At 60.7% G+C, this 57671-nt stretch carries 45 protein-coding genes and 1 pseudogene (1 of these 46 running past the window's edge); 18 read left to right on the top strand and 28 right to left on the bottom strand.

Going from position 1 to position 57671, the window contains the following annotated elements:
- The 4 genes in view from hydA to J1C49_RS15660 are tightly spaced (at most 41 nt apart) and all read right to left on the bottom strand, a layout consistent with a single transcriptional unit that may run on beyond the window.
- Positions 1–984, bottom strand: partial view of a dihydropyrimidinase gene (gene hydA / locus J1C49_RS15675; RefSeq protein ID WP_227446783.1) — the 5' portion only. The gene continues 471 nt to the left of window position 1, outside the view; the window shows 984 of its 1455 coding nt (coding positions 1–984); the start codon lies at positions 982–984; its stop codon lies beyond the left edge, outside the window.
- The gene (locus tag J1C49_RS15670) at positions 981–1202 is read right to left on the bottom strand and encodes a hypothetical protein (RefSeq protein WP_227446782.1); all 222 of its coding nucleotides are present in this window, start codon (positions 1200–1202) and stop codon (positions 981–983) included. The genes hydA and J1C49_RS15670 overlap by 4 nt, the downstream gene beginning before the upstream one ends.
- A 41-nt stretch (positions 1203–1243) precedes the next feature.
- On the bottom strand, positions 1244–1903 hold the full coding sequence (locus tag J1C49_RS15665) for a hypothetical protein (protein WP_227446781.1): 660 nt from the start codon (positions 1901–1903) through the stop codon (positions 1244–1246).
- On the bottom strand, positions 1900–3150 hold the full coding sequence (locus tag J1C49_RS15660) for a Zn-dependent hydrolase (RefSeq protein ID WP_227446780.1): 1251 nt from the start codon (positions 3148–3150) through the stop codon (positions 1900–1902). Before J1C49_RS15660 ends, J1C49_RS15665 begins: the two co-directional genes overlap by 4 nt.
- Before the next feature lie 180 nt (positions 3151–3330).
- Between J1C49_RS15660 and J1C49_RS15655 the strand changes: the two genes are divergently transcribed.
- The gene (locus J1C49_RS15655) at positions 3331–3969 is read left to right on the top strand and encodes a TetR family transcriptional regulator C-terminal domain-containing protein (protein WP_227446779.1); all 639 of its coding nucleotides are present in this window, start codon (positions 3331–3333) and stop codon (positions 3967–3969) included.
- A gap of 139 nt (positions 3970–4108) precedes the next feature.
- Here the strand turns inward: J1C49_RS15655 and preA are convergent, their stop codons facing one another.
- Both preA and J1C49_RS15645 read right to left on the bottom strand, forming a co-directional pair.
- Positions 4109–5413: an NAD-dependent dihydropyrimidine dehydrogenase subunit PreA gene (gene preA / locus J1C49_RS15650; protein ID WP_227446778.1), complete on the bottom strand. Its 1305-nt coding sequence runs from the start codon at positions 5411–5413 to the stop codon at positions 4109–4111.
- Positions 5414–5489: 76 nt separating this feature from the next.
- Positions 5490–6827 (bottom strand): NAD(P)-dependent oxidoreductase, encoded by a 1338-nt coding sequence (locus J1C49_RS15645; protein ID WP_227446777.1) that lies wholly within the window; start codon positions 6825–6827, stop codon positions 5490–5492.
- Between the two features lie 889 nt (positions 6828–7716).
- Between J1C49_RS15645 and J1C49_RS15640 the strand changes: the two genes are divergently transcribed.
- Genes J1C49_RS15640 through J1C49_RS15630 form a run of 3 tightly spaced genes read left to right on the top strand, consistent with a single transcriptional unit; the run spans position 7717 to position 13375 of the window.
- Entirely contained in the window at positions 7717–9633 is a 1917-nt protein-coding gene (locus J1C49_RS15640; RefSeq protein ID WP_227446776.1) for a polysaccharide pyruvyl transferase family protein, read from the top strand.
- Positions 9634–9669: 36 nt separating this feature from the next.
- Complete coding sequence (locus J1C49_RS15635) at positions 9670–12264, top strand: glycosyltransferase family 2 protein (protein WP_227446775.1); 2595 nt, start codon at positions 9670–9672, stop codon at positions 12262–12264.
- Positions 12254–13375, top strand: a complete 1122-nt coding sequence (locus J1C49_RS15630; protein ID WP_227446774.1) for a hypothetical protein — start codon at positions 12254–12256, stop codon at positions 13373–13375. Before J1C49_RS15635 ends, J1C49_RS15630 begins: the two co-directional genes overlap by 11 nt.
- A gap of 130 nt (positions 13376–13505) precedes the next feature.
- Here J1C49_RS15630 and J1C49_RS15625 read toward each other — a convergent pair whose 3' ends face one another.
- From J1C49_RS15625 to J1C49_RS15575, 11 genes are all read right to left on the bottom strand, one after another.
- A complete protein-coding gene (locus J1C49_RS15625; protein ID WP_227446773.1) occupies positions 13506–13760 on the bottom strand; it encodes a hypothetical protein in 255 nt (84 codons plus the stop codon).
- Positions 13761–13824: 64 nt separating this feature from the next.
- Positions 13825–14811: an oligopeptide/dipeptide ABC transporter ATP-binding protein gene (locus J1C49_RS15620; protein ID WP_227446772.1), complete on the bottom strand. Its 987-nt coding sequence runs from the start codon at positions 14809–14811 to the stop codon at positions 13825–13827.
- Positions 14808–15791 (bottom strand): ABC transporter ATP-binding protein, encoded by a 984-nt coding sequence (locus J1C49_RS15615; protein ID WP_227446771.1) that lies wholly within the window; start codon positions 15789–15791, stop codon positions 14808–14810. The genes J1C49_RS15620 and J1C49_RS15615 overlap by 4 nt, the downstream gene beginning before the upstream one ends.
- Positions 15792–15793: 2 nt before the next feature.
- Positions 15794–16726 carry an ABC transporter permease gene (locus tag J1C49_RS15610; protein WP_227446770.1) on the bottom strand — a complete coding sequence of 311 codons (933 nt, stop codon included), beginning with the start codon at positions 16724–16726 and terminating at the stop codon, positions 15794–15796.
- Positions 16727–16787: 61 nt separating this feature from the next.
- Positions 16788–17717 carry an ABC transporter permease subunit gene (locus J1C49_RS15605; RefSeq protein ID WP_227446769.1) on the bottom strand — a complete coding sequence of 310 codons (930 nt, stop codon included), beginning with the start codon at positions 17715–17717 and terminating at the stop codon, positions 16788–16790.
- Between the two features lie 168 nt (positions 17718–17885).
- A complete protein-coding gene (locus J1C49_RS15600; RefSeq protein WP_227446768.1) occupies positions 17886–19502 on the bottom strand; it encodes a peptide ABC transporter substrate-binding protein in 1617 nt (538 codons plus the stop codon).
- A 300-nt stretch (positions 19503–19802) separates the two neighbouring features.
- Positions 19803–20459, bottom strand: a complete 657-nt coding sequence (locus J1C49_RS15595) for a hypothetical protein (protein ID WP_227446767.1) — start codon at positions 20457–20459, stop codon at positions 19803–19805.
- 27 nt (positions 20460–20486) lie between these two features.
- Positions 20487–21887 carry a selenium-binding family protein gene (locus J1C49_RS15590; protein ID WP_227446766.1) on the bottom strand — a complete coding sequence of 467 codons (1401 nt, stop codon included), beginning with the start codon at positions 21885–21887 and terminating at the stop codon, positions 20487–20489.
- Between the two features lie 615 nt (positions 21888–22502).
- Positions 22503–22766: a hypothetical protein gene (locus J1C49_RS15585; protein WP_227446765.1), complete on the bottom strand. Its 264-nt coding sequence runs from the start codon at positions 22764–22766 to the stop codon at positions 22503–22505.
- A 277-nt stretch (positions 22767–23043) separates the two neighbouring features.
- Positions 23044–23544, bottom strand: coding sequence for a DUF1772 domain-containing protein (locus tag J1C49_RS15580; protein WP_227446764.1), 501 nt, complete (start codon positions 23542–23544; stop codon positions 23044–23046).
- Positions 23545–23576: 32 nt separating this feature from the next.
- Positions 23577–24404 (bottom strand): SDR family oxidoreductase, encoded by an 828-nt coding sequence (locus tag J1C49_RS15575; protein WP_227446763.1) that lies wholly within the window; start codon positions 24402–24404, stop codon positions 23577–23579.
- 603 nt (positions 24405–25007) lie between these two features.
- On the opposite strand from J1C49_RS15575, the gene J1C49_RS15570 reads away from it, so the two are divergent.
- Positions 25008–25622: a class I SAM-dependent methyltransferase gene (locus J1C49_RS15570; protein WP_227446762.1), complete on the top strand. Its 615-nt coding sequence runs from the start codon at positions 25008–25010 to the stop codon at positions 25620–25622.
- A 216-nt stretch (positions 25623–25838) separates the two neighbouring features.
- Here the strand turns inward: J1C49_RS15570 and J1C49_RS15565 are convergent, their stop codons facing one another.
- Positions 25839–31772: a S8 family serine peptidase gene (locus tag J1C49_RS15565; RefSeq protein ID WP_227446761.1), complete on the bottom strand. Its 5934-nt coding sequence runs from the start codon at positions 31770–31772 to the stop codon at positions 25839–25841.
- 623 nt (positions 31773–32395) lie between these two features.
- On the opposite strand from J1C49_RS15565, the gene J1C49_RS15560 reads away from it, so the two are divergent.
- From J1C49_RS15560 to J1C49_RS15545, 4 genes are all read left to right on the top strand, one after another.
- A complete protein-coding gene (locus tag J1C49_RS15560; RefSeq protein WP_227446760.1) occupies positions 32396–33538 on the top strand; it encodes an NAD(P)H-dependent glycerol-3-phosphate dehydrogenase in 1143 nt (380 codons plus the stop codon).
- Positions 33535–34314, top strand: a complete 780-nt coding sequence (locus tag J1C49_RS15555) for an HAD-IIB family hydrolase (protein WP_227446759.1) — start codon at positions 33535–33537, stop codon at positions 34312–34314. The genes J1C49_RS15560 and J1C49_RS15555 overlap by 4 nt, the downstream gene beginning before the upstream one ends.
- A gap of 34 nt (positions 34315–34348) precedes the next feature.
- Positions 34349–35836 carry a glucosylglycerol-phosphate synthase gene (ggpS, locus tag J1C49_RS15550; RefSeq protein WP_227446758.1) on the top strand — a complete coding sequence of 496 codons (1488 nt, stop codon included), beginning with the start codon at positions 34349–34351 and terminating at the stop codon, positions 35834–35836.
- Positions 35837–36163: 327 nt separating this feature from the next.
- Positions 36164–37198: a zinc-binding dehydrogenase gene (locus tag J1C49_RS15545; protein ID WP_227446757.1), complete on the top strand. Its 1035-nt coding sequence runs from the start codon at positions 36164–36166 to the stop codon at positions 37196–37198.
- Between the two features lie 114 nt (positions 37199–37312).
- On the opposite strand, the gene J1C49_RS15540 is transcribed toward J1C49_RS15545, so the two are convergent.
- Positions 37313–39958: a calcium-binding protein gene (locus J1C49_RS15540; protein WP_227446756.1), complete on the bottom strand. Its 2646-nt coding sequence runs from the start codon at positions 39956–39958 to the stop codon at positions 37313–37315.
- Positions 39959–40316: 358 nt separating this feature from the next.
- Between J1C49_RS15540 and J1C49_RS15535 the strand changes: the two genes are divergently transcribed.
- The 4 genes from J1C49_RS15535 (at position 40317) to J1C49_RS15520 (ending at position 46293) form a co-directional block, all read left to right on the top strand.
- Positions 40317–41483: a Xaa-Pro peptidase family protein gene (locus tag J1C49_RS15535; protein ID WP_227446755.1), complete on the top strand. Its 1167-nt coding sequence runs from the start codon at positions 40317–40319 to the stop codon at positions 41481–41483.
- A gap of 10 nt (positions 41484–41493) precedes the next feature.
- On the top strand, positions 41494–42270 hold the full coding sequence (locus J1C49_RS15530) for a carbon-nitrogen hydrolase family protein (protein WP_227446754.1): 777 nt from the start codon (positions 41494–41496) through the stop codon (positions 42268–42270).
- A gap of 701 nt (positions 42271–42971) precedes the next feature.
- Entirely contained in the window at positions 42972–43856 is an 885-nt protein-coding gene (locus J1C49_RS15525) for an NAD(P)-dependent oxidoreductase (RefSeq protein WP_227446753.1), read from the top strand.
- A gap of 277 nt (positions 43857–44133) precedes the next feature.
- Positions 44134–46293 carry a response regulator gene (locus J1C49_RS15520; RefSeq protein ID WP_227446752.1) on the top strand — a complete coding sequence of 720 codons (2160 nt, stop codon included), beginning with the start codon at positions 44134–44136 and terminating at the stop codon, positions 46291–46293.
- A gap of 457 nt (positions 46294–46750) precedes the next feature.
- On the opposite strand, the gene J1C49_RS15515 is transcribed toward J1C49_RS15520, so the two are convergent.
- From J1C49_RS15515 to J1C49_RS15490, 6 genes are all read right to left on the bottom strand, one after another.
- Positions 46751–47593 carry a cytochrome c gene (locus J1C49_RS15515; protein ID WP_227446751.1) on the bottom strand — a complete coding sequence of 281 codons (843 nt, stop codon included), beginning with the start codon at positions 47591–47593 and terminating at the stop codon, positions 46751–46753.
- A gap of 383 nt (positions 47594–47976) precedes the next feature.
- Entirely contained in the window at positions 47977–48933 is a 957-nt protein-coding gene (locus J1C49_RS15510; protein ID WP_227446750.1) for a calcium/sodium antiporter, read from the bottom strand.
- Positions 48930–50228 (bottom strand): MFS transporter, encoded by a 1299-nt coding sequence (locus J1C49_RS15505; protein WP_227446749.1) that lies wholly within the window; start codon positions 50226–50228, stop codon positions 48930–48932. The genes J1C49_RS15510 and J1C49_RS15505 overlap by 4 nt, the downstream gene beginning before the upstream one ends.
- A gap of 313 nt (positions 50229–50541) precedes the next feature.
- Positions 50542–50781: a hypothetical protein gene (locus J1C49_RS15500; RefSeq protein ID WP_227446748.1), complete on the bottom strand. Its 240-nt coding sequence runs from the start codon at positions 50779–50781 to the stop codon at positions 50542–50544.
- Positions 50782–50958: 177 nt separating this feature from the next.
- Complete coding sequence (locus J1C49_RS15495) at positions 50959–51603, bottom strand: cation diffusion facilitator family transporter (RefSeq protein WP_227446747.1); 645 nt, start codon at positions 51601–51603, stop codon at positions 50959–50961.
- Positions 51603–52373, bottom strand: a complete 771-nt coding sequence (locus J1C49_RS15490; RefSeq protein ID WP_227446746.1) for a transglutaminase family protein — start codon at positions 52371–52373, stop codon at positions 51603–51605. The genes J1C49_RS15495 and J1C49_RS15490 overlap by 1 nt, the downstream gene beginning before the upstream one ends.
- Positions 52374–52443: 70 nt before the next feature.
- Here J1C49_RS15490 and J1C49_RS15485 point away from each other — a divergent pair, with 70 nt between their 5' ends.
- Positions 52444–52860, top strand: a complete 417-nt coding sequence (locus J1C49_RS15485) for a helix-turn-helix domain-containing protein (protein ID WP_227446745.1) — start codon at positions 52444–52446, stop codon at positions 52858–52860.
- A gap of 178 nt (positions 52861–53038) precedes the next feature.
- Here J1C49_RS15485 and J1C49_RS15480 read toward each other — a convergent pair whose 3' ends face one another.
- Positions 53039–53590, bottom strand: coding sequence for a DUF6647 family protein (locus J1C49_RS15480; protein ID WP_227446744.1), 552 nt, complete (start codon positions 53588–53590; stop codon positions 53039–53041).
- A gap of 91 nt (positions 53591–53681) precedes the next feature.
- On the opposite strand from J1C49_RS15480, the gene J1C49_RS15475 reads away from it, so the two are divergent.
- The 3 genes from J1C49_RS15475 to J1C49_RS15465 all read left to right on the top strand — a co-directional run bounded on the left by J1C49_RS15475 (position 53682) and on the right by J1C49_RS15465 (position 55620).
- On the top strand, positions 53682–54590 hold the full coding sequence (locus J1C49_RS15475) for a LysR substrate-binding domain-containing protein (RefSeq protein ID WP_227446743.1): 909 nt from the start codon (positions 53682–53684) through the stop codon (positions 54588–54590).
- Between the two features lie 224 nt (positions 54591–54814).
- Positions 54815–55156 carry a helix-turn-helix transcriptional regulator gene (locus J1C49_RS15470; RefSeq protein WP_227446742.1) on the top strand — a complete coding sequence of 114 codons (342 nt, stop codon included), beginning with the start codon at positions 54815–54817 and terminating at the stop codon, positions 55154–55156.
- Positions 55153–55620, top strand: a complete 468-nt coding sequence (locus J1C49_RS15465; protein ID WP_227446741.1) for an SRPBCC family protein — start codon at positions 55153–55155, stop codon at positions 55618–55620. The genes J1C49_RS15470 and J1C49_RS15465 overlap by 4 nt, the downstream gene beginning before the upstream one ends.
- Before the next feature lie 27 nt (positions 55621–55647).
- Here the strand turns inward: J1C49_RS15465 and J1C49_RS15460 are convergent, their stop codons facing one another.
- Together J1C49_RS15460 and J1C49_RS15455 are read right to left on the bottom strand one after the other, a co-directional pair.
- Positions 55648–56502 (bottom strand): hypothetical protein, encoded by an 855-nt coding sequence (locus J1C49_RS15460; RefSeq protein ID WP_227446740.1) that lies wholly within the window; start codon positions 56500–56502, stop codon positions 55648–55650.
- A gap of 1 nt (position 56503) precedes the next feature.
- Positions 56504–56734: a DUF6471 domain-containing protein gene (locus J1C49_RS15455; RefSeq protein ID WP_227446739.1), complete on the bottom strand. Its 231-nt coding sequence runs from the start codon at positions 56732–56734 to the stop codon at positions 56504–56506.
- Positions 56735–56836: 102 nt separating this feature from the next.
- Between J1C49_RS15455 and J1C49_RS15450 the strand changes: the two are divergent.
- A pseudogene (locus J1C49_RS15450) lies at positions 56837–57586 on the top strand (IS1595 family transposase); the annotation flags it as partial.
- Positions 57587–57671 lie beyond the last annotated feature (85 nt).

Raw genomic sequence — 57671 nt, 5'->3', positions numbered from 1 at the left:
ATCGCCCACGCCATAGCGTTTCTGTTCGGTGGTAAATGCGCAATGATCCGTTGCCACCACCGAAAGCGAACCTGCCTGCAACCCGGCCCAGAGGCTGTCCTGATGCTTCTTGTTGCGGAACGGCGGTGACATCACGCGCCGCGCCGCGTGGTCCCAATCCTTGTTCATGTATTCGCTCTCATCCAGCGTCAGATGCTGGATCAGCGGCTCGCCCCAGACCCGCTTGCCGTTCTGGCGCGCGCGCCGGATCGCCTCATGCGCCTCCTCACAGGACACGTGCACGATATATAGCGGCACACCGGCCATATCCGCGATCATGATGGCACGGTTGGCGGCCTCGCCCTCGACCTGCGTGGGGCGCGAATAGGCATGCGCTTCCGGCCCGGTATTGCCTTCCGCCATCAGCTTGGCCTGAAGCTCGGCCACCACGTCGCCGTTTTCCGCATGCACCATGGCAATCGCGCCAAGCTCCCCCAGCCGATTGAACGACGCATACATCTCATCGTCATTGACCATGAGCGCGCCCTTGTAGGCCATGAAATGCTTGAACGTGTTGATGCCGCGGTCTTCCACGACGGTTTTCATCTCGTCGAAGACCTGCTCGCCCCACCACGTCACCGCCATGTGAAAGCTGTAGTCGCAATGCGCGCGCGTTGATTTGTTGTCCCACATCTGCAGCGCATCGAGCAGGCCCTGACCCGGCGAGGGCAGTGCAAAATCCACAACCATCGTGGTCCCGCCAGACAACGCGGCGCGCGTGCCGCTGTCGAAATCGTCGGTCGAATAAGTGCCCATGAACGGCATTTCGAGATGCGTGTGCGGGTCGATCCCGCCGGGCATGACATAGCAGCCCGTGGCATCCAGTTCCTTGTCACCGCTGAGGTTTTCGCCAATCTCCACGATCTTCTCACCCTCGACCAGCACATCGGCCTTGTAGGTGCGGTCATGGGTGACGATGGTGCCGTTCTTGATGACAGTGCTCATGGCGTGTCTCCCTTGTCTGATTTGTTCTTGGCGTATTTCGGGTCGACCCCTTGGAGCTTGGACAAGACCCATCCGATGCCCGCGCCGATCAGGACCGGACCCAGCAGGTATCCCGCCGCCGCACCGGCGCTGTCGAACGTGCCGCGCTGCGCGATGGCGGTAGCCCCGCCGACGATCACCGCACCGCCGAGCACGCAGACCCAACGCGGAAAACGCATCGAAAATCTGACTTCCCTGTCAGGGGCTTGCGGTGCTTTACTCATTTGGATGCCCCGACCAGCACGTCGCGCGCCGCATGTTTTGCCTTGGCCAGTTCGATGCGCTTCATCTCCAGATCAAGCTCCATCATCTGCTCTTCGATCTCGCGCCGTCCGCCGCTCATCATAAAGAGCAAAAACGATCCCAGACCAGAACCGAAGCCGCCTATGGCCGTGATCAAGCCGGTCAGCGCGGAGACCGTCTTGGTATCGATGACGATCGTCTCCTCGACCAGATCGTCCAGCACGAATTGCGCAAGCGAGACCGTATTCTCAAGAAAAGCCTGCGCCCTCGCCTGTCGCTCATCTGCATCAAGAATGGGGACCAGGCTCTTGATATCACTGAGGATATAGTATCCATCCGGAAAAAACGCCCGCTGTCCCTTCAACGCAATCTCGATCCGGATTGCGATCTGCTCTCGGTCCTCGACCGTCTCGGCCGCTGCGAGCGCCTGAATCTGTTCCTCGAATGCAACCCCGAGCAAGGACTGGTAGAACACCTGGTTTTCGATCTGTGCGCTGGAGAGGTCCTGCTGCAGACGGTCGATCTGTTGCTGCAAGGCCTGGTTCTTCATCCGCAAGTCATATGCGGCATAGCCCAGCAGGATCACGGCCAGGATCGCCAAGGCAGAGGCGATCCCGATCTTGGCGGCGCGGCTCACTCCACGATCTCCGCCGTCTCGACAACGGCATGAAGCAACACATCGGCGCCCGCCTTCGCCCAATCCTTTGTGATTTCTTCCGCTTCGTTGTGGCTCAGACCATCAACGCAGGGGCACATGATCATGGCCGTCGGCGCCACGCGGTTGATCCAGCACGCATCGTGCCCGGCACCCGAAATGATGTTACGATGGCTGTAGCCAAGCCGCTCTGCGGCAGAACGCACGGCCTCGACACACCCCTCGTCAAACGCCACGGGGTCGAACCCGCCAACTTTTTCAAAGGACACCTCAAGCCCCATCGCGTCCACGATGGCCTGCGCCTCCTTGCGCAAGCGCGCCTCCATGTCCTCGATAACGGATAGCGTCGGCGACCGGAAATCCACGGTGAACACCGCCTTGCCAGGGATCACGTTGCGCGAGTTCGGATAGACGTCGATATGGCCCGCCGCGCCTACGGCGTCGGGCGCATGGCTCAGCGCGATCTCCTCGACCTTTTCAAGGATGCGCGCCATGGCAAGACCCGCATTCTTGCGCATCGGCATCGGCGTCGAGCCGGTATGGCTGTCCTTGCCAAGCACCGTCACCTGGGTCCAGCTCAGCCCCTGCCCGTGGGTGACGACCCCGATATCGACGCCTTCGGCTTCGAGGATCGGCCCCTGCTCGATATGCAGTTCGAAAAACGCGTGCATCTTGCGCGCGCCCACCTCTTCGTCGCCGCGCCAGCCGATCCGCTGCAACTCATCGCCAAAGGATTTGCCTTCCGCATCGACCCGCGCATAGGCCCAGTCCTGCGTGTGAACGCCCGCAAAAACGCCAGACGAGAGCATCGCTGGGGCAAAGCGCGTGCCTTCCTCGTTGGTCCAGTTGGTCACGACTATCGGGTGCTTCGTCTTGATGCCGAGATCGTTGATCGTGCGGATCAGTTCCAGCCCGCCGAGCACGCCGAGCACGCCATCGTATTTCCCGCCCGTCGGCTGCGTGTCGAGATGGCTGCCCACATAGACCGGCAGCGCGTCCGGATCGGTGCCTTCACGCCGCGCGAACATGTTGCCCATCTGGTCCAGCCCCATGGTGCAGCCCGCCGCCTCGCACCAGCGCTGAAACAACGCCCGGCCCTCGCCATCCGCATCGGTCACGGTCTGGCGGTTGTTGCCACCTGCCACTCCCGGTCCGATCTGCGCCATCTCCATCAGGCTCGACCAGAGCCGGTCCGCATCGATCCTGAGATTTGCCGCTGGCTGCGTCATGTGCATCCCTTCCCACTGCGTCTCGGTGCTGTCACCATGGCCCGAGGGACGGTACAGCCCGGCGTCGTTTTCCGATTTGACCAATCGGTCAAATGAAGGCTACCACGGGCTTGCCGCCAGTCAAGAATAGCGCGGCGCAATTGTGCAAAAGTCCGAAAAATAAGCAGATCCGACCGGTTTATGGAAGAAAACACAGCACAGCCGCAATCCCTGGCGCCCAAACCGCCCCGGACCCGCATCCAGAAAGCGAAGCGTGAGGCCATTCTGGAGGCCGGTCTCGACGTGTTTTCGGAGGCTGGGTTTCGCGGCGCGACTCTGGACAGAATCGCTGCCGCGGCTGGCCTGTCAAAACCCAACCTCCTTTACTATTACCCCTCCAAGGAGGCGATCCACGACGCGTTGCTCCGCGATCTTCTGAGCACATGGCTCGACCCGCTGACCGCCATTGATCCCGATGGCAACCCGCTCGACGAGCTGCTCGGCTATGTGCAGCGCAAGCTCGCCATGGCCCGCGACTTCCCGCGCGAAAGCCGCCTGTTTGCAAACGAGATCATCCAGGGCGCGCCGCATATGCACGCCCATCTGCGCGACGGGCTCAAACCCCTCGTGGACCGCATGGCGCGGGTCATCGACCAATGGATCGCGGACGGCAAGATCGCGCCGGTGGACCCCGTGCACCTGATCTTTTCGGTCTGGGCGCTGACACAGCACTACGCCGATTTCGACGTGCAGGTCCGAACCGTACTGGGCGACGAAGACCCCTTCCCCGGGGCCGAGGCCCATCTCGAGACGTTGTTTCGCCGCCTGCTTACGCCCTGATCGTCCCCACACCCGTCAAGAAACCCACCCAAAACGCCAAACGGTCCAGCATGCTGGACCGCCTGATCGGTTTCTTTGGGCCGCAAATATCCCGGGGTGAATTGGCCCTGCGGGCCAAGAGGGGCAGCGCCCCTTCCCTTTACTCCGCCGCCTGGCTCGATGGATTGTTGGGGTGCATGGTCCAGTTATAGTAGTCATCCGAAACGGTTTTGCCGGTGCGTGGGTCCACCGCGCCCGCCTCCAGCCGTTCCATGGTGATGCACGCCTCCACCGGGCACACGTCGACGCAGAGATTGCACGCCACGCATTCCGCATCGATTACCTCGAACACCCGGTCGGCAGACATCGAGATTGCCTGGTGCGACGTGTCCTCGCAGGCCGCATAGCAGCGACCGCACTTGATGCAGGAGTCCTGATCGATGCGCGCCTTGGTGACGTAGTTGAGATTGAGATACTGCCAGTCGGTGACATTGGGCACCGCGCGCCCGACAAATTCAGCCGTTGACCCGTAGCCCTTCTCGTCCATCCATTGCGACAGGCCGCGCTTCATCTCCTCGACGATCTTGAACCCGTAGGTCATCGCAGCGGTGCAGACCTGCACATTCCCCGCGCCCAATGCCATGAATTCCGCAGCATCTCGCCAGGTGGTGATCCCGCCGATGCCGGAAATGGGCAGGCCCGCGCATTCCGGATCGCGCGCGATTTCGGCCACCATGTTCATGGCGATTGGCTTGACGGCCGGGCCGCAGTAACCGCCATGGCTCCCCTTGCCGTCGATCGACGGCTCCGGGCTGAAATTGTCGAGATTGACAGAGGTGATCGAACTGACCGTGTTGATCAACGACACCGCATCCGCCCCCCCGTTATGCGCGGCGCGGGCCGGGTAGCGGATATCGGTGATGTTGGGTGTCAGCTTCACGATCACGGGCCGGTCGTAATACTGTTTGCACCAGCGCGTGACCATTTCGATATATTCCGGCACCTGTCCCACGGCAGATCCCATCCCGCGTTCGGACATGCCATGCGGACACCCGAAATTGAGCTCGATCCCGTCGGCGTTGGTTTCGGCCACACGGGGCAGGATCGCCTTCCACGCCGCCTCCTCACACGGCACCATGATCGACGCGATCAGGGCGCGGTCCGGGTAATCGGCCTTCACGCGCGCCATCTCCTCAAGGTTGGTTTCCAGAGGCCGATCGGTGATGAGCTCGATATTGTTGATCCCCAGCACACGGCGATCCGCCCCGTAGACCACGCCGTAGCGCGGTCCGTTGACATTGACCACCGGTGGACCTTCGGCGCCAAGCGTCTTCCAGACGACACCGCCCCACCCGGCCTCGAAGGCCCGACGCACGTTGTATTCCTTGTCCGTTGGCGGCGCGGAGGCAAGCCAGAACGGGTTCGGGCTCTCGATGCCCACGAAATTGGTTTTCAGATCGGCCATGCAAGCCTCCCTTCCGGTCTGAGCGGGCCGAAGCCCGAGAGAGTTTTCGTCAACGCCAGAACCGTGCCGCGCAGGGTCACGCTCGGGCTCCGGTCAGCGTTGCGTGGATGTCTTCGGCGGCATCGCGCCCTTCCGCGACCGCGACAACGGTGAGGTCTTCGCCAGCCGTGCAATCGCCTCCGGCCCAGACCTTGTCATGCGAAGTGCGGCCGGCGCCCGTCGTGGCGATCTTTCCGCCCTCGACCGACAAGCCGCCATCAACGGTGAGTGTCTGACCGATCGCCCGCAGCACCTGGTCCGCCTTGAGCCGGACTGTTTCGCCGGTTCCGCTGACGCGGCCATCTTCGGACACAGCGGTGTATTCCAGCTCGATTTCGCGCACCGCGCCATTGCCGTGAATGGCCTTCGGCATGACATTGGCAAGGATGCGCACGCCTTTTGAGGCGGCGAGATCCTGTTCGTACCGGCTGGCCGGCATCTGGTCCTGCGGCCGGCGATAGGCGACCGTCACGGTTTCGGCCCCGAGCAGCTTGGATTGCACCGCCGCATCGATGGCGGTCATGCCGCCGCCGATCACCACCACGTCACGCCCGACCGGCAAGGCCGCGAGGTCCGGCGCCTGGCGCAGGGTCGCGATGAAGTCCACGGCGTCGGTGATGCCGTCCTTGTCCGCCCCGTCGATGCCCAGAGCGTTCACCCCGCCGAGACCGAGCCCAAGGAACACCGCATCATAGTCAGCGATCAGAGCGTCCAGCGTCACCGCGTCGCCCAGAGCACTGTCATGGCGGATCTCGATCCCTCCAATCTGCATCAGCCAGTCCACCTCGCGCTGCGCAAAATCCTCCGTTGTCTTGTACGCAGCGATGCCGAATTCATTGAGCCCGCCCGGTTTGCTTCGGGCCTCGTAAATCACAACATCCGTGCCGAGCATCGCGAGCCTGTGCGCACAAGCCAGCCCCGCCGGCCCGGCGCCGACAACCGCCACGCGCTTGCCGGTGGAGGGCGCACGGTCAAACGGATGCACGCCCGCCGCCATGACGCTGTCGGTGGCAAAGCGTTGCAGACGGCCGATCTCGACCGGTTTTCCCTCGGCGGCTTCGCGCACGCAGGCTTCTTCGCAAAGCGTTTCCGTCGGACAGACCCGCGCGCACATGCCCCCGAGGATATTCTGTTCGAGGATCGTGCGCGCCGAGGCCTGTGGCTGGCCGGTCGCGATCTGTCGGATGAAGAGCGGGATGTCGATCTCCGTCGGGCAAGCTGTGACGCACGGCGCATCGTGGCAGAAATAGCATCGATCCGCGGCCACTGCGGCTTCGTGCGCGTCCAAAGGTGCGTGCAGGTCCTCGAAATTCCGGCTCAACGCCTCACCGGCGAGCCGGCCCGAAACGATCCCGGGCGTCAATGGGCTGGTCATGGTCTCTCCCTGTCAGACGGTTCCTGATTGAGACTCACTGTGCCACGGTCAAAAATTTTATCAATTGGTAAAATATCGATACAGGCAAAATAGCCCGCGAGACGGCGATCGTTGCTTGCGTTTTGCGCAGACCTGCCGTGCAGCATGCGCATCGGCAACTTCCCGCCTGTACGTTTCTTCCCCCTGCCACGTCGGTCACTCTATCGCGCCCGAACATGACACCGGCCGTGTCGAATGCCACGACGGGCACGGGGCGCTTGAACACGGCGTGCCCACCGCGAGCCCGGCCGAAGCAATGGGCGATCCAGTGGACAGGCCCGCGCTTCTGGAAACGCTGCAAAAGCATTATCTTGAAAGAAAAATTGACCCCGCTTGCTCGTAACAAATCGAGAGATTGCGCCTCGCCGGGAGTCTGAGTGCGCGGTCGTTCCACTTCTGTGCGACCCTTGCGGAATCGCGCGCGAATTCCGTCCGCACGCATCGCCAGGCTGCCGTTACGGGAAGCTCTGGCAGCGGATGACAGCGCAAAGGCCCATCGTCCTGGCGCCAACCGACTGCATCAAAATGCGGCATCAGCCGGACTCTGTCACAATCCGAAGCCCCCCTGCGGCGCTTCTGACCGTGTCATGCCCTTGTGTTCCAAACGGGGTTCTCATAGTAACCGCACACGACGACAGGGGTGCTATCGGCGATCGTTCTTCGCGAAAGTCATGTTGATGTTAGCGCCCCAACAAATCGCGACCAGGCGCTGTAAATGAGGGTATCCCTGACCTATGGCGTCGTGCCGCGATATGCGATGAATAACTGGTGTGAAGAATTTGCAGGGTTGGTGTTATATTGGCATCTGCCGCACCGTGACAGGAATTGTACTTCGGAAGTCTGACCGATCATGCTCAAGACGTTGTTTTCAAGCCGCGCGCCCCAACAATCCAGCGATCCGAAACCCAAGGACCGTTATGCAGACGACCCCTTCGGTCGACTGGTGGTTGTGAGTTTCTACACACCCGGCGGATATTACGAAGAAAAGGCCAACGAACTGCGCGCGCAGTGCGACCAGTTTGGCCTTAACCATGACATCTCTGAAATCACGCTTGAGCCGAACGAAGATTGGGCCGACATCTGCCGCCGCAAGGTGCGCCATTACCGGGCAATGCTGCACAAGCACCAATGCGCGATCATGTGGCTCGACGTCGACAGCGTGTTGGCCAACGACATCGGAACCCTGCACCAAGGCCATTTTGACGTGGCCTTGTTCATGCGCAACTTCAAGTACCTGCCCCAGTACAACCCCGGTTCGTTGGCGCGCAGCTTCCACCCCGGCTACCTGTTGTTCCGTTACACGCCGCGCACGATCCAGTTTCTCGATGACTGCATGAAGGTCGATCAGACCCACGAAGGCAGCTTCACGGACGACTACATCCTTGAAGAGGCGTTCCGGACATCGGAAGCGCAGATGCGGCTTCTGGTCCTGTCTCCGGACGATATCGCCCGCCCCAACGAAGGGGAAAAACCTGATGCATTGTTCCGGCACGGCGACAGCGGCAATGTGAACGAATACAAGGGTAAAGTGCTCCAGCACACCCCGCGCATGCTCGAAGGCGAGAGCATCAAACGCGTGATCACCCAAGCCGTTGCCCTCGCTGCGAAGCGGGGCAAACGCGCCGAGGTGGTGACTTTGCTCGAAAGCATCATGCGCGCCGTACCCGACGATTTCGAGACCCACGTCAAATTGTTGACAATGCTCGAAAAGTCAGGCGACGAAGAGAAATTCCAGCGCCTGATCGACCGCGGGCTGGCCAACCCGGAACTTGCACCATTCACATTGCGGTTCCAGCTGCTCAAAGCGCTTGAGGCCCATGACTGGCCGCTTTCGGACGAACTCTACAAAAAGATCGAAGCGACTGGCCACGAACGGATGACGAACTTCTCGAAGTCGCGCATCTTCCGCTACTCGCTGGATCGCCGGGCCGAGGAAATGGGGATCGACCCCAAGAAGCGCACACCGCTGTTCTGGTGGGAAGAGCCCTATCCCGGCAATCTCGGGGACATCATCAACCCGTATATCGTCGAGAAGCTCACGGGTATCCCGCCCCGCTATGCCAAGAACGGCAAGGGCGTGTGTGCCATTGGCTCGATCATCAAGTTCGCGAAGGCCGGAACGCCGGTCTGGGGCTCGGGGTCGCCGCACAAGGACGATGTGCTCGATCCGCTTGCCGACTACCGCGCGGTGCGTGGACCGATCACCCGGGACCTTGTGCTCCGCAACGGCGGCACATGCCCCGAAGTCTACGGCGATGCGGCGTGGTTCCTCCCGATCATTTACAAGCCCGACCTGCCCAAGACGCACAAGACAGGCCTGATCCTGCACTACACCCATGAAGAGGCCGAGATGGAGGTTGGCGACGAAATCCGCCGCATCGACATCCGGCGGCTGGGCTATGACCAGATCGAGCAGTTCATGGACGAAATCCTGCAATGCGAGCGGATCATATCCACCTCGCTGCACGGGGTGATCATCGCGCAGGCATATGGTTTGCCCGCAGCGCTGGCACAGGCGGAGAACTCGGCCAAGCAGATCCACGGCGACGGAATCAAGTTCAACGACTATTTCGCCTCCGTCGGTCTGACCGGTCCGATCCCGCATTACGACGTGTGCCAGTCAGGCGTAAAGGACGAGACCTTGCCGGACGAGATCTTCCGTAAGGCGGCCAAGAACATCCCGCTTGTCCCGTTGCTTGAGGCCGCGCCCTTCGAGGCTTTGCCCGAGTATCACGAACGCGCGCGGGCTTTCGACCAGTCCGCCTGAGCCAACCGTCCCAGACAAGAGCGGAGTTGAGCCCCGATGGCCGCCATTGAGATTTCCGTCATTACGCCGGCCTATAACTGCATGGCATACCTTCCGGACTGCGTCGCCTCGGTCGCGCGTCAGAAGGATGTCTCTGTAGAACATATCATTGTGGACGACCGCTCCACGGACGCGACGGCGCGGGTCATGGGCGAACTTCGCTCAATGCATCCGCATGTCCGCGACTTCCGCCTAGAGCAGAACATCGGCCAGGCACGCGTGCGGAACTTCGGCATGTCGCGGGCGAAGGGAAAATATATCCTGTTCCTCGACGCCGACGACATGCTCGAAGGGGATACGAGCCTGCGTGAGATTCTCGACAGCGCCTTGGCAAACAATGCCGATCTTGTGCATTTCCAATACAACCGGACCACGGAAAACCAAGCCCACGTGGTGCCGGCCAACAATGCGCTGACCGGCGAGCGGCTCAACGGTGTGTCGCTCCATGACACGCCAAAGCTTCTCAACAACACGTCCTGCTGGCAGATGATGTATCGGCATGACTTCCTCGATGAGGAAAAGCTGCTGTTTTCGCACCGGCTGCGCCAACGTGAAGACCGGCCGTTTTTCCTCGAATGCCTGCTTAGGGCAAAAAGCGTCAACGTGGTGCAAACGCGCGTGGTGCGGTATCGGGTGCGCCCAGACAGCACCATGAGGACGCTCAACCTCGACCAACTGGCGCTGTTCAACACCCATCTTGAGATCGTCGGCGAGCTGATGGACTCGCTTGGCGAGGGCGAAAAGGCCGAGGCGCTCCGGCGCGCGAATCTCGTTTATTACATGCACGTCACGCTGAGCTATTGGGCTCCCTTCCTCATGCGCGAGGACGTGCGGAACACGCAGGCCGCGGATGATTACGTGGCTGCCTTCGGGGCGCGCGGCTGGCGAGCGCGGGATCTTTTTGCTGACCGCATCATGGAGAACATCCCCCTGCGCCACCGGGACAGCGGGATGCTCGATGTGCTGGCGCATTTCCTGTCCACCGGGCAGAAAGACGAGGCTTTCGACCTGATCCGGTCGTCGCAGATGGCACCGCCCTCCGTGGAGCGATTGGGCATGACCTACCGCCTGCAGCGCCGCCCGGACGGGTTCGAGCTGACGCCGGAGGCGTTTGGACAGTTCGCTTCGAACATTCCGCTGTCGCCGCTGCCCATCACATCGCCGCGCGCGAACCGCCCCAAGCCCAAGCTGATCCTGCATGCCGGCGCGACCAAGACGGGCTCGTCGGTTCTCCAGAAATACCTCGAGATCAACCGCTTCCGGCTGTTGCATGATCATGGGGTCTATTACCCGATCACCGGGCTCGAAAATGGCCGTGGCGCTCGGGGCATGCGCACATCGGGGCATGCGACGCTGATCGCAGAGCTGATCAACGATCAGACGCTGCTGCTCAATGCGCTGGACGAGGAGCTGGATCAGCTCACCGTGGTGCCGCAAACGGTGATCCTTTCGGCGGAAAACATCCTGTCCTCGCGGTTTTGGGAACGGGGCAACGTCACCGGGCGGCTTGCGGCGTGGCTCAACGAAGAGCGATTCTCGGACGTGACCGTCTTGTCGCTGCTGCGGGCGCCCTTTGACTGGCTCGAATCCATGTATGGCGAGAGCATCGCCTCGCCCGGCCTGCGGCTCACGCAGACCCCGGCGGAATTCAAACGCGAGCAGGAAGCCGAAGGCCTTCTGGATTTCGATCTGGTCGGCAACGCTTTCCAGGGCGGCATGCCCTACGCCAATCTGGTGTTCCGCAGCTACGACACGCTGCGCGCGCTAGACAAGGACGTGGTCCAGGAGTTCTTCAACGCGACCGGCCTTGGCGAAATCGAGGCGGACAGTTATGACCGCCCGTCGGGGCGCTTTGCCAACCGGTCAATCTCGAAGCCCGGCCTGCGCATGATCCGCACCGCCAATGCGATCCCGCTTGAACGGGAGCCCGCGGCCCAGTTGAACGCGCGCATCATTGCCCTGAGCGACACCATGGAAACGGAGCCGGCCTACTTCTTCGACACCGAGGCCGCGACCGTTATCAAGGACAAGTATCGCGCCAATGCCGAGGCGTTCTTTGCCCATCACCATCCCGATTTCGCGCCGGAGCACCTCAAATCCGTTGAGGGGCGCAAGAACATCGAGGATGTCCCCTTTGCCATGACCGGCCCGGCGTTCGACGAGATCACCGCAGCCATCGCGCAAGCGCGGGCTTGGAAGCCGGAAGCCGCCGATGTGCGGGTCGAGCCGCCGCACGAGGTCGACAAGCGCGTTCCGGCGCTTTTCGAGGCCTATATCGACGCGCTTCCCATGCACGAACGCAACGCGCCCGGAACCGCCGAGCGGATCGAGGCCGGGCGTGCGATCCTCGCTTCCGGTTTGTTCGACGGGGCCTATTACCTGCAACAGGCGCCTGAGGCGCTTGGGCATCGCGGCGGCCCGTTGATGCATTACATCGAAACCGCGCGACGCCTGTTGCTCGACCCGAACCGAAACTTCTCGACGCGTGATTATCTGATCGTCAATCTCGACGTGGCCAAGAGCGAGATCAACCCGTTCTATCATTACGTCAGCTTCGGCAAAGCGGAAGGACGCCAACTCATTGCGGCTTGATCCACAGATCGACATCATCATGCGGGCGCATGAGGAGCGGCAACTGCCGGAGCTTCGACGCGCCGTGCGCTCCGTGGCCGAGCAGATTTTTGATCACCCCGTTCGGATCCTGCTTGAAACGTCCAATTTCGGCAAAAAGCTCTCGCTGCCGGATCTCGTGGAAGAAGAGCTCTGCCCGCCGACGCTGTCATTCATGCATCACGATGTGCCGTATGCACATGACAGTCGGTTTGTCCTGTTGCGCAGTGGAATCGAGCGCGCAACGGCGCCGTGGCTCTATTTTCTGGATTGTGACGACTGTCTGAAACCCTTGGGCCTGTCGACGCTGTGGCAGGCCGGGGAAGAAAGCGGCGCGCATCTTGTCATTGCCAATGTCGATCTGGTCACCAATGCGGGCAAGCGGGTGTCGCGCGCGCCCTATCGGCAAGGTCCGGTGTCCACCCTGTCGCTGCTGAAGCACAACACCGTGCCGTTCAACGCGATCCTCGTCGCGCGCGAGGCCGCTGTCACCGCCATTGCAGACAGCCCTGCCCTGTCGCTCTTCGAGGATTACGGGCTTGTGCTGTCGCTTCTGTCGCAGGCGCCCCCGCATGTTCTGCCGCATGAAACAACGGTCGCGGAATACCACGCCGGCACCGCGCAATCGACGAAATACGGTGTGCGCCGTGCGTTTTCCTTGGCCACGATCGAAAAGCACAAGGCATCGCTCACCTTCCCGATCCATGGTGCGGACCTGATCTCCAAGGCACGCGACCCGGTCCGAGAACAGGCCGATGCCACGCTTCTGGCCGCGCTCCCGGAGGTGCCGCTCGCGGCGACACCGGTGGAGGGTTTTGTCGAATACGAGCCCATGTCGGATGGCACGGTGCGGCTGGACGGGTGGTGTCAGAACAGCAAAAAGCCCAAGGATCCGATCTTTGCCGTCTATGCCGCCTTGGATCCAAAGCACGCGGTCCTGCTGAGCGAGCGCAGCACGCGATCCGACGTGAACATGGCCCGCAAGACGAAGGCGGAGAAGCAAGGCTTTTCCGGCACCGTACCGGACAGCGGCAATGTGACGGTCTGGATCGTGCATGACGGCAAGAAAAGCAGGCTTCCCAAGCCGTTTTGAGCCCGACTGGCAAGAGTGGCCCGCGCGCCGTGCTCTCCTGAACAACCCGATTTTTCGGTTTTTACCCCTGCAAATACACGATCAGGCGGCCTGACCAGCCCTTGGACGGGGCTGACAGGTTAGCTCGCGCTCACACAGTCAGGCCCGCCCCAAGGTCACGATAAGGCATCTTCGGGTAATGCCCCAACGCGGCGCACGCATGATCACGCTGGACGAACGGGTTGTTGACCGGCCACCTATGGTTGACCAGGTCAAAGTCAAAGACCCGACACACCCCCGCGGTGACTGTCACCACGATGCTGTCAGGGATCAGCCCCGCCCGGTTGGCGCCCGTGGCGATAAACGCGTCCTTGGCGCGGTTGACGGGGTCAGTAGGGTCGACCATGCAGTGACTGTCCCGGAGTCGCGTATCCGTGCGTCAGCACTGCCCCCACGCGAGGAACGCGGGTTCAGACAGGCTCCGGTTCAGCCCGAATGCAGGCGACGGCCCGATCCCCGCTGTCGATCAGCGGTGGGCGTGCCGCCCTACAGGCGGGCAGCGCCACTGGGCAGCGCGCTTCAAAAAGGCAGCCTTGCGGCAAGTCAAGCGGGCTTGGCAGATCCCCTTTCAGAACCTGCGGCGACAGCCTGGCATCCGGGTCCGGAACAGGCACCGCCGACAACAATGCCTTGCTGTAAGGGTGACGTGGATCCGCAACAAGGTCTCCCGCCGGCGCGCGCTCCATCATGCCACCCATATACATGACAAGCACGGTGTCCGAGATGTGGCGCACAACGCCAAGGTCATGTGCGACAAACACAAGCGCAACGCCCATCTCACGCTGCAACTCCTTGAGAAGATTGATGACCTGAGCCTGAATGGACACATCAAGCGCAGAAACCGGCTCATCGCACAAAAGCACGCGAGGCTGCGCCACCAGCGCCCGGGCGATCCCGATGCGTTGGCATTGCCCACCGGAAAACTCATGCGGAAACCGGTTTGCCAGATTGGCAGAAATACCCACCCGCTCCAGCATATCCATCGCCACACGGCGCCGCGCGGTACCGTCAAGCTTTGGGCGGAAATAGACCAACGGTTCGGAGACGATATCGCGGATGGTCATGCGCGGATTGAGCGAGGAAACCGGGTCCTGAAAGACCATCTGAACCCGCGCGCGCAGGCGTTGCAGACTGGCCCGGTTGGCGTAATCCACCGGTTCCCCATCGAGCAGGACCTGCCCGCGATCAAGCGGCGTCAGCCCCGCAATGGCGCGGATCAGGGTTGACTTGCCACAGCCGGATTCACCCACAACGCCCAGCGTCCGACCCGGATCGAGTGTCAGGCTCACGCCATTGACCGCCTTCACCTGTCCGGGTTTGGACCATGGCCAGCGCTTCGTCTGGCGCGCAACGAACCGCACGTGGAGGTCGTTGGCCTGCAACACCGGCCCGCTCACGTCAACGCCTCCACCGGGCGCAAGCAGGCGCGACGGGACGCGGTGCCCGCATGCGGTTCAAGCATGGGCAGTGTCTCGAAACAGGCGGTGACTGCGTCCTCACAGCGCGGCGCAAAAGGACAGGCGCGCGGCGGATGCGTCTGGTTTGGCGGACTGCCGGGGATCGCGGCAAGGGTTGCAGACGGATCGTTGATATTCGGGACGGCGCGCAGCAGCCCGCGGGTATAAGGGTGCCCCGGTGCCCTGAAGAGGGCACGCGTCGGCGCGGTTTCCATCACCCGGCCACCATAAAGCACAAGCGTGTCCTCACAGAAGCCTGCGACAACACCAAGATCATGGGTGATGAGCACGATCGCCGTGCCCATCGCCTGTTGTACCTCGGCGAGCAACTCCATGATCTGGGCTTGAACCGTCACGTCAAGCGCCGTGGTCGGCTCATCGGCGAGGATCAGTGCCGGCCGGCACATCAAGGCCATGGCAATGACGATCCGCTGTCGCATCCCGCCGGAAAACTCGTGCGGATAGGCGCGCAACCGGGCACGTGCGTCGGGGATCTTCACCGCGTCCATCACCTCCAGCGCCCGCGCCCGTCCCTGTGACCGGCTCATCCCCTCATGCAGTTCGACCACCTCCGAAAGCTGGCGCTCGATTGTCATGTAGGGATTGAGGGCGCTCATCGGATCCTGGAAAATCATCGCGATCTCGCGGGCACGGATCTTGTTGATCTCGGCAGCGGGCATCGCCAACAGATCGCGCCCCTTCCAGAGCGCCGCCCCTTCGACCTCCGCGTTCCGCGCCAGCAGCCCGAGGATTGACAGGGCGATCTGGCTCTTGCCCGACCCGCTTTCCCCGACGATGGCCAGCCTCTGTCCCGCGTGCATGTCAAAGCTCACGTCATTGACCGCATAAACCATCCCGTCGCCGGTGCGAAACCGGATCGAAAGGTTCTTGACGGACAGGATCGGATCGGCGCCCGTCATTCTCAACGGTCCTTCGGGTCGAGCGCGTCGCGCAGCCCGTCGCCGATGTAGTAGAGCGACACCTGCGCAATCACGAAAAACGCCGCAGGAAAAGCCAGTTGCCAAAGCGTGCCGAAGGTCATCGTCCGCGCCCCTTCGGAAATCAGCGCGCCCCAGGAGGTATTCGGTTCCTGAATGCCCACCCCAAGAAAGGAAACCAGGCTTTCGGCCATGATGACCTCGGGAATCGTCAGCGAGGTGTAGATCACGATGACCCAGAGGATATTGGGCAGCAGGTGTTTGAAGAGGATCGCCGCATCGCTCATCCCCAACATGCGCGCGGCGTCCACGAATTCGCGGTTCTTCAGAAGCATCACCTGTCCGCGCACGATCAACAGCCCCGCAGTCCAGTTTACGATGATGATGACGAGGATCATCTGTGTCAGCGAGCGGCCAAAGAACGCCTGCCAGACCACGAAGAAGATGATGTACGGGATCGAGATCCAGATCGTATAGAGCCCCATCACCATCTGGTCGAACTTGCCGCCGTAATAGCCCGCAAGCGCGCCGATCGTGGCCCCCAGCATGACCGAAAGCGGCCCCGCGACAAAGCCGACCATGAGCGAAGTCTGGCTGCCCTGCACCACCCGAGCAAACAGATCGCGGCCGAGGTCATCCACTCCGAAATAATGCCCGTTCTCCCAGCTTGGCCCCCCCTCGGTCTTGACCTTGCCAAGCACGGCCCAGTCGATCTCCTCGTAGCTCCAGGCGGCAAAGGCGTGGCCGAACAGCGCAAAAAGCACAAGCCCCAGCAGCATGAAGATCGACACCACGGCCATCCGGTTGCGCAAAAACCGCCCGCGCGCATCGGCCCAGAAAGACCGGCTTGTGATCATCTCTTCTGCCGCGTCCTCGGCAAATTGACGGCTCATCAGGCGTTTGCTGGATTGGCTCATGCGCGCGCGCCGCAGTCGATTGCCGCGAGGCCGCCCGACGGGCGGATGAGCACGCGCGGGCTCATAATTGCGACCGCACTTTCGGATCGATCCATGCGTAGAGCAGATCGAGCAACAGCGTGAGCACGAAGGTCAGCATCGCGTAGAGGACCGCCAGCCCGAGCAGGATTGAATAGTCCCGCGCATAGGCGCCGTCGATGAAATCCTGCCCGATCCCGCCGGTTGAAAAGAAGATATCGATGAAGACCGATCCGGTGATCATGTAGACAAAAACCGGCCCCATATAGGTCAGCGTCGGCAGAAGCGCGGGTTTGAGCGCATGGCGCAGGATGATCGTGCGCTCCGGCAGGCCCTTGGCGCGCGCGGTCCGGATATAAGGCGCGTTGAGCACCTCGAGCATCGAGCCGCGGGTCAGTCGCGCAACACCGGCCATGTAGGACGTCCCAAGCGCCACGGCCGGCATGATGACGTATTGCCATTGCCCCCCGTTCCAGCCACCGCCCGGCAACAGCCCCCAGGACAGCGTGAACAAAAGCACCATGATCGGCGCCAGTACGAAATTCGGGAAGATCTGCGAAAAGATCGCAAGCCCCGTCATCGTGTAGTCCCAGAAACTGTTGTGGCGCAGGGCCGCAATGATCCCCAGCGGCACACCACAAACGAGAACAAACACCGCCGACCAGAAACCGTAGGTGAGTGTGACCGGAAACCCCTGCGCTATCACGTCGTTCACGCTGCGGTCCTTTTGCGAGAAGGACGGTCCGAAATCAAAACAACAGACGATGTTCTTGATGTAGGTCCAGAGCTGCACATGGAGCGGCTCGTCCATGCCGTAGCGTTCCAGCACGTTCTGCATCACCGCCGGTGGCAAAGGCCGCTCCGAGGTGAACGGCCCGCCGGGCGCGAGACGCATCAGGTAGAAAGACACGACGATGAGCAAGAGCAACGTGGGCACCACGGCCAAAAGCCGGCGCAGGGTGTAGTTCAGCATGGGCCCTCACCGGCACGAAGGCACAGTGGGAAGCCCGCTCTACGACCAGCGGTGCACCGGCACGCGATGCGACGCGACGCGATGCAATGCGCATGCCTGCACCGGAGCGTTGCGCCTGTGCTCACGCCCGGCGGCTCCGGTCTGCCCAGATGCGCCATAGCGGACCAGTCATTCGGCAACCTTGAAAAGGTCCTTTGAATACCAGGTCTGCTCCACGTTGTCGACGGGCCAGCCCTGGATGGCGGCATTCAGCATCATGTTGGTGGAGTAGTGGTAAACCGGAATGACCGGCATCTCGTCGGCGAGGATCTGTTCCACCTCCGTATAAAGCGGCATCGTGTCCTGCGAGGATTTGGCCGCCGCCATCAGTGCGTCGACCCGCGCATTGGAATATTGCCCGTCGTTGTAACCGGAGGGCGTGGTCAGTAGGTCAAGGAACGTCGACGCCTCGTTATAGTCGCCGCACCACGCACCGCGGGCCATCTCGAAATTCTGCGCCCCGCGGTTTTCGAGAAAGACCTTCCATTCCTGGTTTTCCAGCGTCACGGCCACGCCGAGTTTCTGCTTCCACATCTGCGATGCGACGATGGCCACTTGCTGATGCGCTTCGGACGTATTGTAGAGATAGGTGAAGCTGAGCGGCTCCCCGCCCTCACCATAGCCCGCCTCGGCCAGCAATTCCCTGGCCTTCGCATCCCGTTCGGCCTGGGTCATGCCGGCATAGTCGACACGCGGGATCTCGAACCCGGCAGTGGCGCCCGGCGTAAAGGTATAGGCCGGAAACTGCCCGCCTTGCAGCACGGCGTTCACGATCACATCCCGATCCAGCGCGTAAGACAACGCCTGCCGCACGCGCACGTCCTGAAACGCCTCCGGACCGCTGTCGAGGTTGAAGGTGAAATAGTAGTTGCACAGCCGAGGCAGCGCATAGGCTTCGTCGGGGAATTCTTCCTTGAGCGTCGGGTATTGCCCCGCGGGGATCTCGGTCTTGTCAACCTCGCCCGCACGCCAGCGCGTCAGCGCCTGCGCATCGTCTCCGATAACGAGCGTCACGACCCGGTCGAGCACGGTGTTCTCGTCATCCCAATACATCGCGTTGCGCTCCCGCACGGACCGCTCCTTTGGCACGTGTTCGGTCAGCACATAGGCCCCGTTGGAGACCATGTTTCCCGGTCGCGTCCAAGCGCTGCCATGCTCTTCGATGGCCCAGCGCGGGGCGGGAAAGGTGGTCGCGTGGCTGACCATCTTGTCGAAATAGGGCAAAGGCTGGCTCAACTCGACGCGAAGCGTGTAGTCGTCCGGAGCAAAAACCCCGAGATCGGTGTTGGGCAGGTCGCCCGCGATGATCTCCGCGCCGTTCTCGATCGACATCAGCTCCATGTACCACGCGTAGGGAGACGCCAGTTCAGGATCGACCGCACGCTGCCATGCGTAGACAAAGTCACCGGCGGTCACGGGCCTGCCATCGGACCATTTGGCATCTTCGCGCAGCCGGAACGTATAGACCGTGTTGTCTTCGCTGACCGAATGGCTCAGCGCGACCCCTGGAATGATGTTGCCCGCGGCATCCTGATTGTAGAGACCTTCGAAAAGGTCGCGCACCACCTCGGAGCCGTTCACATCCTCGACCACCTGCGGGTCGAATGACGAAAACTCATCCAGCACCCGATAGGTGAAGGTTTGCTCTTCCGCGAGCGTCGTGCCTTCGGGCACATCGGCGGCAAAAGCCTGCACCATCAGCGTGGAGGACAAGAGCGTGGCAAGCAGCATCGAGCGGCGGTTCATCGGAATCTCCCAGTGGTTGTGGCGCGTTGCACCAGCTTGCCCCAGCGCGTCCTTTCTACAAAGACAAAATTCCCTGTGTGAGGGCAATTTGCGGGGCGAACCTTGCGGCACCCATGGAGGATCGCGGGAGTGACACGCAGACAAGGCTGCTCCCGCCGGAGAGGCAACATGTCTTCTCGTTTTCCGGCAGCACCAAGCAATCCGGCAGCGCCCGGCATGGCGCGTCACGGCGACGTCTGTGATGGTTCCGGCGCTGAAATGATGGCAGCGATACAGGCTTTGGCGCGGCCAGACATCCCTTCAGTGTCCGGTATAGGCCGACAACACGCCAAAGAGCCCCACGCAGACGAGGCTCAAGGCCCAGACCGTATCGAGGTTGAACCATGTCCTCGACAGGAATTTCAGCCCGAGCCAGAAATAGACAAAGACCGCGATGGCACCGCCTGCAAGCGTCATGGCGGCGGTGTGCAGAGCCGCCACCTGAAAGGCAATACCGATATCGGCGCGCATCAAGGCAGACGCAGCAAGGTGGCCCGTGTCATCCGGCGCGATGGCGCAAATGCCAAGGTAGATGGGCACAAGCATCAGCCCCGCCCCATGCGCCATGGCCGCCAGAAAGGACCACAATGCAAGCCGGGCGGGATGCACCCGCGCAAGAATGCGCGGATGACGCCGGTTGATCAGCAGATAGCCCCCCATCGCCATCACAAGCAGACCCGCGCCAATACGGATTTCAACCTCCCAGTTCACGAGCACGATCATCATCGAAAACGGCAGCAGGATTGCCAGCATCGCGAGGCAATGACCCAGCGCCAGAAGGCCCAACGCACGCGGCAACGCCCAGCCGCGCCGCTCCATGAGCGCCGCAGACACCGCCAGCGGCCAGCCCATCCCCGGGTTCACGCCGTGATAGAGGCCGGAAAAAATGACGGCCCACCAAAGGGCCGCCACAGACATGTCTTCAAGTCCCATTCCGCGATTTGTCTAGACGGACGGGTAACAGAAGCTGTCGGTCGAACAATCGCCCCCCTCCAGACGGATCTGGTGGCTGCGATAGCCCTTGGGGAAGTCGATGTAAAAATCGGGATCGAGCGTCAGACCGCCCTCCTTGCCGACGCGCGCCATCACCATCTGCCCGCCTTCGTCATCGGGATAGAACTGGTCGTCCCAGGTAGAATAGAGCGAGTTCGTCCAGTAAACGCGCTCGCCATCACGGCTGATCTCGACCATCTGGGGTCCATAGACAAAGGGCTTGCCATTCGGGTGTTTGGCCCCGCGTGCGATACCGCCCAGCTCGACCTTGCCCGCAAGCACCGGGTTCATCGGATCAGACACGTCGTATTGATGCATCTCTCCCAAGCCCCAGCACGCGACATAGAGGTATTTGTCGTCAAGGCTAAGGTCGATATCGGTCACCAGCGGTGGCACCGCGCCGAACCCTTGAAGCAGGGGCGGCAAGTTCTCGGGGTCTTCGGGGCGCGGATCGATGGTGATGGTTTTCTTGGCCTGCCACGTGCCGTCGTCACCACGCCACCACGTAAAGATTGCACCCTGAAGGTTGGTCGTATCAACCACCACACCACAGAACCCATAGGATTTGGTTGGATCATGGGCGGGCCGGATCTCCAGCGCCATCTGGTAGTTCTCACCGAAATCGATGGTTTGCACGTTCTTGCGCGCGCGCAGATCCCAGAAATGGATCGAATGACCGTATTTGTTGCTGAGCAGATCCTCGGGAACGACACCGTTCTCGAATTGCGGCGGCAGCCCCCATTCGGAGCTGACCATGTAGTCCTGCGGCAGGTTCCACCAGAAATCATAATGCTTGTCCTGCTTGCCGCGATCCATCTCGTAGCGGCCGATCACATCGAACGTCTCACAATCCATGATGAAGATGCCCGGCGGTCCATCCGTGCCGTCGGCGCCGGCCCCGCCAAGGGTCGAGACATAGATGCCTTCGGGTCCGCAGTGGATGGTATGGGGGCGCGAATAGCCGGTCTTTTCAAAGATTTCCTCGGGTTCGATGACCTTGTGAATTTTCGCTTCCAGCGGCTCTTTCACATCGATCACATAAACCCTGCTGGACCGGATGCCCGGAACGATCAGGTAGCGGCGCTCCAGAAAGGCATGGCCCGTGAGCGGCGACAGCGCAGAGGAACAGGCGTTCCAGCCGAAATGGTGAAACTCGTCACCCTTGGTCGGGACAACCACCTGATGCACGATCTGCCCATAAGTGTCGGACCTGGGGTTGAGATCAACCACCGCGATGCCGTCAGATTGCGATCCGTCCGGACTCAGCATCACGGTAAAGGCGTAATTCTCGACTGGCGCTTGCATGGCCAATTTGGGCGACGCGTGAAACGTCGGGTCTGGTCTCAAATTCATGTCCATCTCCTCCCTTGGATGATGCCCCGGAACCAAATGGGGGTGAAAAACTCGATACTATTGTCTCTTAAATTCAACTGGTTGAGCGGATATCCGGCGCTCCACCACAGGCGAAAAGCAAGGCCCACGCCGCGTCGTATCCGGGTGCAGAACGGTTTCACGGGCATGGCACCCCAACCCCATCAGGCCCTCCCCGATTTTGCGATTGGCCCCATGCGGGCGATCAGCACCGCACAGACCAAGCCGATGCGGCGCGCACCGAAGCGGTCACGACCAGACCAAAACGCGCTCAAGGCGCACGCAACCTGAGAGTAAAAACCGGCGCTCGATGCGCGTGCTGGATCATGACCGCACTCATGCCCAGAAGACTGTCGCAAAAAGATGATTCCGGGAAGGTTTGTTTTCAATCCGCCCAAAAATGCGGCAAAGCTTCTTGGAGTGGCAGCCTAACCGGGTTGCGGAGGGCGCGCAGGCGTCTCGGGAATGCGGCTCTTGAAACACCAAAAAACCGGCAACGCGAGCTGCCGGTTTTGAACCAGTCTGGTTCTTGCAGTGTCAGGACGTTGTCACGCCGCCCAGAGGGATGGTCGCAACCGAACCGCGGGCATCATGAGGTCACAACAGAACGCTGATCACCAACAGGTTGGGAATGACGAAGATCGACGCAATGCAGACAAGCTTGGCCCAATGCGCCGCCACCTGAAACATGCGGTTTTCTTCCATCGCGTCGCCATAGGCCATCGCCGCGAAAAACAACGCCCCGGCCTGGCCCTGTTCGATCTTGCGATTGTGCTCGAGCGCGGCACGGGCCGCCTGATAGCGCGCATCCAGGGCGCGCGCTTCTTCCACGGATTCAAGACGGTCGTCTACGTTCGACATGGGGTCCCTCCTTACAACACTGCGCAAGATGGGGCGCATATTGGCGACGACAAGGAAGAATTGCATGTTCAAGGCAAGGCAAGAGCGTGTTTTACCGGCCAATTCGGGACATCGGCAAAGCGGATCATGGCGGACGGGCGCCAGGCGGTCTCGGATCTGCGTTGGATTTAGCCCGGTTCCCTCCGGAATTGCACGATTCTGCCACTCCAACGCCCGCCAGCGCCGATGATGGTCAGCGCAGGGGGGCTTGGCGCGCATCATCGCAGCGCGGGCGCCTTCACGAACCTGCCGCGCGAAGCAATGGCGCAACGAGCCCTGCCTGCGAAGCGATTGCGGCCAAGAGACAGGCCACTGCGCGCACTGTATTCCAGGCCGTCCAGCGCGGCACATAGATACCACGCCAGTAATGCTCCATTTCCGCGCTGTGCGAGGCAAAATCTGCAAGCGCGGTGTTCATCGGAACATTGACGAAAGCCGTGACCGCAAAGCACCCCGAAAGGTAGAGCGCGCCGCCACAAGCCATGAGCACGCCGGAGACGCCGCTCTCGACCCGCAGCCCGTAGACGATCCAAGCCAGCGACACCGGGACAAGGGCAAGGAACAGCGCCATGAAGATCCAGCGAAAGACCGCGCGGTTGATGATCTGCATGGTTGCAGCCCCCTGCCCCGCACGGGTCAATGCGCGCATGATGAAATCCGAAAAGGCGAGGAACACGCCGCCGACAACGGCATAGGCAAGGATTGTGCCGTTCATCAGCACAATGATGGGGAAAGACATCGGCGCATCTCCTTTTTGTGACCGGGCACGTCTTACGCCGCAGCACGCCACGCGCCTGCCTGCGCGGCGACACGTGCGAAATCCGCAAAATCGCGCGGCGCGCGGCCCAGCGCCTCGACGACACCAGTGCCGAGACATGCGTTGCGTCCATCCAGCGTTTCCCGGGCGATCGCGGTGAAAACATCGGCAACAAAGGTGCCCCCGTTTTGGGAAAGGGAGGCGTGAAATGCTTCGAAGGAAATCGGAAGATAAGCGATATCGCGCCCGATTGCCTCGCTGAGGATCGCGGCCATGTCCGCAAACCCCAATAGCCGTGGTCCGGTCACCTCGTAAAGCATATTGGCATGGCGCGGCTCCGTGAGTGCCGCAACGGCGACATCGGCAATGTCTTCCACGTCGATGATGGGTTCCTGAACGGCCCCGCCCGGCATTGGCATCACCCCGTCTAGGATCGGAGCCCGCAGGTAGCCTTCGGAGAAATTCTGGGCAAACCAGGCCGCGCGGATCAGCGTGTATTCCACCCCGGACGCCCGGACGGCCTCTTCGCCCAAGCGCGCGTGATGCTCTCCGCGTCCCGACAAGAGCACCAGCCGCCCAAGGCCCGCTGCGCGCGCAGTTTCGGCCAGCTTGGCGACGCGCTCTACCGCGCCGGGAAAGGCGAGATCCGGAAAATAGGTCACGTAGGCGGCCCGAGCGCCTTCGAGAGCGGCCTCCCAGGTCTCTGGCTTGTCCCAATCGAACGGGGTGGGAGCCGTGCGGGATGCCCGGCGCACGGGCATTTTCCGGGCATCGAGGCGCTGCGCCACACGGCGACCGGTTTTCCCCGTGGCACCGATGATGAGATAAGGATTGTCTGTCATGGTTCTGATCTCCTGAAGTGAAAGAGGCATGCCTGCGTGCAGCAGGCCCGATGCAGGCATGGCTCTTGGATGATGGACATGAGTGCGATTGGGCGCGCTGACCCGGTGCGCCAAGCAAGGTCTGGCGGAGGCCATCGACGCGCGAAGGGGCGCGGACTGGCAAGGCGCGCGCGCGAAAGCTGCTGTCTCCCTGGTTGCGATTGGTGGGCCCGGTATCCCGCATCTGGCCGCTGCCTGTCTTGACCGTCGCCGCCAGTGATTTGACAGTCGCCGCCAATCGCATCCCGGATCGCCCTGAACGAGGCCCGGCACGGGCCTTAGGCTTTCTGAACTCCGGCTCCATACCGGTCGGTCAAACGCTCAGCCGTGTATTCGTTGCCTGCCGAGTTTCCGAAGCATTCCGCGCATGCCATGTCGACAACACCCGCGCACCCTTCTATCTTTTCGGCACAGCGCGTCCGCGATCGCGAGCCCGTAAACGCCGGAGACCGGAGTTTCGGGCGAGCGGAACCGGACGGAACCTTGTGTTCAAGGGCTCATGCGGGGGACGCGTCGCTTGGCCAATTCCGGCCGAGACCAATTTAGGGCCCGATCAGGTGCACCATGACTGAAACCGCCTCCGGTCGGGAAGGACTCAAGAAACAGGCCGCCGCGGCGTGGATGTTCGGTCGCGAGTGGGTGCGGGAACCGCGCAAGGTTGGCGCTATCGTGCCCTCAAGCCAGGCACTGGCCCGCGCGATCACCGAAGGGATCGGCCCACAGGACGGGCCGGTCATCGAACTTGGACCCGGAACCGGCGTTTTCACCGCCGCCCTGCTTCAACGCGGCCTCCCCGCCGATCAGATTGCCGCCATCGAAGCCAATCCAACCTTTGCCGACGCCTTGCGCCTGCGGTTTCCCGGTGTCGCGATCATTCATGGCTCGGCAACCCGCACCCACAGTCTGACCCCTTTTGCCGCTCAAAGCGTCGGGACCATCATCTGCGGTCTGCCATTGCTGTCGATCCCGCCACAGATCACGTTCCGGATCCTGCACAGCAGCTTTGTCGCGCTCAAACCCGGCGGCACGGTGCGGCTTTTTACATATGGTCACAAATGCCCCGCGCCACAGAACATGCTGAAGCGGCTCGGGCTGACATCGCGGCGACTGCAGTTCATTCCAATGAACGTGCCTCCGGCTTCGGTGTTTGTGGTGGAGCGAGGTTCCGACAGGCGCTGAGCCGGAACCCGAGACGGGTCTGGACGGGATCGTGCCGGCGGGCGGTGCCGAGGTGCCATCCCTGCGGACCCCGCTCCCATGGTTCGAAATCACCCATCATGGGCCGAAACAAGCCATTCTTGCCCGCTCCCCCTAGGCAAGTCCCAGAGCGCCCGGTCCGCCACCGGCAGAGTGGTCCCGCACCGCTTTCTGCCATGAGATGGGCGGCGTCCGCGCCTAGAGGATGAAATCGCCGATCACTGCGTTTCCGACGATATAGATCTGCCCATCCATGACCGCATCCCCGTCTACATCGAGCGAGGCAATCGTCACTGCGCGCCCGCTGAGGATGTAATCGTTGAGGATCACCTCTCCTGCATTGCCACCGAAGCTTGAACCCGCAAAGGTGAAGGCCTGATTGCCTGCTGCGTTGGCGTTGGCGTCGATAAGGTAAAGGTTGACGACGTCGCCCTCGGCGGAGTCGAAATCGCGGATCTCGTCGCGTCGGTAGCGCCCCACGCCGGTATCCTCAATCGACCGGAAAACAAAATTGTCTCCGCCGCTGCCGCCGGTCAGGAAGTCGGTCCCGGAGCCGCCATCGAGGAAATCGGTCCCGTTCCCGCCAAGCAGACGATCAACGTCATCACCTCCCAAGAGGCGGTCATCATTGTCGCCACCAAGGATCGTGTCGCGCCCGTCGAGCCCGTAGATCGTGTCGTTTCCGGAGCTGCCCTCCAGTCGGTTTCCGTGCAGATTTGTGCCGTAGATCACATCCGCCTGCCCCGATCCAAATGCATGCTCGACCCGGAGCAGCGTATCGCTGCCCGCACCACCGGTTGCGGTTCCGGCTTCGAGATTGACCGACACACCCGCCGCGAGGCCAATGTAGAGCACGGTGTCGGAATTGCTGTCGCCATCAATGGTATCGTCGCCGAGCCCGCCAATGAGACGATCGGCAAAGCTGCCACCCGACAGGCTGTCTTCGCCGTCGCCACCTTCGAGCCGGTCCTCGCCACTGCCGCCAAGCAGCGTATCGGCATCGTCCCCACCGAGCAGCGTGTCGTTGTCGTCACCGCCGCTCAACGTGTCTTCGCCGTCATTGCCGTAAAGCGTGTCTTCGCCCGCGTCTCCGGTGATGCTGTCATTGTCGCCGCCGCCCGCCGCATGATCGTCACCGCTCCCGCCGCGCAGCGTGTCATCTCCGTCGAGCCCGTAAAGACGGTCGTCGCCATTGCGCCCCTCGATATGGTTGGGCTGGGTGATGGAGCCATAGATCACGTCGCCCTGACCCGAGCCGATTGCGTTTTCCACGGAGGCAAGCGCATCTGAGTCGGTGGCAGCACTTGTTGCGGTGCCCGCCTGAAGATTGATGGTCGCGGCGCTGTTGACATACTGGAAGCTGAGCGTGTCGCCCTCGGTGCCACCTATAATCATGTCATCGCCGCTGCTGACGTAGTATAGGTTCTCTCCCTGGACGCCGTGCATCGTATCATTGCCCCCACGGCCCGCGAATGTATCATCGCCGCTCAGGCCAATGAGCTCATCACCGCCAGAGTTGCTGCCGAGCAGCCGGTCGTCTTCCTCACTGCCAAGAACGTGCTGGATGTTAAACAGCGTATCGCTGCCCTGCGCCCGCACGGCCGTGCCCGCCTCAAGATCAACCACAACCGCAGAGCCTGTATCGTACTGCACCTGGTTCAACCCGGCGCCGCCGTCGAGCGTGTCATCGCCCAGACCACCGTCAAGCGTATCATTCTCGTCACCGCCGTTCAGCCTGTCGCCACCATCATTGCCGAACAGCTGGTCTTGCCCGCTGCCACCGCTCAGTGTGTTGGCATTGTCATCGCCCGTCAGGGTATCGTCGAAGGCCGAGCCAATCAGGTTCTCGAAGTTGGAGATGCTGTCTCCGGTCGCGTCGCCGCCGCTCGGGTTGCCCTGCGTCAGCGGATCGAGACCAACGGTCACCCCGGCACTCGAATTGGCATAAGACAGCGTGTCGCTGTCATCTACGCCCCCGTCGAGCGCATCGGCTCCCGGGCCGCCCTCAATCGTGTCATCGCCGCCATTGCCCGCGATCACATCGCGGATGGATGAGCCGCGAATGTTTTCATCATCCGCATCGCCGGTGATCCGGATTTGATCGCCGGGCTGATCGAGCCCTGTTATAGTCCGCGTCGACAGGTCCAGCGTCGTCTGTGCCCCCATCTCGATCTCGATGATCGCGCTGCCGCCCACCCGCGCATCCGCCGCGAATTCCTGAAAATTGGCCGCAAGCGTGCCAGCAGTCACCTGCAAGGTCGCATCGAAGCCGTCGCCCTGCGCGAAGTTGACCCGCTCGACGGAGATGACAACGTCGTCTCTGAGATTATCGACGCCGCCGTCGAGAAGCTCGTAGGTGTCGGTTTCGGTGCCGCCGTCAATGATCTCCAGCGCCGTGTTATCGCCCGCGAACGCGGCGATGGTGTCCTCGCCCGCCTCGCCGTAAACCGCGTCGCGCCCGCGCCGCGCCACGATCACGTCATCGCCGCCGCCCGCATGCACCACATTGCCGGCCACACCGGCTGCGCCGAGGAGGTCGATGGTATCGCCATGCGCCGAGCCGATGACGTTGGTGAAATTGCTGATCACGTCGCCCACCGCGTGACCGCCGGAACCGGCAACGGAGAGAAAGACCGTCACAGCTTCGTTCGAACCCGCATAGCTCAGCGTGTTGAGCCCGAGGCCACCGTCCAGCGTATCGGACCCGACGCCGCCCTCAAGCGTGTCATTGCCGATACCCCCGGTGATGACGTTGTCCGCCACATTGCCAACGATCCGGTCATTGCCGTCGCCCGCGTCCACGTTCTCGATCGAGACATAGCTGTTGCCAAACGTGTCCACACCAGTCAGCAGGTTGATGTCGAACGAAAAAGACGACGTCCCTACATCTGAACCCGCGATCTGCAAAAGATCGGTCCCGTCGCCACCGTCGAACAGATCCGCGCCAAACCCCGCCACCAGCGTGTCATTGCCATCGCCACCGCGCAGCGTGTCGCTGTTCGACCCGCCGTCCAGGCTGTCATTGCCGCCGCCACCGTGCAGCGTGTCGTTGTTCGACCCGCCGTCGAGGCTGTCATTGCCAGCCTGATGTTCGTAATCGACGCCAGTCAGCGTTGCGCTCGCCCCGGCCTGCGGGATCAGGCTCTGTGTGCCCTTGAGATTGGCAAAGGACAGCGTCGGCGCATCGAGCTGCCAGTTCGCAACCAGCGACAGGTGATCGCGCAGGTCGAGCGGCTCAAGCTGTTTGAAGGCAAGATCCGCCACGTCTTCGGCCCGCAACTCGGTCTTCCAGATCCGCAGATCGCCGATCTGCCCCCGAAGCGCCTGACTGGTTTCGAAACCGCCCCCCGGCACGCTGCCGTCCTGATCCTGACCGAGGATGATGGTGCCGCCCGCCTCGATGGGCGTGCCCATGGACGAACTGCCACCGGCACCACGGAATTCCTCGACCCCGTCGACATAAAGCGTGTAGCGCCCGTTTGGCCCCGCGCCGGTATTGGCCGACACCGAAATGCGGTGCACATCGCCGTCAAGAACGGTGCTCGTCAAAACGCCGGTATCCACCGAACCGGTGTTGGACCAGATGCTCAGGGTCCCGCCGACAGTGCCGTAGATGAGAAACTCATTGGTGCTGTTGGGGACCGCGTATGAGAAGAACGCGATGCCATTCCCGGCATCCCCGGCATCGGCGCGCATCAGAAATTCAACGGTAAAATTCTCCGTCGGCATGGCGGTGAAATTTGTGGTCTGCGCGTATTGGTCGAGCGCTCCGTTGAGGTTCATCTCAAGCAGGCCAAACGGAATGTCATCGCCCAGCAACAGATCATTGCCGTTATTGCCCTGCAGCGTGTCGTTGTTCTTGCCCGCGATCAGGATATTGCTTTCCGCCCCACCCACCAGCAGGTCCGTGCCGGCACCGGTCATGGCATTTTCGAAACCGGTGACGCTGGAGGAGAACAGCGAAAATGTCGGCAAATCGAGGCGGACGGCATTCGAGCCGCTGAAATTGCTCGAATCCAGGCGCATATCGAGCGTGTCGTCGCCGGTCCCGCCATCGTAGTTTCCGGAGGTGACGTATGTCGCGATGACAAGATCGTTGTCCGGACCTCCGTCAATCTGGTCGGTGCCTTGGGTGTCGAACCTGATGCCATCGACGATGGTGTCGTCGCCGCCCCCCGCGTTGATCGTGTCAACGCCGCGTCCGCCATTGATCAATTCCCCGGCGGAGCCGCCGGTGATGCTGTCATTGCCGCGCCCGGTAAAGATCAGCGCGGTCACCGTATCGCCCGTGACCGTGTCGTTGCCGTCGCCGGTATAGGCATTGGCGACGGCAAACGCCTGAATGGACACACCGTCGATCACGGCGGTGTTGGCGGTGAAATTCAGCACCGTGTTGCCGGTCACGGCGGCGGCATTGATCGTGGCGAGTGCGGGCGGGCCGTCGACATAGCCGCCATTGATCAGCGTTGCGTGGCTGGAGGTGTTGAAATAGTCCGAAAACTCATCGGTGAAGATATACAGGTCATCTTCGGTGGTGGGTCGCCCGACGATGGTCAGATCCGCATCGGTGATCGTGAACGCGCCGTTTGAGGCCCCGTCAAGGTTGGCGACTTCAAGGACCCAGTCCCCTGTCCCCTCGGGATAGGACGCTCCCCAGTTGACCGTGCCCATGAAGGCGGTGGTCCCGAAATCCCAGCCCTCCGCGGGCGTGGCATACGCATAACTTCCCGACCCGAAAGAAAACGTACCCGTTAGGCCCGGTCCGTCAAGCTGCCGGATCAACTGAACCCGCGTGCCTTCGGGCGAGATCAGGTGAATGCTCATGTCCTGGATGTCATCAGCCGAGAAATCGAGGTTAAGCGAGACATGCTCGACGATGATGTCTTCCGTGAGTTGAACGCTAAAGGTTGTGGGCGTGCTGTCGACCGTTGTTGTCCCTGCGCCGTCGAAATCGAAGCTGTAGCTCAGCTGGTTGTCGCTGACCGACAGCCGGTCCCAGGTTTCGGCAAGACGCACGGCGGAAAACGCGTCCACCAGCCCGAACCCGTAATCGTTGGAGAAATGCAGCGACCCCCCGTTCCAGTTCTGCGCATCGTTCCAGAACCACGTCGCCCCGTTGCTCTGCGTGCCGACCTCGAACGCGCCATTGCCCGGCGCGCCGGTATTGGCCGCACTGCCCACAGCCGAGCCCACATGCCGCGCGGAATAGGCCAGGATCTCCTGCACGTCGCGCCAGCCGAGATCGGGGTTGGCCTCCATGATAAGCGCCACCACGCCCGAGACCACCGGTGCCGCCGCCGAGGTTCCGTCGAAATAGGTGAAATCCGGATAGGTTGCGGCGTTGTTGGAATAGCCCGGATTGCCGGTCCGGTCGGTATTGAAGATCCCGGCGTCGTTGTTGATATCGTCCGCCAGCCCGGACACAAGCGTGTTTGCACCGGGTGAAGAATAGGACGCAACCCAGCCGTCTGCGCGGGTGGCGGCGATGCTGATCGAGGCCTGGGTGCTGTTCTCTTTCGCGGTGACCGCCTCCATGCCGATGCCGTTCGGCGTGCCCGGGTTGGCATCGCGGGCATTGTGGTTGATCTTGACGAAATTGGTCCCCAACCCGCCGCGCCCGTGATCGACAATGCGGATCAGGTCGGGGACATTTCCGGCATTCACGAAATTGGTGGTGTAGCCATAGCTCGCATTGATGACGTCGCTGCCATTGTCGTTACCGGCGGTGTTGCCGATCCCGTCCCCAAGCCCCGCAGCATCGAGATAGGCTCCCGGCCGCCCCAACCCGTTATAGGCGACAAGATCGGCGTCCCATGCGATCCCGGCACCGCCATAGCCGTTATAGGCCTCCGCGCCGATGATACCCGCAACCGGCGTGCCGTGGCTTTCGGTGCCTGCGCCCTCGTCGGGGTCGGTGTCGTTGCCCTCGTAGTCGTAATTGAGCGCATAGACCCATTTCGCGTCGAGATCGTCATGCGCGATGTCAAAGCCGACATCGATGATCGTGACCTGCACCCCGTCACCGCGATAATCGTCCCAGACCGTTGTGACGTTGATATCGTATTGCCCGGCGATGGTGTTGTTGAGATACCATTGCAGATTGAACAGCGGGTCGTTCGGGGTGAAGGGCATCCGGTCGGTCTCCAGTGAAAGAAGGACTCTACTGCCCGGCGGGCAAATAGCCTGATTTGCACGACAAAGCCGACAATAAGCGCTGCAAGCGGCGGTGCGAGAGTCCTCGGCGCGCTTCCGCGAACCAGGATTGCCTCGGGAAATACGAATATCGCCTTGAGCACCACTCTGACCGCTTAACTCTTCCAGAGCAACGAATTTCCCACTGGGCGGGGCTCAGGGTAGACCTGTTCCTTACTGTCAGCATGCATCTGCAGCTGAGTTACAGGCTGCCGGGTGCCATCATTTGCATCACCGGACTGGTCCGCCGTGACAACGAGGCGCACGGTGCAATGATGGTGTCCATGGGCAGGAAACGCGACCGACGGCTGAAACAAGGCCCGTCACCGGTCTTGGGCGCCATCGCTGAGCCATGTGGCGCAAGGCGCAACACAAAAAGCGCCTGCGATTTCATCATCCATGGGTCAGAAACGCCTGTAATCCCGGGTTCTTCACGGTTTTTTGCAGGTGCAGCATTGAAATGGGCGCTGAGCAATGTACCTTTACGACATGACTGGTCTGTAAGCGACATAAGCTTCCCACTCTCGTGCCTGCCGCACCCTGCTATTTCTCAGGAGATATTGATGATGCATGACATCCCGGATTCCGGAGACCAACCGCATTTGCCGACCACCTACGCGTCTGTCGCCGTCATTGGCGCCGGATCCTGGGGCACGGCGGTCGCTGCTACCTTTGCTTTGGCGGGGGTCGATACTCGTCTTTGGGGTCGGGACAAGGACGTGTGTGACGGCATCAACCGGGACGGGATGAATGCGCGCTACCTCCCGGACGTGCCGCTCCCAAAAGGCCTGCGCGCGTTTGATGACATGGCCGCCGCGCTTTCGGGTGTCGACGCCGTCGCGATTGTCGTCCCCTCGCGCAGCATCCGCGCCGTGGCGCGACAGGTGGCGCAACACGCGCCCGCCGGTGCCGATATTGCCGTGCTGGCCAAGGGCATCGAAACGGAGACCGGTCTCTTGATGACTCAGGTTGCGGAAGAAGAGCTCGAAGGCCATGTGGTTGGCTGCATCTCCGGTCCGACCTTTGCCAGCGAAACGGCGCTGGGCTACCCCACGGCTGCGACCGTCGCCTTCCCCTTCAGCTATGCCGACCGTCTCAAGCCGGAGGCGAGCCCGGCGGCGCGCATGGCGATCTCGCTGAGCACGGAGACTTTCCGCGCGTATGTTTCGGATGATGTGGTGGGCGTTGAGATCGGCGGTGCGGTCAAGAACGTGATCGCCATCGCCTGTGGCATGATGACCGGGGCGGGCTTTGCGGAAAACACCCGCGCCGCGCTGATCACACGTGGCGTGGATGAGATGAAGGCGCTGGCCGAAGCGCTTGGCGGACGGCGCGAAACCGTCACAGGCTTGTCCGGCATGGGTGATCTGACCCTGACCTGCTCCAGCACCACGTCGCGCAACATGTCGCTCGGCCTTCAGCTTGGCCAGCGCATCCCGCGCGCGGAATGTTTCGACGGGCGCCCCGTGGTGGTTGAAGGCGAGATGAATGCCCGATCCGTCACAGATCTGGCCCGTCGCCTCGGCGTCGCCATGCCGATCTGCGAGGCGGTGCGCGCCATTCTCCATGACGAGGCCGATCTCGGCCAGACATTCGCAGCCCTCTGGGCGCGACCAATTGAGGCGGAACCAAATGCGATGGATCTGAGTTTTGCTCATCCAGCGTCTGACAAAGCCATTCAGAAACTTGCGGAAAGGATCGCATGACCCATTCGGACACACGACACACCAGTCTTTCAGACAAGGCTTTCGTTCTTGCAACCGACCTTGACGGGACCTTCCTTGGAGGCACTGAAAAGGAGCGCAAGACACTCTATTCGTGGATTGAGGCCAACCGCGACAGCGTCGGGCTGATCTTTGTCACGGGTCGCGATCCGGGTTTCATCCACTCCTTGACCCGCAAGCAAGGTGTGCCCCGCCCCGATTATGTGGTTGGCGACGTCGGCACGACGATTGCGTCTGTGGACGGCAATCACCAGATTGCGCCAATCGCCGAACTGGAAGCGCCGATCGCGCAGGCCTGGGGCGACGCCACCCTACGCGTGCAATCCAAGCTTAACCGGTTCAAAGGCATTCGCCCGCAATCCGGTGTGTTCCGCCACCGGATGAGCTATGATCTCGACCCGGACCACTTTGAGCCTGCGGCACTCGACGTGATCGCGGAGATGGGTCTCGACGCGCTGGTATCCGACAACCGGTTCCTCGATGTGCTCCCCAAGGACATCAGCAAAGGCCCTTCGCTCTTGCGCCTTCTCAGCTATCTCGACGTGCCGAACCAACGCTGCCTCGCGGCCGGTGACACGCTGAATGATCTGTCCATGCTCGCGCTTGGCCTGCCGGCCGTGGCGGTCGGCAATTCCGAACCGCGCTTGATCGAGGCTCTGGAGGGCAAGGACCATGTCCACTTTGCCTCCGGCCATGGTGCGGCAGGCATTGCGGAAGCGATCCTGGCTTTTGACTTCATCGGCCGCAAGGCCGCCTGAACCCACCCCCGAGAAGGAGAGAGAGAGCAAACCCATGGCATCTGATCTGGTCATCGTCTACCACAGGCAACCCTACGAAGAGGTGGAAATCGACGGCAAAACCGTCTTGCGGGAAAACAAGAGCCCCAACGGGATCGTCCCAACACTGAAGAGCTTCTTCGGCTCCGTCGATCACGGGGCATGGGTGGCCTGGAAACTCGCCGATGACCCGTCCAACCCGGATTTCGAGCGCGTCATCGAGATCGACGACGTCTATGGGACCTACTCTGTTTCCCGCCTGCCGCTCTCGGCGGACCAGGTCAAGGAATTCTACCATGTGACGTCGAAAGAGGCGTTCTGGCCGATCCTGCACAGCTTCAAGGAATACTATAATTACGACCCGGTTGACTGGTCGAATTTCCGCGAGGTGAATTGGGCCTTTGCAGAGGCCGCCGCGGCCGAGGCGGCGCATGGCGCATTGGTCTGGGTGCACGATTACAATCTCTGGCTTGTGCCCGGCTACCTGCGCAAGCTGCGCCCCGACGTCCGGATCGCGTTCTTCCACCACACGCCGTTCCCTTCGGCGGATACGTTCAACGTACTGCCCTGGCGCAAGGAAATCGTCGAAAGCCTGTTGGCCTGCGACGACGTCGGCTTCCATATTCCGCGCTACGCCGCCAATTTTGTCTCGGTCGCCCGAAGCCTGTTCGACATCGATCAGGTGGAGCGCGTGCGCGTGCCGGAGCAATGGATCTCGGAAGGCACCGCTCTGACCGAACGCGCAATGCCGACCCGCATCGCGCACAAGGGCCACAACATTTCCATCAGCGTGACCCCGGTTGGGGTCGATGTGGACTATATCGACAGTAACGCGCGCTCCGAGACCACCGAGCAACAGGCGCAGGCCATCCGCGAAGAGCTTGGAGACAGCAAGCTCATCCTCTCCGTAGGTCGGACCGACTACACCAAAGGCAGCATCGAACAGCTGCGCAGCTTTGAACGCATACTGGAAGCGAACCCGGATCTTCTTGGCAAGGTCAGGCTCCTGCACGTTTCGGTTTCCGCGAACCGCAACATGGCCGTGTATGAAACCGTTCAGAATGAGATCGAACAGATCGCGGGGCGCATCAACGGGCGGTTTGGCCAGTTCGACTGGCACCCGATCACACTGGTTTCCCGCGCCATTCCGTTTACAGAGCTCGTCGCCTATTACCGCGCCGCCGACGTGTGCTGGATCACTCCGCTCGCGGATGGCATGAACCTTGTTTGCAAGGAATTTGTCGCGTCCCGGATCGACGGGGACGGCGTATTGGTGTTGTCGGAATTTGCAGGCGCGGCGGTTGAGCTGAACCAAGCCGTAATGACCAGCCCGTTCTCGCACAAGGCGATGGATCGCGGTATTCTCTCGGCGCTTGAAATGCCCGAGAAAGAGCGCCGCATTCGCATGGAAGGCCTGCGCGAAGCGGTTGCCGGGAATTCTGTGCAGAACTGGACGCCCGGGCGGCTGAGCATTCAGAAACAGGATGTGGCGCCCGCCGCCTGACCTGCGATCACCGCGTGCAACAAGCCGGACCACGATCGACAGCGTGGTCCGGCCTTTTCCTTTCTAAAGGCGGTGACATGGTCGCGGTGGCCGAGATCCGCGAGCCTGTCCCGCCGAGCAATGCCGCGCAGGCGCGCGTGGCCTTCAGTCCGTGTTGCCTCGTTGGGGCGTATCCCAGACAGGTGCGACCAACGCTCACACTCTCCTCCATTGAAATTTTTACCGTTGCAAAGATCGGTTGCGCGGTATCCGATCTGAGAACCCGGTCGCTCAGGACGGTGGCCGGGCTGTTGTCATGACCCGGTGATCCGGGAGAGAGGCCCCCGGATGCGCGCTGCACTCATCAAGGACTTTCACGCCGACCTGTCGATCGAAACGGTCCCGGACCCGGTTTGCCCTGCGGACGGGGTTGTGCTCGGAGTGGCGGCCTGTGGCGTCTGCCGCTCGGATTTCCATGGTTGGGTCGGAGAGCACCCCAAGGTCGCACCCGGCGATATCCTCGGACATGAATATTGCGGCACGGTGGTCGAAGCAGGGCCTCAAGCACAATACAAGACCGGTGACAGGCTGATCGCGCCGTTCATTCTCGGGTGCGGGCATTGCATCCACTGTCAAAGCGGCGTTTCGAACGCCTGCGAACGCGCCGTGGTGCCCGGCTTTGGCACCCCCGGCGCCTATGCGGAATACGTGGCCGTGCCGCATGACCACAATCTGGTGCATCTGCCTGAGACGATGACCCCGGCGCTGGCCGCGGGGCTGGGCTGCCGGGTCACAACGGCCTGGCACGCACTGACCGACCGCGCCAATCTGCGCGCCGGTGAATGGGTCGCGATCCACGGCACGGGTGGGATTGGCCTCGCTTCGCTGTTGCTGGCCCGGTCTCTTGGCGCGCGGGTGATCGCGGTCGACGTTGTCACCGAGAAGCTCGACCATGCAACCTCGCTTGGTGCCGAAGCCGTGGTGAATGCCGCCGAAACCGATGCGGCCGCGGCAATCCGGGAGATCACCGGGGGTGGCGCTCAGGTATCCATTGAAGCCTTGGGCGTGGCGCAGACAACAAACGCCTCGGTCGAGTGCCTCGCAACGCTCGGGCGCCACGTACATGTGGGCATGCCAGCCGGTGACGGGCGGATGGAGGTGAACATGCGCGCGATCTATGCCAAGCAGCTGTCGTTCTTCGGGACGCGCGGCATGCCGAGCTGGAAATATCCCTCGCTGCTCGAAATGATCCAGCGCGGCGCGGTGGATCTCTCGCCGATGGTGGCGCGCGAGATCCCTCTGTCGGGCGCCAGCGCGGAACTGCGTGCGATGAAGGGGCCAACCCCGCCCGGCACCGCCGTCATCACCGATATGCAGGGCTAAGCGCGCGCGGCGGTCTGTTTGTTGGCCTCTCAACCATGCAAACCCCACAACCCCCAAAAGGAAACCGCCGCCGGAGTACCGGCGGCGGTCTTGTGCCGAGCAAGGCGCGTTTTGTCAGACAAAAACCACGTCGTCGAGCAATGCAGCAACCGTGCCGACCCCCGTAAGGGTCAGGATCTGTCCATTCTCGAATGTGAGCACCAGCGCGCCGTCTTCGAAGGAGGCCAGCGCCCGAAGGTCTTCGGCGACGGGATCGGTCTGGCTCATCAACGCCGCGTCGATCTGGATCTCGTCGATGTTGTTCTGGAAGTCCGTGATCAGATCGGACCCCTCGCCCTGGTTGAAGACAAATGTATCGGCGCCAATTCCGCCGCGCAGCGTATCATCCCCGGCACCGCCGGTGATCGTGTCGTTACCGGCACCGCCGATGATGACGTCCTCGCCCTCGCCCCCGTCAAGCTGGTCGAAGCCGTTGGCGCCCTCAAGCTGATCATTGCCGGCATCGCCCATCAGGATGTCCGCCCCCAATCCGCCCTGAACAAGGTCGTCATCCGCGCCGCCTGACAGGCTGTCATTGCCATTGTTGCCTTGCAGCGTGTCATTGCCCTCCGCACCTTCCAGCGTGTCATAGCCATCGCGGGCCTGAAGGCTGTCATCCCCTGCCCCGCCAAGCATCACGTCAAAGCCGAGCCCGCCCTCCAGCGTGTCGTTCCCGGCACCGCCATCAAGCATGTCATTGCCGAAATTGCCGATCAGGGAGTCAGCGCCTTCCTCGCCATAAAGCGTGTCGAACCCGTTCAGCCCGATGAGGCTGTCATCGCCATCGCCGCCATGAACGCTGTCGAATCCGAAACCGCCGTTGACGGTGTCATCGCCACCGCCGCCATGGACCGTGTCATTGCCGTCGCCAGCCATCACGCTGTCGCCAAGATCGCCGGATCCCGGACCGCCCACGATGCTGTCATCGCCGCCCCGACCATACAAAGTGTCAGCGCCATGGCCGCCATCGATCGTGTCACGCCCCGCGCCGCCGTCAATCTCGTCATTGCCGTCATATCCGCGCAACAGATCGTTGCCGTAATCCCCGGTGATACTGTCGGGTTCCGATGACCCGGACACCGTCATGTCGCGCCGCTCGAGAAGCTCTGCATGGGTCAGCACGTCCGAATAATACCCACCGGAAAACTCGTAGGTCTCGACGCCTTGCGCGACGACAGAGTTTTCGAGATAGCTGATGCTGAGCGCGTCTGCCGGTCCACGCACGGTGATGCCGTCAGCGCGCACCCCTTCGAAAAACAGCAAATCGCTGCCTGCACCGCCCATGACGACGTCATCGCCCTGCGCCACGCGGATCGTGTCATTCCCCGCGCCGCCCGCAAGCGTGTCGTCGCCCTGACCGCCATCGAGATTGTCCGGCCCTGCACCGCCTTGCAGCATGTCATCGCCGGCTCGTCCGAACATCGCCGTGCCGGCGTCGCTCACAGCCTCAAGGGTGTCATGATCCGGCGTTCCCAGAGTCTCGGCCTGCTGCAGCCAGGTCATGACTTCCCAATTGTCACCGTTCCAGCTGGCATGGCCTTCGATGAGTCCCAGAAGTTGACCGTTTCCAAGCGCCACCAGATGCAGCGGCTTGCCGTAGTAGTTGGTTTCATCCGCGGGTACGTGGCGCTCGGTGATGACAAACCGCTCATCGACCTGCTCGTTGTTGCTGTCGAAGCGGTGCCCAAAGGTCGTGTAGGCCGGATTGTAGCCGGAATACATGTCGGTGATCAGGAAGCCGCCATCGGACATGGCCGTGGCTTCCAGCGCAACGTAGTGGCGATCCAGATCCATTTCCTCGGTCACCGGGTTCATATCGCTGTCGAACCGTCGCCATTTCCCGACGGACTCGCCGCGATACGCCACGATGAAATCGCCGTTTTCGAGCTTCGCAACCGAAGCTGCATCGGCCGCAGAATCGAGGTTTGGATCGCTGACCATGAATATCTCGCTCTGCGGCACTCCGGACGCATTCAGGAGCCGGCCCACGACCGCAGGATGATCGCTTTCGTTGCCAGGCAGACCTTCGCCGCCGCGAAGCAAAACGAGAAATCCACCATCGTCCGTTCCGATGATGTCGGAGTTGTAATTGACGAGATCCCAACCGTAAGAAACGCTTGCGACATACGGGGTGATCTGCGCGATGGCGCCTGACTTTGCCCCGGACGCGTCAAAAGCCTGGGCAAAGCTGGCTCTGGCGCCTGCGTATTGCGCAAGGATACCGGCGTAGTCCCCGTCGAACGACACCGCAAAACCACCGCCGTTCAGCGCCGCAATTGCAACACTCCCTGCGGCTCCGTTGACTTCTACGTGCTGGTCGCGCCCCTCAAGGTAGCGGTCCGGAATGTCGATCACATCGGCTCTCAACAAAGCGCCAGCCGCATCATAGACCTGCACCCGCACGTCCGACGTGACGATATCGTTCCAAGCAACCGCAAAACCGCCGCCTTCGAGACCCGCAACTTTGGGATGAAGATTGCCGCGCTCCACGCCATCATGCTGGACCACCTCAATAGCGGCCCCCACAGGCGCGCCATTTGCATCATAGCGCTGTGCCACCACTCCGATGTCGCGATCTGTCCATGCGTTCTGGATATGTGTTTCGAACACAAGCACCGCGCCGCCGTCGGCAAGAGGGGAGATTGAGGAGCGATATTGCTCCCCTGTGCTGTCGTCATATGCGTCAGTCGGGGCGCCTGCCGGGTAAAGCTGATAGGTCATGGCTGATCTCCTCCTCATTGGAAAGGGCGGTCGATATCAACTCTTGTGGCTGCTTCGACCTCTAAAGATTATCCCGCAAATCAGCATTTCGGATGTTGACATAAATCAAACGGAATATGTTTTCGGACACTCCGGATGTCTTCCGTTACGTCATCGACGCATGGCAGAAAGGCCATGACGCGGCTTGCCAACAGTCCCGAAGCAAACCCGCGACGACCGCACGCGCCCGGACAGAAATCCGCTCCGGCCGCGCCAAACCGGTCGGCATCGTGCCTTTATGGTCGGAAACCCGCCATCGCCGCGCCTGTTGTTGCCGTAGCCTGTGCCGACGTGCGCCCCAGTGCCAAAAGGAAAACGCATGACGATGCTCGCAGAGGCCAGATCCCGCACCGAAACCCTTCAGGCCGAAATGTCGGACAGAGGGATCCGTCACGCGCTCTTCACGTCCGAAAGCGCGATTGCCTATCTGGCCGGTTTTTGGGGCTATCTCGGGATCGAATTCGGCCGCCCGACCATGCTTTTGGTTCCCGCGGATGCGCCGCCTTGCGTGATCACGCCGCTGATGGAAAGCGAAATGGTGGCGGAAATGACGTGGGTCGAGGACATTCGCACATGGGAAGACTCCGGCGAACGCAGCTGGGTGCGCGCCTTGCTCGACCTGCTCCCACCGCAGCGCACAGAGGCCCTCTGGGTCGAACGGAACGAGATACCCGCAATCGTGCGCAACGCGCTGGACGCAGAGTATCCGGGCATTGTGCAGAACGACATCGGCCGGGTCCTCGGCGCAATGCGGATGATCAAATCCGACCTTGAGATCGATGTGATGCGACAGGCAGGCAAGATCGCGGGCGCCATGATGCACGCCGCGCATCATTCGCTGAAAGAAGGGGCATACGAATACGAAAGCGCCCTTGCTGTCATCGACGCCGGCACGCGCGCCGCGGCCGGGTTTCTGACCGACAAGGGCTGGGAGCGGTTCGTCTCGCCGATGATCCACAACCTGCAGATCCTGCAGAGCGGGCGCGATGCCTCGATGGTGCATCGCCGCGCGTCGGTCAAGGCATATGCCCGCTTCGATCCGGTCTATTTCTGCTTTTGCAACATGGCGCAGTTTCAACAATACAAGCTCGGTTTCGACCGCATGTTCCATATCGGCAATGTCACCGATGAGGCTGCCCGGGTTCAGGAAGCAGCAATCGCCGCCCAGCAGGCCGCCATTGCTGAGATCCGGCCGGGAATCAGGGCCGAAGAGGTCGCCGCGGCGGCAAACGCAGTTTATGCCGAGCGCGGATACGAGACGGGCTATCGCACGGGCCGTTCCATCGGGGTCTCCTACCTTGAAGCGCCCGAACTCAAGGCCGGGGACCGCACGGTCCTGCAACCCGGCATGACCTTTGCCGTCGATGGCGGTATTTCGATCGATGGCCAGACCGCGGGGCGGATTGGGGACAGCATCGTGGTGACCGAAACCGGCTGCGCGTATCTCACGGAATACCCGCGGCACTTGCTTGTCACCGAGCATTGAGGATGCCGACATGTTTCGTCTTTGCGTGGCGCAGGCCCCTGCCAATCTAGACACGCCACTGGACCGTCTGGCCTGGCTGGAGACAGAGCTGGCAACCGTCGCAGCGCAGGGCGTGGACCTGGTGGTCCTGCCGGAGCTTTTTGCCTGCGGATACAACATCGGCGCAGATGTCACCGACCGCGCTGAGCCCGTGGACGGGCCCGGCTTCGAGGCCATGGCGCGGCTCGGGCGCAAATTCGGCGTCGCGCTACACTACGGCTTTGCGGAACGGGACGAAAACGCGCTCTACAACGCCGTGCAATGCGTGTCCGCAGAGGGCACGCGCCTTACGCACCAACGCAAGCTGGCCATTCCACCGGGGTTCGAACGGCAGTTTTTCAAACCCGGGTCTGGCTGCGAGACCTTCGTCTATCGCGGCATGCGGATCGCCACGCTGATCTGTTACGACGCGGAATTCCCCGAAGCGGTGCGCCACGTGGCCGCGCAAGGCGCGGAGCTTGTGCTTGTTCCGACGGCGCTCGGGGCGCAATGGCCTTGGGTCGCGCGGCAGATGATCCCGACCCGTGCCTATGAGAACGGGGTATTTCTTGCTTATGCAAACAGCGCCGGAGAGGATCATGGTCTCGAGATGCTGGGCGAAAGCGTGATCGCCGCGCCCGACGGTGTCGAGTTGGCACGCGCCGGACGCGATGCCTGCTTCCTTGTGGCAGAGATCGAACCGGCGCGGGTGCGCGCGGCGCAGGCACGCCTGCCTTACCTGATCGACCGCGGCACGCTCATCCTGTGAGCGTCTTGCAGCCCGATGCGGTGCGCCCCAACCGAAATCCGCGGGCGGCACCCCGGCCCTGCCCCTCTGACCGTTGCCCCCCCCCCCGAACGGTTTGAGTCGCTCGAATGCCTTGCCGGTCGCGGCTTGGTCTTCCTCCTCATCCCAGAACCCGATCACGATGCTGGCGACCGTCGCCGTGCTATGCCGCGCCAGAACCTGCGGTGTCGCGGTGATACGGGTGTTGTTGCGGGTCGCGCGATCGAGCAGCGCAGTCTCGACCCGGCGGCGCATCGCGGCACGCTCCGGCACCTTACGACGCAGCGAGAGCGCCGAGATTCGTGATCTCGCAAGGATACGCGTCTGGAACGGGCTGCCGCGCCGCGGCGCAGTGCTCGCCGCTCGTACGAGGATCAAGCCTCTGGCTGGTCTCAATGACCGTGGAGGAATTCACCGCCTCCAGAAGCCGTGCCGCGCCCCCGTCTCGACCGGCATTGACCGCTGAACGAAAGGCCCCCCGATGGGCGCACACGAGATGCAACACATGACGACACCGACCAAATTTTCTATCAATGATCCTGCAAGCGCGGGCAGTGACCGCGCCCACCCACCTTGAGACACACAATTGACCCGGGAACAGATCTCTGTCCTCCATACCATTGGAGATTGATCATTGGGGCGCAATTGACGTGGCACACAGGTGCTGAACATTGGAGAATGTGATGCGGATTTTCTTTACGGGCGGTAGCGGCAAGGCCGGCAAGTGGGCCATCCGGCATTTGCAGGAGCAAGGCCACCACGTTGTGAACGTGGATCAAGCGCCCTCTGGGCTTGACTGTCCGGAATTGTTGGTCGACCTCTGCGACGCGGGCCAGGTCTTTGGCGCGATGTCCCAGTTCGTCGAAGGCGCGGAGTTGGACGCGGGCACCGGCGTTCCGACCTATGATGCGGTTGTGCATTTTGCCGCGATCCCCCGCGTCATGATCGGCACTGACGGCGAGTGCTTTCGTCAGAACACCTTGACCACGTATAACGTGCTCGAGGCCGCGGTGAAGCTTGGTGTGCCCAAGGTCATATTCGCAAGCTCCGAGACGACCTATGCGATTTGCTTTGCAGATGGTGAGATAAAACCGGAATTTGTGCCGATTGATGAAACCCATCCGACCGTGCCCCACGACAGCTACGCCATGTCAAAGGTGTGCAACGAGGCAACCGCCCGGTCCTTTCAGGCGCGGACCGGCAAGGACTTCTACGGTTTGCGGATCAACAACGTGATAGAACCGCATGAATATGCCGAGATGTTTCCGGCGTTCATGGAAAACCCGGCGCTGCGGCGTCGCAATATCTTTGCCTATATCGATGCCCGCGATTTGGGGCATATGGTGGATTGTTGTCTCAAAACCGATGGCCTTGGCTACGAGGTATTCAACGTCTCGAACGACGACTTGTCGGTCGGGATCACGTCGGATGAGGTGATCGAACAATTCTATCAAGGTGTTGAGGTTCGCAGCCCGATAGGTCCGAACGAGACGTTCTTTTCCAACAAGAAAGCACGGAGGATGGTTGGGTTTCAGCCAAAGCATTCGTGGCGCGACGTGTTGGCGTGAGCGGCGGCCTATGAGTGTTGGTCACTTCATCGCGCCACACACCTCGCGCCACTTGCGGGTCCGACCCTGCCATCGCAGGCATAGTCAGGTGCTGCGGCGCGGTTTCGCCGGAACGACCTTTGCCTCCAGTTGCATGATCTGTGAGCCAAATGACGCACATTCCGCCAACCGAACAAATCCTGAAAAGCCGGTTTTGCGATGGCCGAAACCATTTGTTGTCAGGCGCGTAGGCAAAGCGTGTTAGGAAGAGTGACAGAGTGAGTCTCTCGGAGCCTGCATGCAAATCGAACTACTGCAAAACGCGGCTTTGCTCAGCATCACGCTGCCTTGTCTGGTTTGGGTTTTTCGAAGTCGCAATAACGAGTACGGACTGGAGGCGTCCGTCAAGATCGGGCTGATTTGCGCCGTCGTGGCTTTCCTTGTCAGCGCAACACCCATTCATCTGGACGACGGAGCGACCGTCGATGCGCGGGCGGGCCCGGTTCTCATCGCTGGTATACTCGGCGGGCCTGTTTCCGGCATTCTAGCCGCCATTGGAGGCGCAACGGCACGTTACGTGGTCGGTGGCAACTTCGCTTTCTCCGGTGTCGTCGTCTATTTTCTGTACGCTCTTGCGGGCTCGGTTTTATGGCTGCGCTGGTTTGTCGACCTGTTTGGACCACACCTTGGCTGGGTGCGCACGACAATCGGTGCAGCGTTGAGCCTCGGTGCTGCCGCGCTCATGTTTTTCTTGATCCAACCCGAGGCACTGGCGCAAACATGGCTTGCTGAAGACTATCCCTGGATTGCGCTGGCCAATGTGGTCTCGGTGTTTCTGACGGCTGGTTTGGCTCGGGTCGGTCTCGACTACACTGCGCAAAGCAGAGAATTGCAGCAGGCATTCGCGACCATTGATCTTGCCAAACAAGCCGGTGGTATTGGCATATGGACCTTTGACCCCATGAGTGGCGAGGCCGTATGGGATAACACCAACAAGACCCTGCACGGACTTGAAATTGACGGCAATCGAGGGAGCTTTCAGGACTGGGAGCGTTCCGTTCATCCCGATGATCTTGAACGCACGAAATCCGAGTTCGATGATGCTCTGAATGGTCGCAAACCGTTTGACACCGAATACAGGGTTGTTCACCCGGATGGAAAGACGCTTTCCTTAAAGGCGAACGCGCTCATAGAAAGAACGCCCGGCGGAGACGTGCGTCGGGTTGTCGGGACGAATTTCGATCTGACCCCCTTGATGGAGAAAGAGGCGGAATTGACCAAAACCCGGTCAATCGCGACACAGGCACAAAAACTCGACGTGGTCGGTAAACTCACGGGCGGGGTCGCGCATGATTTCAACAACCTGCTCGCGATCATACAGGGCAATCTCGAACTCCTCCTCGAAGATGAAGAAAGCCGCCAGTTCGAGAAAATCGAGCGTTTGGATATCCTGACATCAGCGATTGCCGCAACCAGACGCGGCGCGGAACTTACCAGAAGCATGTTGGCATTCGCGCGCAAATCGCCTCTTGAACCACGCCCGACCGATCTGAATGCTATCGTGCGCGAGACCGAAAAATGGATCAGCCGCACCCTCCCCGCCTCCATTGAAATCGAAGTGAGCCTGCAGCATCGCCTGTGGTGTCTCAGCTTGGATGTGGCGAGCCTGCAGAGCGCGCTCGTGAACGTCATCGTCAATGCCCGCGACGCGATGCCGAGGGGTGGAAAACTCACGATCGAAACCTCGAACGTGCGCATCGATGCCGCCTATGCGCGGGAACTGGAAGAGAGCGTGGCACCGGGTCGCTACGTGCTCGTTGCCATCAGCGATACCGGCACCGGAATTGCGCCCGATCTGCTTCCGAATGTCATGGACCCATTCGTTTCGAGCAAGGACATGTCCGTGGGAAGTGGGTTGGGCTTGTCCATGGTCGAGGGTTTTGCCCGCCAAAGCGGAGGCTTCGTCAAGATTTACTCGGAGGTTGGTGTCGGGACATCGGTCAAGATATTCTTCCCGGCTACAGACAGTGAGCGCCCGCCCGAGCGCCCTCCTGAAACACAAAGCGAGCACAGTGAACAGAATTCTTCGCAAATACTGGTCGCCGAAGATCAGATTGAGGTTCTCGCCCTGGTCGTGCGCGCGCTTGAAAGCGCAGGATACACCGTCGATGCCGTATCCAGCGGTGATGATGCGTTGACGCAATTCTCCAAAGGTCATTACGACTTGCTCATCACCGATATCGTGATGCCGGGAAAACTGAATGGACCTGCTTTGGCCAAGGCCTGCCGGGATATTCAAGAGAATTTGCCGGTGATCTTCATGTCAGGCTATGCCAGCGAGGCGGCCGTTCACGGCAATGGCCTCAAACCAAGCGATGTGAGATTGATGAAGCCGGTTCCGAAATCCGAACTCTTGCAGGCTGTCAAATCATGTCTTGACGCCAAGTCGTCCCCCTGACCGGCGCGATCCGAAGTTGGACACGCCTGAACAGCCAATGCTCGGGCTCATGCCCGGACCCGGAGAAGTCGCAGGCTCCGTTCGGGGGCTTTTCATCTGCGTAGGAGATCGGTCCGGAGCCGAAATCCAAACCACGATCTCTATGGGGCACAGGCCACCCGCCTTTCTGCCATTCGCCGCGCGCGACAGATCTCGTGGCTGGTGACATCACTGTCCGGGAGAAGTCCGCTAGGGAAGCAGCACTGATCCATCGAAGAAAGCCTAAAGCACCTGCCCCGAAACAGGCGGTTGGGCGCAGCTCGCTTATTGGAAATGCCGATGCCGGACAGGCCCGATGAGCAACAAACAGACTGCAAAAGCCAACTCTGGGGGAGCCATTGGTCAGAAATCTGCAATGCCCGGTGCAGGCGCAAACGGATCAATGGTCAAAATGCGTTTGCACCTACGGCTGCCAGGATCACGATGGGCTTGGCTGCTCTGGTAATTGGCGCAAATACAGAATGATTGCATCGAGGTCGGCCTCGGTCATCCGACTGTAATAAGCATATCCCATCGGGGGAAGCATCGGGGACCCGTCCGGTCTTACCCCTTTGACGATCATTGCTTTTAGTTCATCGTCTGTCCATGCAGCGATCCCGTCGTCTGGATGTGGGGTCAAGTTGGACGAGACGGAGGTTCCCCAAGGGCCATGGAACTCGAAACCGCCAGCCCCGAGCTGGTTGACCCAGTCCGGACCATTCGGCCCCATCGGGCTATGGCACTCGATGCAATGAGCGACCGGCCCCGCCAAGTATTCACCATACGCGACCGTCACGCCCTCTTCCGGGTGCGCAACGGTTCCGACGGGCGGCCCGTAAGCAGGTGGCAACGGGATGTTGTAGACGCTTTCGCCCGGATCGTTATCGACCGCGGGCAAACTCCGCAGATACAGGACGATCGACATAACGTCGTCATCCGACAATCGGCTATAGAGCGCGACCGGCATGGGCGGACCGATGACCCTCGAACCACCCGGCGTCAGGCCTTCCCGAATAGCGCGGACGAATTCTTCGTCCGTCCAGTCAGAGACCCGGCCACCCGGCGTGATATTGGGTGCTATGGCCGTGAACCCCGGCGTCTGTTCAACCAGACGACCCGCTTGGTTCATACTCAGGACCGGGCCGTCTGGTCCGATTGGCGTATGGCAATTGCCGCATCCAGCAGGACCCTCGACGAGGTATTCGCCTCTCTCCAGCGTGGGTTCGGCCAGTGCGCCGGTGCCCGCGATCAGAGCGAGGCTCGCCCAAAGAACCTTGTTCATGCGCATGTCCCCCTATGGCGTAAAGAGTGCACCATATTGATGATTCGTTCCATGGGCTCGGTGGAGATGTCATCAGGAGGCTGTTCCGGGATGGCTGATTGAGTGATCTGTTTTGGGTGAAACGCCACCGGAGGCCGCTGGCTCATGCCCGGTATCGGGTGCAGCCAAGGGACTGTTTGCGAGCTTGTCATCTGCGAAGGACAGCGACCCGTTCGGGGCTTTCGATGAGCCTTCGAGATGCTGGACTGCCCCCCTGCAATACCACTCTTCGCGACGCCTGCAAAATTCCGATGCTCTTCGGGGCCTGCAGTCCTAAGCTTCCGGTTACAGCACAAAAAACCAGTCTGCTTTTGCTGCAGCTTGTTTGCTTTCGTCGTCGTCACTCAAAGGAAAAGCAAAACACCAAGATACGCCGCATATGCGAGCAAGAAGGCGACCCCTTCTCGCCTGCTGACAGTCCAACGCGTGCGCGCAAACACCAGCAGGACGCATGTCACAGCAACCAGGACCCAGATATCGAAATCCGCGATTTCATCCGGCACCGCCATTGGCTGAACCAATGCGGTGAGGCCGAGGATTCCGAGAACGTTGAAGATGTTGCTGCCGATCACGTTCCCAAGGGCAACATCGCCCTGTCCCTTGCGCACCGCGATGATCGATGTGACGAGTTCAGGCATCGACGTGCCAACAGCCACGATTGTCAGCCCGATCACCGTCTCGGAAATCCCGGCTGCCTGTGCGAGCGATACCGCTCCGGTCACGAGGAAACGGGCTCCAAAGATCGTGATGGCCAATCCGGAGAGCGCCATGGCAATCGAAACACCAAGCGCGTGATCCGATCCGGGCACCGCGTCCGCCTCCGCTTCATAGAGCGCGGCTGAAGGCGAAGCCCCCTCTCTCCTTTCAACCCGGAGCGTGAAAGCAAGATACATCGCCAGCGCCAAGATGAATCCGGCGCCGATCATGCGTCCGGCCTCGCCCGTCAAAACGACACTCAGGCAAAGAAGGGTCGCCACCGCCAACACGACACCGTCCCGCCGGAACGCGGTCGGATCAACGGCGACTGGGGCAATCACGGCCGCAAGCCCGAGAACGAGGAGAATATTGCCAATATTGCTCCCGATCACATTGCCCATTGCGATGCCGGCGGATCCCGACATTGCCGCCTGGAGGCTGGTCACGAGTTCAGGTGTCGACGTCCCAAATCCAACCAGCGTCAATCCGATGACCATGGGCGAAATGCCAAATGTCTTCGCCGCCGAAACGGCGCCGCGGACCAGCAGCTCGCCCCCGACAATCAGACCAACCAAACCCACCACAACAAGGATCGACGCGCTCATCGCTGTTCAAACCGCGACGCTTCCGCAGAGCCCGACGGCGATTGTGGCTGGTCGGCATCAAGTTCGCCCTGGTCGGCCGCCAAAGCCGCGGTTTCGGGGGTCGAACCGCGCGCGAGCGGTTTTGCCTGAAATGCGATCTTGTCTTCTGTCGCGACTGCCGGTGCAATCCAGAGCCGCAAGAGCGCAAACAGGATCAAGAAAACATGCGCCAGCCCCGTCACGGCAAAAAGGCTGGGCGCACCAAAAGAGGTCATGGCGAAACCGGCGGCGGTTGGTCCAATGATCGAGCCGATCCCGAAAACAAGCAGCAACCCCCCGCTGACCTGAATGAAACTCCCCGGTTCCGCATGGTCGTTGGCGTGCGCCACAATGACCGGATACATTGCGTAGACCGTTGCTCCGAAAAGCGCAGACAAGGCAAACACAACAGCCTGCTGTGTCATGCCCGAAAAGAGAAACGCCCCGTCCGCGAGCACGGCAAACACAGTGACCGCAATAAGGACCTTTCGGCGGTCGTATCGGTCGGATGCGATCCCGACCGGAATTTGAGACGCCGCGCCGGCGAGGATGGGGATACTGGCAAACAGCGCGATATCGCCCTGCGTCAGCCCGATCCGGGCCCCATATACCGCCGCCAACGTGCCGAAGGAGGCGTTGGATACCCCAACCATCAGGACTGCAAAAACCGCAATCGGGGAGTTCTTCCATAGTTTGCGCAGATCCAGCGAGACCCGAGTCAGCGGACGCGGCGTGGTTGTCGCGCTGATTGCGGTCGGCAGAAGAGCGAGGCAGTAGACCATTGCCGCCAGAACAAAGAAGAAAAAACCCGTGGCTTCGCCAAGGGTCAGGACCATCTGCCCGGCAGTTGTCGCCGCAAGATTGACCATCGTATATATGCCGAAGATGCGACCGCGCGACTTGGCATCGGCCCTCTCGTTCAACCAGCTTTCCACAATCATGGCCGCGCCGGCAAAACAGAAGCCTGACAGCGCCCTGACCGGGATCCAGACCCAAGGGGTCATCATGACCAACGACAGTAACACGGCAATCGCCGCAATCGCGCACATCGCTCCGAACGCCCGGATGTGGCCCACGCGAGCAACAAGCCCCGGCATCCGCATGCACCCTGCCACGTAGCCAAACGCCCACCCGGTGCCCAGCAAGCCCAACGACGCGGCGGAGAACCCCTCCGCCTCGCCCCGGATTGGCAGGATGAGGCTATTGACCCCGCCTGCAAACACGAGAAAGGCAGAGCCCATCAAAAGGGCGGTCAGTGGAAGCAGGCTGCGGATCATTGCAAGACACTAACGCTCAGAGCGTTCACTGGAAATCCGAAAGTTGCCTACCCAGTCCGGACGCATCGACACCGGCTTGCAGACATTCACACCCAACGCAGCGGACGACGCTTTTCGGGGCGCAACGCCGACACCGGATCAACCAACGCAGCGGATCCATGACGTCACAGAGACCCGGACAAGATGGCTCTCACAAGACATTGAGGCTCTGCGCGGCGAACGGCAGATTCGAACCCAAACTCACTGGTGCTGAGGCTGTGACCGATGTCCGCAATTTGTCCTGACTTTGCTTCGTCAGATGCGCCCGATGGCATCAACTACGGCTGACGACATGTCCGAGGAGGTTGCCTGAGAGAGTATAACTCCGCCCAGGTTGCCAGCCGTTTTCTCGGGCGGCCTCCCGCACCAGTTCGCTGCTGATGTGCTTGTCTCGAGACTTCGCATTGCTGGTGACGATCATCACCTCCCGGTCAGATCCGAACTCCTTCGCGAGGGCATGTCTCAATTCCTGCTCGGTCGCTACTTTGATCCGCTTCAACGTTGGCATCGTCATGACAGGCTATCCCACAAGGTTCACCCTCTATCGTAGGTCAAAGCGGCCATAGCGACAAACCCGGCATTTGTCCGCATCGTCCCGCGCAGCCGGCATCCACGCCTGTCTTGGACTAGCTGCACCGCCGCAAGTCCGTTGTGAGCCCAAACCTACGAAATGCTGAGCGGTGCTCGAATGTCAGCTTTGTCGCGAAGCGCTATATTCATGCGTGTGTTCCGACCTGCGTTCGGCCAATGCTTGGCGCACAATCTGGAATGCGGAGGATAGAAACAGGCTCGCCATGATCGCTGCGACGATCAAATCGGGCCAGCCGGTGGCCGTACCCCATACGCCCAAAGCTGCGAACATCACTGCGACGTTGCCGATGGCGTCGTTTCGCGAGCAGAGCCAGACAGAGCGCACATTGGCATCCCCGTCCTTGTAGCTGACCAGCAGCAGGACGCTCGCAAGGTTCGTCGCCAGTGCCAGTGCGCCTACAACGCCCATGATTTCGGCTTCCGGCACGCCGACATAGAAAACCCGGTAGACTGTCGAACCGAAGACCCACAGGCCCATCAGAAGAAGGCTGATGCCTTTGGCGAGAGCTGCGTTCGTCCGCGCACGGATCGAAGCGCCGATGACGGCAAGCGAGATACCATAGGTCAGAGCATCACCCAGAAAGTCGAGAGCGTCGGCTTTCAGGGCTTGCGATTGTGCGACCTGGCCCGCCGTCATCTCGACGGCAAACATCGTGGCGTTCAGCGCGATGACGATCCAGAGCCGTCGCTTGTAGTCGTCCGATACGCCGTCGAACTTGGCGTTATGTCCGCAACATCCCGACACTACATGGCCTCCTTCATTGTGATCGGTGCGTGTGCCGGAAGAAGACTATCTTCGCCGCCGGGGATGGTTGGCACATGGCCTTGCCTAATCCGCACCACGCGCCGGTTCATCCAGTGCCGTATGACGAGTCGATAGAGCAGCCCGCGCAAACCCGAAAGCTGGCGGTGGTCCCTGTAGAAATCGTCCGGGTTGTCGAAGACACCGAAGTCGTGGTTGATCCCGGTCTTCTGGATGTAGGTGCTTTGACCAGACCACTCGACGGGCGGGGCGTGGAGACAATCTGTCCCCGCGCCATAGGCACAGAGCGACGTGCGATACGGGAAGGTCTCCTGAAGCGCTCCCAGAACGCCTTGATCGAGAATGAAGCCTTCGAGATTGATCCACTTGCCGTCGATCAGAACTTCCACCCAGGAATGGATGATGTTTCGGGGGGCCAGCGGGAAGACCAGCTCTGGCACAACGCCACGCTGCAAGCCTTTGTCGATGGTGAAGCCGTGAAACCGGCATGAGATGTCCAACGCCCTGAGCAGCGCCATCAGAAGCGTGCCCTTGGTGTTGCACTGCCCATATCCGTCCGCCAGAACCCGGGAGGCAGGCAGCGCATCGTTACTGTTGTATCCGAACAGGATATCGTTCCGGACGAATTCATAGGCCGCGCCAACGCGCGCGGCGGGGTCAAGAGAAGACCATCCGCGCTCGGCGATCAACGCCTGGATCGCATCGGATCGAAAATCGAGTATGGCGGTTTCGGCGAGGTATTTCTGGGACATGGTGTTCTCTAGCTTCTGCGTCCCAATTCATATACGATCTCCAGTGACTAGAGGTTCAAGAGCTAATTTTATGTTTTCCATCGGTGAGCTATCACGGCGCACGAACGTCAAAATTCCAACGATCCGCTACTATGAAGAGTCTGGGCTTCTGGACGCCCCAGAACGGACGGAAGGCAATCAGCGCCGGTATGATGCGGCAGGGCTGGAACGCCTGAGCTTCATCAAGCACGCCCGTGACCTCGGATTCTCGATTGAGGCGATTGCTGCACTGATCGAATTACAGGGACACCCGGATCGGTCATGTGCAGAGGCCACCGATATCGCCTCTGCCCAGCTTTCAGATGTCCGAGCGAAAATCAAACGCCTCCGTGCACTTGAGAAAGAGCTGGTGCGAATTTCCAAGGGTTGTGATGGCAATGGTATGACCGAAGACTGCTATGTTCTCGCGTCTCTGGCCGACCACCGCCTTTGCGAGCGCGAGCACTGAGACAAGAAAGCGGACCTCTATTTGACGGAGCCAAATGGAAGCAGCGTCCCGCGCAGCCGGCATCCATGCCTGTCTTGGACTAGCTGCACCGCCGCAACTCCGTTGTGAGCTCAGAGTGACCGATGCTGCACTTTGCACCTACGTCCGCTTTTCCATCGTTTATTGAAGCCGCGCTTTTTTAGTCTGGATGAAAATCGCGGCGATTGCACCCAGATTCCAAAATGACCGCGATCCAGTTGACTTTCGCCTGAAAGCCACGTTCCCGGAGCCAGTCATCCTGTAGGCGGTAGGCCGCTTCCTCCTGAGCACCGGGACACACGTAATGTCGTCCCACTTGTCGGGCATGTACAAGCTCGTGCAGGAGAACGCTGGCATCGTGTGGATCCTTCCGGTCCCAAGGAAGGATCAAGTAGATGGTAAACAAGTCTGGGTCAAAAAGGCCGCGTGTTCGCCCGAAACTCGATGCCGACGAGCCTTGAAGCGTCGCCGCGACAGATGGCGTGACGAGCCTTATCTCCGGGCTTGTCTCCGGGCGTGGAAGGTCCGTGTTTTGATCGAGCCAGTTGTCGAACACCGTTGCCAGTGCCGGTATGCTTTCCGTGTTGCGCCATTCCGGTTCCAGATCGAGCCGAATGGTCGCTTCGGCCAAAGCGGAACCGGCAGACATTATCGCTACCACCAGGTAAAGCGCGGCGGGAAGAGGGCCAAGCATCTCGCTCTCCATCGTCATTTTTTGAAATCCTGGAAAGAATGCTAAGCTGCGACTCGCAGATCGCACAAAAGACCATTTTTCACCGGGGCGTGAAAGGAATTCACGACGCATGGGACGCAAACTTCCGCCGTTCGCCGCAGTACGCGCTTTTGAAGCAGCAGCCCGGCATCTATCGTTCGTGAAAGCCGCTGACGAGCTTTGCCTGTCGCCATCAGCGATCAGCCATCAGGTCCGCGCTTTGGAGGAGTATCTAGACACAAAGCTTTTCGAACGCCGCTCTAACAGGTTGCAGCTAACCCTGACGGGGGATGCTTACGCGGGGAAAATGACATCGCTTCTGGATGTATTTGAGACCAGCACACTGGACGCCGCCGGAACGACAAGTGAATCATTGCGTGTTCTATGTACGCCAGGCTTTGCAGCGCGGTGGCTTGTGCCGAGACTCGACCGGTTCGTCGAACCGTCGGCTGTCAGACTTCGGGTTTCCGTTGGTGCGCCGTCCACAGATTTTCAATCGAACGACGCCGACGTGGTGATCGGTTGGGCCGATCATCCCGTTCCGGGCGCTGAGGTCGTGCCCTTGATGCAGTCTGGCAGGTATCCGGTCGCATCCCCTCGATACATTCAGGAGCACTGCATCGAGACACCAGAAGACTTGTGTGGCGTCACGCTGGTGCACGATGAAACCATGGATCAGTGGGCGGAATGGTTTGCTATAGCTGGTGTTGAGCCACCGAACTTTCGGAGAGGACCCGAGTTTCCCAATTGCGAGCTTGCAACATCGGGCGTCGAGCAGGGTCTTGGAGTATCGCTTGCATACGACATCATGGTTCGCGAAACGGTCAAGTCTGGTCGCCTTATTCGCCTGTTCGAGGCAGTCACCTTGCCCTTCGTCATTTACTCGTTCGTCTGCCAACGAAGTCGGGCATCGGAACCGTTGATTACGGCTTTCCGAGAGTTTGTGTTCAACGAGGTTGAAATCGACGGGCGACCATCCTTTGCAGTCGTGGCGGAGTAATGCTTGTTTTTTGATGGTAGCTTCGAAAGCAGTCATTCGTTGAGATGCAGCGAACGGCAGCAGCGTCCTGCACAGCGGGCATCCAAGCCTGTCTTGGACTAGCTGCACCGCTGCAACCCCGTAGTAAGCCCAACTTGCATTGGTCAGCGTGCAGCTGCTTACCAGTAACTTAGGGGTTTCCCTTAGTGTCTTGATCGGAGCTGCCACGTCTGTTACTTAGGAATATGTCTAAGTATGATCTGAACCTCGATCTCTGCTTTTCAGCCCTTGGTGATCCGACACGCCGTAGAATCCTTCAACGTCTTGCTCGTGGCGAGGCGACCGTGAGCGAATTGGCCGAGCACCATGACATGGCGCTGCCGTCGTTCATGGAGCACCTTAAGAAGCTAGAGGCAGCGAACCTCGTCACATCCAAGAAGGAAGGGCGGACGCGGATATGCAAGTTGGCTCCGGATGCCTTCACGCCCGCAAAAGACTGGTTGAACGAGCAGAGCACGATCTGGGAAGGACGGCTCGACCGCTTTGACGACTACATCAAGAACCTCGTGCAGGAGCGTGGCAAATGAACCTCGACCCCGAAACCGACATGACTTTCACCCGCACGATCAATGCTCCGCGCGCCCTGCTCTGGGAATGTTGGACCACGCCGGAACACATAAAACATTTCTTTGTGCCCAAACCCCATGGCATCGACGCCTGCGAAATCGATCTTCGGGTCGGCGGCAAGTTCAACACAGTGATGAACGTTGAAGGCAACCTCATGAAGAACGAAGGTGTGTACCTCGAAGTCGTCGATGGCAAAAGATTGGTGTTCACCGACACTTACAGCGAAGGATGGAAGCCTGCCGCTGATCCCTTCATGACGGCGATCATCGAGTTTGCCGATGATGGAAACGGTGGCACGACGTACACCGCGACTGCCAGACATCGTTCGCCCGAAGCTCGTCAAAGCCATGAAGAGATGGGGTTCTACAATGGGTGGGGCACGGTCGCTACACAGCTTGAGGAATACGCGCAATCACTGAAATAAACGGCCTTATGTATCAAACGCACCAAGCTATTCGTCGTCGCGTTCAAAGCTGTCGTGAATTTCAGTGACTGTGTAGCCCTTGATCTCACCGTCCATGCGAGTTGCGTAGATATCCACCACAAAGACCATTGCGAATGGGTTGTCCTTGCCCTGTAACATCCTCTCCTTCAGCCCTTGGATGCTTTGCCTAAAGTAGACAGGCAGCACCTTGTCCGAAATGTCAGGCACGCGCCCTCTGTCGCCAGTGCGCCCTTTTTCCTTGCCGGGACCGCGATTGGCTTGCTCAAGAAATAGCATCACCTCTGAGCGTATCTTGTCGTCTTGATCCTCATCCTCGGGCTTTTTCGGTGCAGGCAGGGCCAGCGCCTTGTCTATGTTGACTGACGCCTTGTTCAGTTCAGCTTCATCGAATTTGTACTCAACAACTGTCTTCTTCTCGCCGTCGGTTTTTTCGTACCTAGCTTGCTTGATGCCGAGCCTAGCGCCCGTCTTTCCGACCAATGGACGTGTGAACTCTTTGAGGTCGGCGGCGTCTTCCTTGGACGGTGCTTCGAGCAGCTTTGTGTCCTTGCCCCCTCCAGTGAAATAGCTAATACCGCGCCAAACGCGATTGGCAAAATCGGTCACGATCATACCGCCATCCATCATGGCGATGCCGCCCATCATAATACCGTAAGGCGCGATCTCGGCTATGACAGACCCGGTTTCGAGCTTGGTCACAAAGAGACGGAGCGCATCATCCGAACCGCTACGATAGTGGCGCTCATAGATGCGAGAAAGGGCCGCGAAGCTGTCCGCCAAGTCAGTCAGTTCAACGGGCTGGCCGGGATCAAGCGTGATAATCAGCCTGTCGCCTTCCTCTTTCACGTCATAGGAAACCATTTCAGAGCCTCAATTCTGTGACCTCTATTGCAGCCATACATTGCAGGAAGAAAGCCATCGTAAACACACCACGGCTAATCTTGTTCGCAATGTTCTTTTCGTTCTCTTGAACGCCGATTTTCTCAAGTAAATCAGATAATTGGGCATAAGTCACACCCTTTCTCTTTAGTTCAGAACGTAGCAGGTTCTTTGCTCGATCTGACCATTCTGCGTCCGTCTGCACCTTAGGCATTTCATTACCTCAGTGGATAAAACCCTATTTATAGGGATATAGCCCTTGTAATGATGATGTGTAACCCCTATTTATAGGGTATAGACATCATAGGTAATGACAATGGCCCAGCACTTCCTCCTTTCAGCAGCATCTCGGACGCTCTCACTGCGTTCGATTTACAAAGCTGGCGAAGATGCGGCCTATGAGACGTTCTGCCAGATGCGCTGGCCTGAGACAGACGGTGAAGCCGTATGCCCATGCTGCGGCTTTGATGAGGTGTACAAGATCACTACGCGCCGCAAGTTCAAGTGCAAGGCGTGTCACCACCAGTTCAGCGTGACCAGCGGCACGATCTTCGCCAGCCGCAAAATGGACTTTGTGGACCTGCTGGCCGCGATCTGCATCATTGTGAACGCATCAAAGGGCGTGAGCATGGTCCAACTGAGCCGCGACCTTGATTGCCAGTACAAGACGGCTTTCGTTCTGGCCCATAAACTGCGCGAGGCGATGGCTCAGGAGGTCCACACTGGCGAAGTGCTGGAAGGCCACGTAGAAATCGACGGTGCCTTCTTTGGGGGTCATATCCGCCCTGAGAATGCCAAGGCTGACCGCAAGGACCGTCGCTTGAAGCAGCACCAGACAGGCAAGCGCCGCGTTGTAATCGCCATGCGTGAGCGTGAGGGGCGCACCCTGCCTTTCGTAGGCCATTCTGAGACAGAGGGTGTTGCGCTGGCAAATGAGAACGTATCGCGCCTGTCCACCATGTCAGCCGATGAAGCCAGCCATTGGGACGAATTGCACATGGGCTGGCACGTTGACCGGGTAAACCACTCGGAAATCTACAGCGACCACGGCAAGCACACTAGGCTGTGTTGACAAAAGGGATTCACAGGGCACGCTGATCGTGATTCAAGCTGGTATCTGCGATGGAGATCAGCTTGGCACGAGACCTGAT

This window comes from Cognatishimia sp. F0-27 (assembly GCF_020667845.1).
Lineage (GTDB): Bacteria > Pseudomonadota > Alphaproteobacteria > Rhodobacterales > Rhodobacteraceae > JAFMPQ01.
This window is presented reverse-complemented; position numbering and strand designations above follow the sequence as displayed.

Bases quoted from the DNA above. Each gene is read 5' to 3' on its own strand.
- J1C49_RS15605 (WP_227446769.1), bottom strand. From the start codon at position 17,717: ATGCTGAACTACACCCTGCGCCGGCTTTTGGCCGTGGTGCCCACGTTG.
- J1C49_RS15590 (WP_227446766.1), bottom strand. From the start codon at position 21,887: ATGAATTTGAGACCAGACCCGACGTTTCACGCGTCGCCCAAATTGGCC.
- J1C49_RS15610 (WP_227446770.1), bottom strand. From the start codon at position 16,726: ATGAGCCAATCCAGCAAACGCCTGATGAGCCGTCAATTTGCCGAGGAC.
- J1C49_RS15655 (WP_227446779.1), top strand. From the start codon at position 3,331: ATGGAAGAAAACACAGCACAGCCGCAATCCCTGGCGCCCAAACCGCCC.
- ggpS (WP_227446758.1), top strand. From the start codon at position 34,349: ATGGCATCTGATCTGGTCATCGTCTACCACAGGCAACCCTACGAAGAG.
- J1C49_RS15670 (WP_227446782.1), bottom strand. From the start codon at position 1,202: ATGCGTTTTCCGCGTTGGGTCTGCGTGCTCGGCGGTGCGGTGATCGTC.
- J1C49_RS15585 (WP_227446765.1), bottom strand. From the start codon at position 22,766: ATGTCGAACGTAGACGACCGTCTTGAATCCGTGGAAGAAGCGCGCGCC.
- J1C49_RS15640 (WP_227446776.1), top strand. From the start codon at position 7,717: ATGCTCAAGACGTTGTTTTCAAGCCGCGCGCCCCAACAATCCAGCGAT.
- J1C49_RS15555 (WP_227446759.1), top strand. From the start codon at position 33,535: ATGACCCATTCGGACACACGACACACCAGTCTTTCAGACAAGGCTTTC.
- J1C49_RS15490 (WP_227446746.1), bottom strand. From the start codon at position 52,373: ATGTCCCAGAAATACCTCGCCGAAACCGCCATACTCGATTTTCGATCC.
- J1C49_RS15645 (WP_227446777.1), bottom strand. From the start codon at position 6,827: ATGACCAGCCCATTGACGCCCGGGATCGTTTCGGGCCGGCTCGCCGGT.
- J1C49_RS15565 (WP_227446761.1), bottom strand. From the start codon at position 31,772: ATGCCCTTCACCCCGAACGACCCGCTGTTCAATCTGCAATGGTATCTC.
- J1C49_RS15510 (WP_227446750.1), bottom strand. From the start codon at position 48,933: ATGAGCGCGTCGATCCTTGTTGTGGTGGGTTTGGTTGGTCTGATTGTC.
- J1C49_RS15560 (WP_227446760.1), top strand. From the start codon at position 32,396: ATGATGCATGACATCCCGGATTCCGGAGACCAACCGCATTTGCCGACC.
- J1C49_RS15625 (WP_227446773.1), bottom strand. From the start codon at position 13,760: ATGGTCGACCCTACTGACCCCGTCAACCGCGCCAAGGACGCGTTTATC.
- J1C49_RS15545 (WP_227446757.1), top strand. From the start codon at position 36,164: ATGCGCGCTGCACTCATCAAGGACTTTCACGCCGACCTGTCGATCGAA.
- J1C49_RS15455 (WP_227446739.1), bottom strand. From the start codon at position 56,734: ATGCCTAAGGTGCAGACGGACGCAGAATGGTCAGATCGAGCAAAGAAC.
- J1C49_RS15595 (WP_227446767.1), bottom strand. From the start codon at position 20,459: ATGTCTGTGGCGGCCCTTTGGTGGGCCGTCATTTTTTCCGGCCTCTAT.
- J1C49_RS15515 (WP_227446751.1), bottom strand. From the start codon at position 47,593: ATGAACAAGGTTCTTTGGGCGAGCCTCGCTCTGATCGCGGGCACCGGC.
- J1C49_RS15525 (WP_227446753.1), top strand. From the start codon at position 42,972: ATGCGGATTTTCTTTACGGGCGGTAGCGGCAAGGCCGGCAAGTGGGCC.
- J1C49_RS15460 (WP_227446740.1), bottom strand. From the start codon at position 56,502: ATGGTTTCCTATGACGTGAAAGAGGAAGGCGACAGGCTGATTATCACG.
- J1C49_RS15660 (WP_227446780.1), bottom strand. From the start codon at position 3,150: ATGACGCAGCCAGCGGCAAATCTCAGGATCGATGCGGACCGGCTCTGG.
- J1C49_RS15615 (WP_227446771.1), bottom strand. From the start codon at position 15,791: ATGACGGGCGCCGATCCGATCCTGTCCGTCAAGAACCTTTCGATCCGG.
- preA (WP_227446778.1), bottom strand. From the start codon at position 5,413: ATGGCCGATCTGAAAACCAATTTCGTGGGCATCGAGAGCCCGAACCCG.
- J1C49_RS15465 (WP_227446741.1), top strand. From the start codon at position 55,153: ATGAACCTCGACCCCGAAACCGACATGACTTTCACCCGCACGATCAAT.
- J1C49_RS15575 (WP_227446763.1), bottom strand. From the start codon at position 24,404: ATGACAGACAATCCTTATCTCATCATCGGTGCCACGGGGAAAACCGGT.
- J1C49_RS15480 (WP_227446744.1), bottom strand. From the start codon at position 53,590: ATGACGATGGAGAGCGAGATGCTTGGCCCTCTTCCCGCCGCGCTTTAC.
- J1C49_RS15600 (WP_227446768.1), bottom strand. From the start codon at position 19,502: ATGAACCGCCGCTCGATGCTGCTTGCCACGCTCTTGTCCTCCACGCTG.
- J1C49_RS15475 (WP_227446743.1), top strand. From the start codon at position 53,682: ATGGGACGCAAACTTCCGCCGTTCGCCGCAGTACGCGCTTTTGAAGCA.
- J1C49_RS15485 (WP_227446745.1), top strand. From the start codon at position 52,444: ATGTTTTCCATCGGTGAGCTATCACGGCGCACGAACGTCAAAATTCCA.
- J1C49_RS15580 (WP_227446764.1), bottom strand. From the start codon at position 23,544: ATGTCTTTCCCCATCATTGTGCTGATGAACGGCACAATCCTTGCCTAT.
- J1C49_RS15635 (WP_227446775.1), top strand. From the start codon at position 9,670: ATGGCCGCCATTGAGATTTCCGTCATTACGCCGGCCTATAACTGCATG.
- J1C49_RS15500 (WP_227446748.1), bottom strand. From the start codon at position 50,781: ATGACGATGCCAACGTTGAAGCGGATCAAAGTAGCGACCGAGCAGGAA.
- J1C49_RS15505 (WP_227446749.1), bottom strand. From the start codon at position 50,228: ATGATCCGCAGCCTGCTTCCACTGACCGCCCTTTTGATGGGCTCTGCC.
- J1C49_RS15570 (WP_227446762.1), top strand. From the start codon at position 25,008: ATGACTGAAACCGCCTCCGGTCGGGAAGGACTCAAGAAACAGGCCGCC.
- J1C49_RS15470 (WP_227446742.1), top strand. From the start codon at position 54,815: ATGTCTAAGTATGATCTGAACCTCGATCTCTGCTTTTCAGCCCTTGGT.
- J1C49_RS15530 (WP_227446754.1), top strand. From the start codon at position 41,494: ATGTTTCGTCTTTGCGTGGCGCAGGCCCCTGCCAATCTAGACACGCCA.
- J1C49_RS15535 (WP_227446755.1), top strand. From the start codon at position 40,317: ATGACGATGCTCGCAGAGGCCAGATCCCGCACCGAAACCCTTCAGGCC.
- J1C49_RS15520 (WP_227446752.1), top strand. From the start codon at position 44,134: ATGCAAATCGAACTACTGCAAAACGCGGCTTTGCTCAGCATCACGCTG.
- J1C49_RS15540 (WP_227446756.1), bottom strand. From the start codon at position 39,958: ATGACCTATCAGCTTTACCCGGCAGGCGCCCCGACTGACGCATATGAC.